Source organism: Catenuloplanes indicus (assembly GCF_030813715.1).
GTDB classification, from domain to species: Bacteria; Actinomycetota; Actinomycetes; order Mycobacteriales; family Micromonosporaceae; genus Catenuloplanes; species Catenuloplanes indicus.
The window spans coordinates 2,448,228-2,505,898 of the sequence record NZ_JAUSUZ010000001.1; the positions used below are offsets into that span (position 1 = coordinate 2,448,228).

At 72.4% G+C, this 57,671-nt stretch carries 52 protein-coding genes and 1 pseudogene (2 of these 53 cut by a window edge); 34 read left to right on the forward strand and 19 right to left on the reverse strand.

The window, feature by feature from the left end; all coding sequences use genetic code 11:
- The 3 genes in view from J2S42_RS11030 to J2S42_RS11040 are tightly spaced (at most 29 nt apart) and all read left to right on the forward strand, a layout consistent with a single transcriptional unit that may run on beyond the window.
- Positions 1–4,676, forward strand: partial view of an ATP-binding protein gene (locus J2S42_RS11030; protein WP_307238217.1) — the 3' portion only. It extends 754 nt beyond the left edge of the window; only the last 4,676 of its 5,430 coding nucleotides appear in the window; its start codon lies off the left edge, out of view; it ends in the stop codon at positions 4,674–4,676.
- Positions 4,677–4,705: 29 nt separating this feature from the next.
- On the forward strand, positions 4,706–5,026 hold the full coding sequence (locus tag J2S42_RS11035; RefSeq protein ID WP_307238219.1) for a hypothetical protein: 321 nt from the start codon (positions 4,706–4,708) through the stop codon (positions 5,024–5,026).
- 29 nt (positions 5,027–5,055) lie between these two features.
- Entirely contained in the window at positions 5,056–5,490 is a 435-nt protein-coding gene (locus J2S42_RS11040; protein ID WP_307238221.1) for an AAA family ATPase, read from the forward strand.
- A gap of 15 nt (positions 5,491–5,505) precedes the next feature.
- Here the strand turns inward: J2S42_RS11040 and J2S42_RS11045 are convergent, their stop codons facing one another.
- Positions 5,506–7,326, reverse strand: coding sequence for a PucR family transcriptional regulator (locus J2S42_RS11045; RefSeq protein ID WP_307238223.1), 1,821 nt, complete (start codon positions 7,324–7,326; stop codon positions 5,506–5,508).
- A gap of 58 nt (positions 7,327–7,384) precedes the next feature.
- Between J2S42_RS11045 and J2S42_RS11050 the strand changes: the two genes are divergently transcribed.
- The 7 genes from J2S42_RS11050 to solA all read left to right on the forward strand — a co-directional run bounded on the left by J2S42_RS11050 (position 7,385) and on the right by solA (position 16,565).
- Complete coding sequence (locus J2S42_RS11050) at positions 7,385–8,164, forward strand: SDR family NAD(P)-dependent oxidoreductase (RefSeq protein WP_307238225.1); 780 nt, start codon at positions 7,385–7,387, stop codon at positions 8,162–8,164.
- A 53-nt stretch (positions 8,165–8,217) separates the two neighbouring features.
- A complete protein-coding gene (locus tag J2S42_RS11055; RefSeq protein WP_307238227.1) occupies positions 8,218–8,751 on the forward strand; it encodes a PAS domain-containing protein in 534 nt (177 codons plus the stop codon).
- The gene (locus tag J2S42_RS11060) at positions 8,748–9,650 is read left to right on the forward strand and encodes a methyl-accepting chemotaxis protein (protein WP_307238229.1); all 903 of its coding nucleotides are present in this window, start codon (positions 8,748–8,750) and stop codon (positions 9,648–9,650) included. Before J2S42_RS11055 ends, J2S42_RS11060 begins: the two co-directional genes overlap by 4 nt.
- Before the next feature lie 123 nt (positions 9,651–9,773).
- The gene (locus J2S42_RS11065) at positions 9,774–11,105 is read left to right on the forward strand and encodes an aromatic ring-hydroxylating dioxygenase subunit alpha (protein WP_307238231.1); all 1,332 of its coding nucleotides are present in this window, start codon (positions 9,774–9,776) and stop codon (positions 11,103–11,105) included.
- Positions 11,098–12,612: a glutamine synthetase family protein gene (locus tag J2S42_RS11070; RefSeq protein ID WP_307238233.1), complete on the forward strand. Its 1,515-nt coding sequence runs from the start codon at positions 11,098–11,100 to the stop codon at positions 12,610–12,612. Before J2S42_RS11065 ends, J2S42_RS11070 begins: the two co-directional genes overlap by 8 nt.
- Before the next feature lie 16 nt (positions 12,613–12,628).
- Positions 12,629–14,062 carry an aldehyde dehydrogenase family protein gene (locus J2S42_RS11075; RefSeq protein ID WP_307238235.1) on the forward strand — a complete coding sequence of 478 codons (1,434 nt, stop codon included), beginning with the start codon at positions 12,629–12,631 and terminating at the stop codon, positions 14,060–14,062.
- A 196-nt stretch (positions 14,063–14,258) separates the two neighbouring features.
- A complete protein-coding gene (gene solA, locus J2S42_RS11080; RefSeq protein ID WP_307238238.1) occupies positions 14,259–16,565 on the forward strand; it encodes an N-methyl-L-tryptophan oxidase in 2,307 nt (768 codons plus the stop codon).
- A 10-nt stretch (positions 16,566–16,575) separates the two neighbouring features.
- On the opposite strand, the gene J2S42_RS11085 is transcribed toward solA, so the two are convergent.
- Positions 16,576–17,256 carry a GntR family transcriptional regulator gene (locus J2S42_RS11085; RefSeq protein WP_307238240.1) on the reverse strand — a complete coding sequence of 227 codons (681 nt, stop codon included), beginning with the start codon at positions 17,254–17,256 and terminating at the stop codon, positions 16,576–16,578.
- Positions 17,257–17,454: 198 nt separating this feature from the next.
- On the opposite strand from J2S42_RS11085, the gene J2S42_RS11090 reads away from it, so the two are divergent.
- From J2S42_RS11090 to J2S42_RS11155, 14 genes are all read left to right on the forward strand, one after another.
- Positions 17,455–19,392 carry a primary-amine oxidase gene (locus J2S42_RS11090; protein ID WP_307238243.1) on the forward strand — a complete coding sequence of 646 codons (1,938 nt, stop codon included), beginning with the start codon at positions 17,455–17,457 and terminating at the stop codon, positions 19,390–19,392.
- A gap of 165 nt (positions 19,393–19,557) precedes the next feature.
- Positions 19,558–21,183, forward strand: a complete 1,626-nt coding sequence (locus tag J2S42_RS11095) for an ABC transporter substrate-binding protein (RefSeq protein ID WP_307238245.1) — start codon at positions 19,558–19,560, stop codon at positions 21,181–21,183.
- The gene (locus tag J2S42_RS11100; protein ID WP_307238247.1) at positions 21,176–22,039 is read left to right on the forward strand and encodes an ABC transporter permease; all 864 of its coding nucleotides are present in this window, start codon (positions 21,176–21,178) and stop codon (positions 22,037–22,039) included. The genes J2S42_RS11095 and J2S42_RS11100 overlap by 8 nt, the downstream gene beginning before the upstream one ends.
- Entirely contained in the window at positions 22,036–23,091 is a 1,056-nt protein-coding gene (locus tag J2S42_RS11105) for an ABC transporter permease (protein ID WP_307238249.1), read from the forward strand. Before J2S42_RS11100 ends, J2S42_RS11105 begins: the two co-directional genes overlap by 4 nt.
- Positions 23,092–23,094: 3 nt before the next feature.
- Complete coding sequence (locus J2S42_RS11110) at positions 23,095–23,772, forward strand: alpha/beta fold hydrolase (RefSeq protein ID WP_307238251.1); 678 nt, start codon at positions 23,095–23,097, stop codon at positions 23,770–23,772.
- Positions 23,769–24,791, forward strand: coding sequence for an ABC transporter ATP-binding protein (locus J2S42_RS11115; protein WP_307238253.1), 1,023 nt, complete (start codon positions 23,769–23,771; stop codon positions 24,789–24,791). Before J2S42_RS11110 ends, J2S42_RS11115 begins: the two co-directional genes overlap by 4 nt.
- Positions 24,788–25,807, forward strand: a complete 1,020-nt coding sequence (locus J2S42_RS11120) for an ABC transporter ATP-binding protein (protein WP_307238255.1) — start codon at positions 24,788–24,790, stop codon at positions 25,805–25,807. Before J2S42_RS11115 ends, J2S42_RS11120 begins: the two co-directional genes overlap by 4 nt.
- Positions 25,804–26,562 carry an amidohydrolase family protein gene (locus tag J2S42_RS11125; protein WP_307238256.1) on the forward strand — a complete coding sequence of 253 codons (759 nt, stop codon included), beginning with the start codon at positions 25,804–25,806 and terminating at the stop codon, positions 26,560–26,562. The genes J2S42_RS11120 and J2S42_RS11125 overlap by 4 nt, the downstream gene beginning before the upstream one ends.
- Entirely contained in the window at positions 26,559–26,999 is a 441-nt protein-coding gene (locus J2S42_RS11130) for a cytidine/deoxycytidylate deaminase family protein (protein ID WP_307238258.1), read from the forward strand. Before J2S42_RS11125 ends, J2S42_RS11130 begins: the two co-directional genes overlap by 4 nt.
- A gap of 7 nt (positions 27,000–27,006) precedes the next feature.
- On the forward strand, positions 27,007–27,786 hold the full coding sequence (locus tag J2S42_RS11135) for a creatininase family protein (RefSeq protein WP_307238259.1): 780 nt from the start codon (positions 27,007–27,009) through the stop codon (positions 27,784–27,786).
- Positions 27,787–27,797: 11 nt separating this feature from the next.
- Positions 27,798–28,433, forward strand: coding sequence for a cyclase family protein (locus J2S42_RS11140; RefSeq protein WP_307238261.1), 636 nt, complete (start codon positions 27,798–27,800; stop codon positions 28,431–28,433).
- Entirely contained in the window at positions 28,433–30,013 is a 1,581-nt protein-coding gene (locus tag J2S42_RS11145; RefSeq protein WP_307238263.1) for a gamma-glutamyltransferase, read from the forward strand. The genes J2S42_RS11140 and J2S42_RS11145 overlap by 1 nt, the downstream gene beginning before the upstream one ends.
- 297 nt (positions 30,014–30,310) lie before the next feature.
- Complete coding sequence (locus tag J2S42_RS11150) at positions 30,311–31,960, forward strand: amidohydrolase (protein ID WP_307238265.1); 1,650 nt, start codon at positions 30,311–30,313, stop codon at positions 31,958–31,960.
- Positions 31,961–31,972: 12 nt separating this feature from the next.
- Entirely contained in the window at positions 31,973–32,743 is a 771-nt protein-coding gene (locus J2S42_RS11155; RefSeq protein ID WP_307238267.1) for a sulfite exporter TauE/SafE family protein, read from the forward strand.
- Positions 32,744–32,749: 6 nt separating this feature from the next.
- On the opposite strand, the pseudogene J2S42_RS11160 reads toward J2S42_RS11155, so the two are convergent.
- A pseudogene (locus J2S42_RS11160) lies at positions 32,750–33,664 on the reverse strand (AraC family transcriptional regulator); the annotation flags it as partial.
- An 80-nt stretch (positions 33,665–33,744) separates the two neighbouring features.
- Between J2S42_RS11160 and J2S42_RS11165 the strand changes: the two are divergent.
- Positions 33,745–34,524: an NAD-dependent epimerase/dehydratase family protein gene (locus J2S42_RS11165; RefSeq protein WP_307238269.1), complete on the forward strand. Its 780-nt coding sequence runs from the start codon at positions 33,745–33,747 to the stop codon at positions 34,522–34,524.
- A gap of 72 nt (positions 34,525–34,596) precedes the next feature.
- Entirely contained in the window at positions 34,597–35,523 is a 927-nt protein-coding gene (locus J2S42_RS11170) for an endonuclease/exonuclease/phosphatase family protein (RefSeq protein ID WP_307238270.1), read from the forward strand.
- On the opposite strand, the gene J2S42_RS11175 is transcribed toward J2S42_RS11170, so the two are convergent.
- A complete protein-coding gene (locus tag J2S42_RS11175; RefSeq protein WP_307238272.1) occupies positions 35,513–36,310 on the reverse strand; it encodes an N-acyl homoserine lactonase family protein in 798 nt (265 codons plus the stop codon). The two genes, J2S42_RS11170 and J2S42_RS11175, sit on opposite strands and share 11 nt — an antisense overlap.
- Positions 36,311–36,365: 55 nt before the next feature.
- On the opposite strand from J2S42_RS11175, the gene J2S42_RS11180 reads away from it, so the two are divergent.
- Complete coding sequence (locus J2S42_RS11180) at positions 36,366–37,157, forward strand: TrmH family RNA methyltransferase (RefSeq protein WP_307238274.1); 792 nt, start codon at positions 36,366–36,368, stop codon at positions 37,155–37,157.
- Here the strand turns inward: J2S42_RS11180 and J2S42_RS11185 are convergent.
- Genes J2S42_RS11185 through J2S42_RS11205 form a run of 5 tightly spaced genes read right to left on the reverse strand, consistent with a single transcriptional unit; the run spans position 37,111 to position 41,130 of the window.
- Entirely contained in the window at positions 37,111–37,440 is a 330-nt protein-coding gene (locus J2S42_RS11185; protein ID WP_307238276.1) for a hypothetical protein, read from the reverse strand. The genes J2S42_RS11180 and J2S42_RS11185 overlap by 47 nt on opposite strands.
- Positions 37,437–38,657 carry an extracellular solute-binding protein gene (locus J2S42_RS11190; RefSeq protein ID WP_307238278.1) on the reverse strand — a complete coding sequence of 407 codons (1,221 nt, stop codon included), beginning with the start codon at positions 38,655–38,657 and terminating at the stop codon, positions 37,437–37,439. Before J2S42_RS11190 ends, J2S42_RS11185 begins: the two co-directional genes overlap by 4 nt.
- A gap of 57 nt (positions 38,658–38,714) precedes the next feature.
- On the reverse strand, positions 38,715–39,539 hold the full coding sequence (locus J2S42_RS11195) for a hypothetical protein (protein WP_307238280.1): 825 nt from the start codon (positions 39,537–39,539) through the stop codon (positions 38,715–38,717).
- Positions 39,540–39,543: 4 nt separating this feature from the next.
- On the reverse strand, positions 39,544–40,656 hold the full coding sequence (locus J2S42_RS11200) for an SPFH domain-containing protein (protein WP_307238282.1): 1,113 nt from the start codon (positions 40,654–40,656) through the stop codon (positions 39,544–39,546).
- Positions 40,657–41,130 (reverse strand): NfeD family protein, encoded by a 474-nt coding sequence (locus J2S42_RS11205; protein WP_307238284.1) that lies wholly within the window; start codon positions 41,128–41,130, stop codon positions 40,657–40,659. It abuts the gene before it with no gap.
- A gap of 204 nt (positions 41,131–41,334) precedes the next feature.
- Here J2S42_RS11205 and J2S42_RS11210 point away from each other — a divergent pair, with 204 nt between their 5' ends.
- Positions 41,335–42,654, forward strand: a complete 1,320-nt coding sequence (locus J2S42_RS11210) for a serine hydrolase domain-containing protein (protein ID WP_307238286.1) — start codon at positions 41,335–41,337, stop codon at positions 42,652–42,654.
- Positions 42,655–43,329: 675 nt separating this feature from the next.
- Here J2S42_RS11210 and J2S42_RS11215 read toward each other — a convergent pair.
- Positions 43,330–44,130 (reverse strand): Rv1486c family protein, encoded by an 801-nt coding sequence (locus J2S42_RS11215; RefSeq protein WP_307238288.1) that lies wholly within the window; start codon positions 44,128–44,130, stop codon positions 43,330–43,332.
- Between the two features lie 116 nt (positions 44,131–44,246).
- On the opposite strand from J2S42_RS11215, the gene J2S42_RS11220 reads away from it, so the two are divergent.
- Positions 44,247–45,050 carry a DUF3097 domain-containing protein gene (locus tag J2S42_RS11220; protein WP_307238289.1) on the forward strand — a complete coding sequence of 268 codons (804 nt, stop codon included), beginning with the start codon at positions 44,247–44,249 and terminating at the stop codon, positions 45,048–45,050.
- A 255-nt stretch (positions 45,051–45,305) separates the two neighbouring features.
- Here J2S42_RS11220 and J2S42_RS11225 read toward each other — a convergent pair whose 3' ends face one another.
- The 6 genes from J2S42_RS11225 to fabG all read right to left on the reverse strand — a co-directional run bounded on the left by J2S42_RS11225 (position 45,306) and on the right by fabG (position 49,854).
- Positions 45,306–45,770: an Lrp/AsnC family transcriptional regulator gene (locus J2S42_RS11225; RefSeq protein WP_307238291.1), complete on the reverse strand. Its 465-nt coding sequence runs from the start codon at positions 45,768–45,770 to the stop codon at positions 45,306–45,308.
- A 9-nt stretch (positions 45,771–45,779) separates the two neighbouring features.
- The gene (locus J2S42_RS11230; RefSeq protein WP_307238293.1) at positions 45,780–46,169 is read right to left on the reverse strand and encodes an Asp23/Gls24 family envelope stress response protein; all 390 of its coding nucleotides are present in this window, start codon (positions 46,167–46,169) and stop codon (positions 45,780–45,782) included.
- 52 nt (positions 46,170–46,221) lie between these two features.
- Positions 46,222–47,004, reverse strand: a complete 783-nt coding sequence (locus tag J2S42_RS11235) for an HAD-IIA family hydrolase (RefSeq protein WP_310410273.1) — start codon at positions 47,002–47,004, stop codon at positions 46,222–46,224.
- Between the two features lie 35 nt (positions 47,005–47,039).
- The gene (locus J2S42_RS11240) at positions 47,040–48,119 is read right to left on the reverse strand and encodes a ferrochelatase (protein ID WP_307238296.1); all 1,080 of its coding nucleotides are present in this window, start codon (positions 48,117–48,119) and stop codon (positions 47,040–47,042) included.
- A gap of 229 nt (positions 48,120–48,348) precedes the next feature.
- The gene (gene fabI, locus J2S42_RS11245; protein ID WP_307238298.1) at positions 48,349–49,116 is read right to left on the reverse strand and encodes an enoyl-ACP reductase FabI; all 768 of its coding nucleotides are present in this window, start codon (positions 49,114–49,116) and stop codon (positions 48,349–48,351) included.
- Positions 49,117–49,146: 30 nt separating this feature from the next.
- On the reverse strand, positions 49,147–49,854 hold the full coding sequence (fabG, locus tag J2S42_RS11250; protein WP_307238300.1) for a 3-oxoacyl-[acyl-carrier-protein] reductase: 708 nt from the start codon (positions 49,852–49,854) through the stop codon (positions 49,147–49,149).
- Between the two features lie 163 nt (positions 49,855–50,017).
- On the opposite strand from fabG, the gene J2S42_RS11255 reads away from it, so the two are divergent.
- The 3 genes from J2S42_RS11255 (at position 50,018) to J2S42_RS11265 (ending at position 53,051) form a co-directional block, all read left to right on the forward strand.
- The gene (locus tag J2S42_RS11255; protein ID WP_307238302.1) at positions 50,018–51,301 is read left to right on the forward strand and encodes a sensor histidine kinase; all 1,284 of its coding nucleotides are present in this window, start codon (positions 50,018–50,020) and stop codon (positions 51,299–51,301) included.
- Between the two features lie 7 nt (positions 51,302–51,308).
- On the forward strand, positions 51,309–51,974 hold the full coding sequence (locus J2S42_RS11260) for a response regulator (RefSeq protein WP_307238305.1): 666 nt from the start codon (positions 51,309–51,311) through the stop codon (positions 51,972–51,974).
- Positions 51,975–52,112: 138 nt separating this feature from the next.
- Positions 52,113–53,051, forward strand: a complete 939-nt coding sequence (locus J2S42_RS11265; protein ID WP_307238306.1) for an alpha/beta hydrolase — start codon at positions 52,113–52,115, stop codon at positions 53,049–53,051.
- Positions 53,052–53,785: 734 nt separating this feature from the next.
- Here J2S42_RS11265 and J2S42_RS11270 read toward each other — a convergent pair.
- The 3 genes from J2S42_RS11270 to J2S42_RS11280 are packed head-to-tail and all read right to left on the reverse strand — an operon-like array spanning position 53,786 to position 56,758.
- Positions 53,786–54,736 carry a VWA domain-containing protein gene (locus J2S42_RS11270; RefSeq protein WP_307238308.1) on the reverse strand — a complete coding sequence of 317 codons (951 nt, stop codon included), beginning with the start codon at positions 54,734–54,736 and terminating at the stop codon, positions 53,786–53,788.
- The gene (locus J2S42_RS11275; protein WP_307238310.1) at positions 54,733–55,653 is read right to left on the reverse strand and encodes a DUF58 domain-containing protein; all 921 of its coding nucleotides are present in this window, start codon (positions 55,651–55,653) and stop codon (positions 54,733–54,735) included. The genes J2S42_RS11270 and J2S42_RS11275 overlap by 4 nt, the downstream gene beginning before the upstream one ends.
- A gap of 4 nt (positions 55,654–55,657) precedes the next feature.
- Positions 55,658–56,758 (reverse strand): AAA family ATPase, encoded by a 1,101-nt coding sequence (locus J2S42_RS11280; protein WP_307238312.1) that lies wholly within the window; start codon positions 56,756–56,758, stop codon positions 55,658–55,660.
- Between the two features lie 270 nt (positions 56,759–57,028).
- Here J2S42_RS11280 and J2S42_RS11285 point away from each other — a divergent pair, with 270 nt between their 5' ends.
- The gene (locus tag J2S42_RS11285; protein ID WP_307238314.1) at positions 57,029–57,223 is read left to right on the forward strand and encodes an acetone carboxylase; all 195 of its coding nucleotides are present in this window, start codon (positions 57,029–57,031) and stop codon (positions 57,221–57,223) included.
- A 114-nt stretch (positions 57,224–57,337) separates the two neighbouring features.
- Positions 57,338–57,671, forward strand: the 5' portion of a protein-coding gene (locus tag J2S42_RS11290; RefSeq protein ID WP_307248699.1) for a PH domain-containing protein. Its footprint extends 176 nt past the window's final position; 334 of the gene's 510 nt are visible here — the first part of the coding sequence; its start codon is at positions 57,338–57,340; its stop codon lies beyond the right edge, outside the window.

Sequence of the window (57,671 nt, forward strand, 5' to 3'; positions counted from 1 at the left end):
TGCTGGACCGCGCGCAGGCCCGCGAGCTGAAGGAGGCGGCCGAGCGTCTCGCGCTGGCGGTCGACTACAAGGGCGCGGGCACGGTCGAGTTCCTCTACCACCCGGGCGAGCGGCTGTTCGCGTTCCTTGAGGTCAACACGCGTCTCCAGGTGGAACACCCGATCACCGAGGTGACCACGGACTTCGACCTGGTCAAGGCGCAGATCCACGTGGCGTCCGGCGGGCGCCTGGGCGAGCTGATGCCGGCCGAGGGCGGGCACGCGGTCGAGGCCCGGCTGAACGCGGAGGACCCGGACCGCGACTTCGCGCCGTCGCCGGGCCGGATCGTGCGGCTGGCGCTGCCGAGCGGCCCGGGCATCCGGGTGGACACCGGCGTCAGCGAGGGCGACGTCATCCCGGCCGACTTCGACTCCATGATCGCGAAGATCATCGCGTACGGCCGTACCCGGGACGAGGCTCTCGGCCGGCTGCGGCGCGCGGTGTCCGAGACGATGGTGATCATCGAGGGCGGCGCCACCAACAAGAGCTTCATCCTGGACCTGCTGGACCAGCCCGAGGTGATCGACGGCAGCGCCGACACCGGCTGGATCGACCGGGTCCGTGCGGAGGGCCGGTTGGTCTCCGCGCAGCACTCCGGCATCGCGCTGGCCGCGGCCGCGATCGAGGCGTACGAGGACGAGGCGCGGGTCGAGCGGCAGCGCCTGCTGTCCACCGCGCACGGCGGCCGCCCGCAGGTGCAGCACAAGAGCGGCCGGCCGATCGACCTGAAGCTGCGCGGCGCGACCTACCGGGTGACGGTGGCGCAGACCGGGCCGCGCCGCTTCCGGGTCGGCATCGGCGAGGAGGCGGTGCTCGACGCGGAGCTGGACCGCTTCGACGAGCACACCGGCCGGATACTGGTCAACGGTGAGCGCTTCCGGCTGGTCACCGCCACGCACGGCCCGACGCACCTGGTCGAGGTGGACGGCGTCACGCACCGGGTCAGCCGGGACGAGGGCGGCGTGCTGCGCTCCCCCGCGCCCGCGCTGGTCGTCGCGACGCCGCTCGCGGTCGGCGACGAGGTCGAGGCCGGTGCGCCGGTGCTGGTGCTGGAGAGCATGAAGATGGAGACGGTGCTGCGCGCACCGTTCAAGGCCAAGCTGCGCGAGTGCCTGGTCACGGTCGGCAGCCAGGTGGAGACCGGTGCGCCGCTGCTGCGCCTGGAGCCGGTCGGCGACGCTGCCGCCGCGGAGGCGGTCTCCGAGGCCGTCGATCTGGACCTGCCCGCCTCGCAGGACGGCCTGTCGGCCGAGGAGCGCGTGGCGCGCGGCATCGCGGAGTTGCGCAGCCTGCTGCTCGGCTACGACGTGGACCCGCTGGACGAGAAGCGGGCGCTGGCGTCCTACCTGGCGGCACGGGCCGAGCTGAGCCACCGGCCGCTGGAGGAGGAGGTCGGGCTGCTGCAGGTCTTCGCGGACCTGTCCGAGCTCAGCCGCAACCGGCCGGCCGGCGAGGAGCACGCGGCGGACACCCGGGTGCACAGCTCGCGGGAGTACTTCCACGCGTACCTGCAGTCGCTGGACGTGGACCGGGCCGGGCTGTCCGACACGTTCCGCGGGCGGCTCGCGCGGGTGCTCGCGCACTACGGCGTCACCGGCTTCGAGCGCACGCCGGAGCTGGAGGAGGCGGTCTTCCGGATCTTCCTGGCCCAGCAGCGCGCGTCCGCGGACGTCTCGGTCATCGTCACGTTCCTGCAGCGCTGGCTGACCGAGCCGCTGCCCGGCGACGAGCTGCGCGAGCTGGTCAGCGGCGCGCTGGAGCACCTGATCGCGGCCACCCAGCTGCGCTACCCGGTGATCGGCGACCTGGCCCGGTCGATCGTGTTCCGCTGGGCCGCCCAGCCGATGCTGCGCCGCAAGCGCGCGGAGGTGTACGCGGAGGTCCGCGGCCACCTGCGTTTCCTGGACCAGAACCCGGACGCGCCGGACCGCGGCGAGCGGATCGCGGCGATGGTCTCCTCGTCCGAGCCGCTGGTCCGGATCCTCGGGCAGCGGATCGGCCGGCCCGGTGTGGATCACGGGCCCATGCTGGAGGTGCTGAGCCGTCGCTACTACGGCAACCGGGGCGCGTCGGACACCCGTACCGTCGAGGTCTCCGGGGTCTGTTTCTTCACCGCCGCCTATCAGCGCGGTGACGAGCGGTTCCGGCTGGTCGCGACCGCCTCGGACTTCGGTTCGCTGCCGTCCGTGCTAGCCGCCGCGACCGGCCTGGTCTCCGCGGACTCGGTCGCGGACGTGTACCTGACCTGGGACGACCAGCCGTCGCCGGACGAGATGGCGGACGCGCTCGGTTCCGTGCTCGCGTCGTCCGGGCTGCTCGACTCCGCGCAGCGGGTGACGTTCTCGGTCGCCGGGATCAGCGGTGGCGCGATGCACCACCACTTCACGTTCCGGCCGGGCCTCGGCGAGGAGCGGGTGATCCGCGGGCTGCACCCGCTGATCGCGGAGCGCCTCCAGGTGCCGCGCTGGCGCGACTTCGACCTGACCCGGCTGCCCACCGCGGACGAGGACGTCTACCTGTTCCGCTGCGTGGCGCCGGAGAACCCGGCCGACGAGCGGCTGGCCGCGATGGCGCAGATCCGCGACCTGACGCCGCTGCGCGACACGGACGGCCGGATCGTGGCGCTGCCCGCGGTCGAGGGCGCGCTCGACGCCTGCCTGGACGCGATCCGCAAGGTCCAGGCGCAGCGCCCGGTCAAGAAGCGGTTCGACACCAACCGGATCACGCTGTACGTGTGGCCGCAGGTCGAGCTGTCGATGGAGGAGCTGAACGCGGTCGCGCAGCGGGTGCTGCCGGTGACCGCCGGCGCGGGCCTGGAGGAGGTGCAGTTCATCGGCCGGCAGCGGGACGCGGCCACCGGTGAACTGGTCGAGATCGCGGTCAACCTGGGCTTCGAGGCCGGCATGAACGTGTCGTTCACGACGCCGTCCACGGACCCGATCGAGCCGCTGGACGACTACCGCTCCAAGGTCATCTCGGCGCGGCGGCGGGGCACGACGTACCCGTACGAGCTGACCGCCCTGCTGGGCAGTTTCGTCGAGTACGACCTGGTCGGCTCCGTCCTCGAGCCGGTCGACCGGCCCCGGGGCCGGAACACGGCGGGCATCGTGGCCGGCGTGGTCAGCACGCCCACCACGCGGTACCCGGAGGGCATCAAGCGCGTCGTGTTGCTCGGCGACCCCACCAAGGCGCTGGGCGCGCTGGCCGAGGCGGAGTGCGCGCGGGTGATCGCGGCGCTCGACCTGGCCACGTCGCTCGGCGTTCCGGTCGAGTGGTACGCGCTGTCCGCGGGCGCCCGGATCTCGATGACGTCCGGCACGGAGAACATGGACTGGGTCGCGGCCGCGCTCAAGCGGATCGTGGAGTTCACCCAGGCCGGTGGCGAGATCAACATCGTGGTCGCGGGCATCACGGTCGGCGCGCAGCCGTACTGGAACGCCGAGGCCACGATGCTGATGCACACCCGCGGTGTGCTGATCATGACGCCGGACTCCGCGATGGTACTGACCGGCAAGCAGTCCCTGGACTTCTCCGGCGGCGTCTCGGCCGAGGACAACTTCGGCATCGGCGGGTACGACCGGGTGATGGGGCCGAACGGGCAGGCGCAGTACTGGGCGCCGGACCTGTCGGCCGCGCGGGACTTGCTGATGACGTACTACGACCACTCGTACGTGCTGCCGGGCGAGTCCCGGCCGCGGCGGGCGGCCACGTCGGATGCCTTCGACCGGGACATCTCGGACTTCCCGCACTCGGCGCCGGACAGCGACTTCACCACGGTCGGGCAGATCTTCTCGGCCACGCACAACCCGGACCGGAAGAAGCCGTTCGACATCCGTACGGTGATGCGCGCGGTCTCCGACCAGGACCACGTGGTGCTGGAGCGGTGGGCCGGCATGGCCGACGCGGAGACCGCGGTGGTGCAGGACGTGCACCTGGGCGGCATCCCGGTCACGCTGCTCGGCATCGAGTCCCGCTCGGTGCCGCGCCGGGGCTTCCCGCCCACCGACGGCCCGGACACGTACACGGCCGGCACGCTCTTCCCGCGCTCCGCGGCGAAGGCGGCCCGCGCGATCAACGCGGCCAGCGGCAACCGCCCGCTGGTCGTGCTGGCGAACCTGTCCGGCTTCGACGGCTCGCCCGAGTCCATGCGGCGGCTCCAGCTGGAGTACGGCGCCGAGATCGGCCGGGCGATCGTCAACTTCCGCGGCCCGATCGTGTTCTGCGTGATCTCCCGCTACCACGGTGGCGCGTTCGTGGTCTTCTCCAAGGCCCTGAACCCGAACATGACGGCGCTGGCCGTCGAGGGCTCGTTCGCCTCCGTCCTCGGCGGCGCCCCGGCCGCCGCGGTCGTCTTCGCCGGCGAGGTGAACGCGCGCACCGCCAAGGACCCGCGCGTCACCGGCCTGGAGACCCGGATCGCCGCCGAGTCCGGCGCCGCCCGGGCCGCGCTGGTCGCGGAGCTGGCAGAGACCCGGTCCTCCGTGCGCGCGGAGAAACTGGGCGAGGTGGCGGCCGAGTTCGACGGCATCCACAGCATCAAGCGGGCGGTCGAGGTCGGCTCGGTCGACGCCATCATCAAGGCGTCCGAACTCCGCCCCCAGATCATCGCGGCTATCGAAAAAGGCCTGAACGCCTGATCCGTATGCGATCTGAGGGGGCCGGCCGGGTGGTCGGCCCCCTCACGTCGTTCGTGGTGGGCCCGTTCGCCGTCGTGGCCGAGGTGGATCCGCCGGCGCGGAGCATGGACACGCCGTCAGACCGCTGCCTGACGCCGACCACTCTCGCCCTCTCGGCCTCGATCCGCTTCGGCTCGGAGATCGCGGAGTTCGGCCGGCGGCTCAGATCCATCGGGTTCCCGGGCCAGCGACGACCACAATCTCGCGGCTTTGACATTCCGGAGCGTCCGCTGCTGTCCCGGACGACGAGGGGCATGATCCTGGAGTCCCTGCGAGAATCCGACGACAGCAATCGCCTGAGGACCCGCTGATCGGCGCGGGCGGCGTCATGACGTCCATATTGGACCTGCTGCGCTACGCCGACCTGGACATCGACGACGTCGAAGTCGTTGAGAATCCCCGAGCAGACGCCCCACGCTCCCTACGCCGGTCGATCAGACTGGTCCACAGCGTGGGAGGCGAGCGGCTGTCCTTCGACATGTTCGACGAGTCCGAGGGCACCCAGACGTGGTACCGGCTCATCGGACCGGTACTGACCGCACTGCGCAGTGGTCAGATCCTGCTCTTCGACGAGATCGACGCAAGCCTCCACCCTCGGCTCTCGGCCAACATCGGATCCCGATACATGCCTCAGCGTCTGGACGCCGCCCGGCGGGCCGCCAGACTGGCGGTGTCTCACCGCGAGAATGGCGCCACCACCCCACACGACAACCCGTCGAGCGGAATGTATCGCCTGATCGAGGCCACGCTCCCGAGCGGCCGCCAGCTGTTCTGACCCGCACCCGCTCGGTCAGCCGCCGCGGATCGAGTCGAACGCGAGGAGGGCGACGTGCAGGGAGAGGCACGCGTCGACGGAGTCGAGGTCGGTGTCGAGGATGTGAGCGATGCGAGCCAGCCGCTCGTAGAAGGCGGGACGGGACAGGTGGGCGGCAGCGGCGGCAGCCGACTTGTTGCGGCCGCTGTCCAGGTAGGTGCGGAGGGTGGCGAGAAGCTGGTCGCGGGCGTCGTGGGCGAGCAAGGGGCCTAGTTCGCGTTCGACGAAGGTCTGCAGGCGGGGCTCGTCGCGGAGCAGGTGAAGGAGGCCGGGCAGGCCGACGTCGGGGAGGCGGAAGACCGGGACGTCGCGGCGGTCGTGGCGGGCGGCGTCGGCGACCTGGCGGGCCTCGGTGAGCGAGCGGCGGGCGTCGCGGAGCGTGGGGGCGCCGGTGCCGGCGGCGATGATGACCGGTGCGGGGTCGGCGCCGCGGGCACGGTGCAGGGCGGCGGCGAAGACGAGCAGGGCGCGCTCCTCGCCGGCCGGGGACGACAGCGCCAGCAGCGCGCCGACCGTGGTGTCGTCGATGGCGCTGCTCAAGCCCTCGATCGTGGCGTCGCGGAGCGCGGCGCTGACGGCCTCGGCGAGGTCACGGAGACGGCCCGGGCCGTCATCGGCGAGGCCGGCCGGTCCGGTCGGCCCCCACCGCACCGGCGAAACACCCGCGTCGGCCGATTCCCGTCCGGTGGACTCGTCGCCCGGGCCGGCCGGCTCGCGACCGGCGGATCGGCCGGCGCCACGGAACCGGCCGTCCGCATCGCCCGGCCGGCGTCCGGCGGAGTGTTCGCCGCCTCTCAACCGGTCACCCGCATCGCCCGGCCGGCGTCCGGCGGAGTGGTCGCCGCCGCGGAAGCGGACCACCACGCCGACCAGGTGTCGTCGCTCCAGCGGCACGCCCAGCGCCTTCGCGCGCAGCGCCACCTCGCCGACCGGATGGGTGTGGTCCAGGAGTGCGGTGAGGAGCGTGCGGTGCAGCTGGCGTTCCAGGCCCTCGGCGTCACGGCGGATCAGGCGGCCCAGCGCCAGTGTGGAGGCGGCGCGTTCGAGCAGGATGGTGAGGCGGGACGGTGGGTCAGCGGGGGCGGGCCAGCGCAGCAGCAGGCGGCCCCAGTCCTGGCCGCGGGCGCCGACCGTGGTGACCAGCCAGCCGGCCGCGTGGAACGTGCGGGACGGGTGCTGAAGGCGGCGGGAGTGCTGTTCCCAGTCGTCCAGCAGCAGCTCCGGGCGTTCGCCGGCGGCGTCGAAGGCGAGCACCCGGCGGGACAGGTTCTCCAGGATCACCGGGGCGCCGGCGAGCAGCGCGGCCTGGTGCACCACCTCGGCGGGCTCGGCGCCGTCCACGGACAGCTCGGTGAAGCGCTGGTGGATCTCCTCGGTCGCGCGCAGCTCGGTGAGCTGCGCGTCGACGATCAGCGCGTGCACGGCCTCGGTGATCCGCACGAACCGGACGGTGCGCCGCAGCTCGATCAGCGGCAGGTCACGCGACTGCGCCTCGGCGATCATGGCGCGTGGCAGCGACGACGCGAAGCGGCCCCGGCCCAGCTCGATGACCAGGCCGGCGGCGCCGACACCGGCGAGCGCGGCGACGAAGGCCCGCAGCGCGTCGTCGGACGGTGGCAGTCCGATGCCGGTGCTGAGCACGAGTTCACCACCGCGCAGCAGCGGCGCGATGTCCGGTATCTCGGCCACGTGCACCCAGCGGACCGGCCGGTCGAGCACGCCGGAGCCGGCCAGCACGCGAGGGAGGCCGTGGCGGACCGGGTCCAGGGCCAGGATCTCGCTCACGGTGGGGAACACGGGACGAGGCTATCCCGCTAGAGTCTTGCCGCTGAACCAACGAAAGGCGGGGCTACGGATGGCCAGGGTGCTGATAACCGGCTCGTCGACCGGCATCGGGCAGGCGGCGGCGATCGCGCTGATCGGGCAGGGCCACCAGGTGGTGCTGCACGCGCGCAACGAGAAGCGGGCCGAGGAGGCGCTGGCGGCCGTGCCGGGCGCCGACGGCGTGGTGGTCGGCGACCTCTCCTCACTCGCGGAGGTGCACCAGCTGGCCGCGCAGGCGGAGAAGGCCGGGCCGTACGACACGGTGGTGCTGAACGCGGGCATCGGCCGGCTGCACGACCCGGAGCGGCTGCTGACGGTGGACGGCAACGAGATCACGTTCCAGGTGAACACGCTGTCGGCGTACCTGCTGACCGCGCTTCTCCCCCGCCCGAAGCGGCTGATCTTCACGTCGTCCGCGCTGGCCGGCTCCGGCGTGCTGGATCTGGACGACCCGAACTACGACCGCCGTCCGTACCACGGGCGCGAGGCGTACGGCTCGACGAAGCTGCACCTGGTGCTGCTCGCGCTGGCGTTCGGCCGGCGCTGGCCGGAGGTGGACAGCCTGGCGTTCGACCCGAACTTCGTGGCGACGCAGATGACGGTGCGCAACGGCGACGTCGCGCCGCTGGACTCCGCGCACGCGGGCGAGCGCCTGGCCCGGCTCGCGGCCCCGCAGCCCGGCGCCCCGCTGCCGCCGAACTCGTACGACTCCGAGCGCGCCTGGCGGCCGGGGGCACAGGAGAACGATCCGGCGAACCAGGACGGCCTGCTCGCCCTGTGCGCACGGCTCACCGGCGTCATCGTCGGCTGAATTCGTCTCAGGTCGCCCTGCCGGTCGCCGATCGGCAGGGCGTGCGCAGTGGTGTGCGAGTTCGTCCGACCGGGGTGGAGCGCTCGTTCGGGGTGGACGAGGTCATCGTGACCAAGACCGATCCACAGGGCCGGATCACGTATGCCAACGACGTGTTCCTCCGGGTGTCCGCGCTGGCCGAGGCGGACGCGCTCGGCCAGCCGCACAACCTGATCCGGCACCCGGACATGCCGGCCGCGGTCTTCAAGCTGCTCTGGGACACGATCAAGAGCGGCCAGGAGATCTTCGCGTACGTGCTGAACCTCGCGGCCGACGGCGCCCACTACTGGGTGTTCGCCCACGTCACGCCGTCGCTGGACGACGCGGGCCGGTGCGTCGGCTACCACTCGAACCGGCGGCTGCCGGACCGTACCGCGGTGGGTGAGTTGTCCGCGCTGTACGAGCGTCTGCGGGCCGAGGAGCGACGGCACCCGCACACGCCGGACGCACTGGCCGCCGCCACCGCGCTGCTGGAGTCGGAGCTGGCGTCGCGCGGGCTGACGTACCCCGAGTTCGTCTGGGACGTGACGAACCGGACGATGTCGTGACCAGCCCCGAGCGCGCGGCGCTGCTGGCGATCACCGAGGTGTGCCGGCGCGCGGCCACCGGCGACCTGGAGGCGCGCGTGCCCGCGCTCGGCACCGACCCGGAGATCATCGCGGCGCGCACCGAGCTGAACCGGCTGCTGGACGTGACGGACGCGTACGTACGTGAGTCCGGCGCGTCGCTGTCCGCCGCCGCCGATGGCCGTTTCTACCGCCGGTTCCTGTATCGCGGGCTGCACGGCGCGTTCCGGAACGGCGCCCGGATGATCAGCAACGCGAGCGCGGCCATGCACGATTCCGCGGACCGGCTCGCGGACGCGGCCCGGAGCCGGCTCGCGCTCGCGGACGAGCTGGAGTCGGCCGTGCTCAGCGTCTGCGAGCAGATCTCGTCCGTGGCCGCGGGCATGGGCTCGGCCGCCACCGGGCTGTCCGCCTCGGCCGGGCAGGCGGTCGCGAACGCGGAGAGCGGCCTGTCCACGGTGAGCTCGCTGAAGACCGCCTCGGACGAGATCCGCGGCGCGGTCAACCTGATCAACAAGGTGGCGTCGCAGACCCGGCTGCTCGCGCTGAACGCCACCATCGAGGCGGCGCGCGCCGGGGAGGCCGGCAAGGGCTTCAGCGTGGTCGCCGGTGAGGTGAAGACCCTGGCGAACGAGACCAGCGGTTCCAGCGACGAGATCCTGGCACAGGTCACCACCGTACAGTCCGCCACGGCCGGCGCGATCGACGTGCTGGAGACGGTGACCGAGAGCATCCGGGAGATGGGCGGCCTGGCAACCGGGATCGCCGGCCGGGTCGACGGCAGCGATCACGCGCTGACCGGCGAGGACGGGCTCACCCAGCTCGCCGAGCGGCTGCGCGGCGAGGTGCAGCGCTTCGTCGGCACGATCCGGGCCAGCTGACATGATCTGGTAACCCGCCCCGTCTTCCCTGGTCGCGCTCCGCGTGGCAGGATTGGATCCAATCTTGCAGGCATGGGATGCCGAACAAGACGTAAGTGATCCAAGGAGAGAGAGGCCCGCACGGTGCTCAAGCGCGAGGACAACGAACGCGTCACCCGGAGCGGGCCCGGCACGCCGCTCGGCAAACTGCTGCGCGCCTACTGGCAGCCCGCCGCCCTGGTCTCCGAGATGACGCCGGACCGCCAGGTCAAGCCGGTCCGGCTGCTCGGCGAGGACCTCGTCCTGTTCCGGAAGCCGGACGGCGGCTGGGCGCTGGTCGGGCGGTTCTGCGCGCACCGCGGCGTGGACCTGGCGTTCGCCCGGCACGAGGAGGGCGGCCTGCGCTGTCTCTATCACGGCTGGCTCTACGGCGCGGACGGCCAGTGCAAGGAGCAGCCGGCCGAGCCCGCGCACAGCCGGTTCGCCGAGCGGATCCGGATCCCGGCGTACCCGTGCGTGGAGAGGAACGGCATCGTCTTCGCCTACCTCGGCGAGGGCGACCCGCCGCCGTTGCCGTACTACGACGCGTTCCAGGCGCCGGACGAGTACACGTTCGCGTTCAAGGGCCTGTGGGAGTGCAACTGGCTGCAGGGCCTGGAGGGCGGCATCGATCCGAGTCACGTCAGCTTCCTGCACCGGTTCATCGACGAGGATCCGCGCGAGGTCTACGGCCAGCAGTTCAGCGAGATCGTCGAGGGCACCGGGCAGAAGCTGTCCAAGCTGGTCGGCGACTCGTACCGGCCGGACATCGAGGTGGAGGAGGCCGATCACGGGCTGCGCGTCTACGCGCTGCGGCAGCTCACCGAGGGCGTCAAGCACGTCCGGATCACGAACCTGGTGTTCCCGAACGCGTTCGTGGTGCCGTTCGGCACCAGCAAGGTCTTCATCCAGTGGCACGTACCGATCGACGACCACCACCACTACTGGTACATGATCTGGTACGACTTCGCGGAGCGGACCGACAGGGACACGCTGCTCCAGCAGCGCCTGGGCGAGGTCACGCTGCCCGACTACCGGCCGCTGCGGAACAGGACCAACAACTGGGGGTACGACCCGGCCGAGCAGCGCGATCTCACGTACACCGGCATGGGTCTGGACATCAACGTCCACGACCAGTGGGCGGTGGAGAGCATGGGCGCGATCCAGGACCGCACCACCGAGCGCCTCGGCGTCTCGGACCGCGCGGTCACCGCGAACCGCCGCATGCTGCTGCGCGCGATCGACGCGTTCGAGCAGGGCGGCACGGTACCGGCCCGGCCGGCCGGTGAGGCGGACGCGGCCCGGCTGACCGGCCCGCTCGCGGTCGACACGATCGCGCCGAACGACGGCTGGGAGGAGACCTGGCGGCGGCGCGAGGCCGAGCGCCGGGAAGCCTCCCCGTGGGCGTCCCCGCGGACGGACCACGCGGATGCCTAGCGTCGACGAGCGGCCGGTCGCGGAGGGCGGTGGCGGCTGGGACGCGCGCCCGATGCTGGCCGCGGACCGCGGCGGTTTCGTCGACCGGCACGAGCTGTGGACGCAGGCGCAGTACGCCGCGGCCGGCCAGCTCCGCCGGGTGATCGACGAGCTGGGCCTGGAGCTGGTCCGGTTCTCGTTCGCGGACCAGCACGGCGTGCTGCACGGCAAGACGCTGACCCGGGCGGCCGTGCCGGGCGCGCTCCGCTCCGGGGTCACCGCGCCCAGCTCGCTGCTGCTCAAGGACTCGTCCGGCCGGTCCGCGTTCCCGGTCTTCACGCCGGACGCGCGGGCGGGCTTCGCCGGTGCCGGTGACGTGGTCCTGGTGCCGGACCCGACCACGTTCCGGGTGCTGCCGTGGGCGGAGAAGACCGGCTGGGTCCTCTGCGACCTGCGTTTCCCGGACGGCTCCCCGGTCCCGTTCTGCACGCGCTCGATGCTCAGGAGCCAGATCGGCAAGCTCGGCGACCACGGGTACGACATGACGGTCGGCGTCGAGCTGGAGTTCCACGTGTTCCGCGCCGAGGAGGCCGCGTTCGCCGCCGACCGGGTCGGCGGACCGGGCGCGCCCGGACGCCCGCCGCGGGTCGGCCCGGTCAGCGGCGGCGCGCAGCTGCTGCACGAGGAGGGCCTGGACCGCGTGGACGAGGTGGTCCAGCTGTTGCAGCGTGGGCTGACCACGCTGGATCTGCCGCTGCGCTCGATCGAGCTGGAGTTCGGCCCGAGCCAGCTGGAGATCACCATGCAGGCCGGGAGCGCGCGGGACGCCGCGGACCAGGTGGTGCTGGCGCGCAGCGCGATCCGGCAGATCTGCCGCCGCGCCGGATACCACGCCACGTTCATGTCCCGGCCGGCCGGCGCCGCGACCGCGTCCACCGGCTGGCACCTGCACCAGTCGCTGCGTGAGCGGGCGACCGGGCGGCCCGCGTTCGACCCCGGGCCGGACGAGACGCTGATGTCCGGCACGGCCCGGCACTGGCTGGGCGGGCTGCTGGCGCACGCACCGGCCGCGGCCGCGTTCACCACGCCGACCGTCAACGGCTACAAGCGCTACCTGCCGTTCTCCCTCGCGCCGGACCGGGTGCTGTGGGGCGCGGACAACAAGGGCGCGATGGTCCGCGTGGTGGGCGGCGGCACGGACACGGGCGCGCGGCTGGAGAACCGGTCCGGCGAACCCGCGGCCAGCCCGTACCTCTACATCGCGTCACAGATCGTGAGCGGCCTGGACGGGCTGAAGCACGCGATCGACCCGGGCCCCCCGACCGAGAACCCGTACGCCGCGGACGCGGTCCGGCTGCCGCAGTCGCTCGGCGCCGCGGTGGACGCGCTGGAGGCGGACCCGCTCTTCGCGGACGCGTTCGGCGCCCGCACCGTCGACTGGTACGCGAAGCTCAAGCGTGACGAGTTCGCCCGCTACCTGGCGCACGTCTCCGACTGGGAGCAGCGCGAATACTTCGACCTGTTCTGAGAGGACGTGTCCCGACATGCGCGAGCTCGAACCCTTCCTGATCGACGGCGAGTGGATCCCCCCGGGCGACCGGGAGACGTGGCCGGTGATCGACCCTTCGAACGGCGAGGTGCTGACCCGCGTCGCCCAGGCCACCGACGAGGACGTGGACGCGGCCGTGGCTGCGGCCGCGCGGGCGCATGCAGACCGCCGCTGGTCCGGGTTGCCGCCGCTGGAACGCACCCGGATCCTGAGCCGGCTCGCTGACCTGATCGAGGAGAACCTGGAGGAGCTGGCCGTCCTGGAGACCCGGGACAACGGCAAGCCGATCGAGCGTTCCCGGGCCGACACCGCGTTCGCCGCCAAGGACTTCCGGCACTTCGCGGGCGCGCCCGGCCGGCTCACCGGCACGGTCGTCCCGATCGACGGCGGCGCACACCACGTCTACACCGTGCGGGAGCCGGTCGGCGTGGCCGCGCTGATCCTGCCGTGGAACTTTCCGATCATGACGGCCGCGCACAAGCTGGCCCCGGCGCTCGCGGCCGGCTGCACGGTCGTGGTCAAGCCGGCCGAGCAGACGCCGCTGACCATGCTCCGGCTGGCCGCGCTCGGCGAGCGGGCCGGGCTGCCCGCGGGCGTGCTGAACGTGCTGACCGGAGACGGCCGCACCGGCGCCGCACTGGTCGCGCACCCGGGTGTGGCGAAGGTGTCGTTCACCGGCTCGACCGAGGTGGGCCGGCGGGTGATGGTCTCGGCCGCGGCCACCACCAAGCGGCTCACGCTGGAGCTGGGCGGCAAGAGCCCGAACATCGTGTTCGCGGACGCGGACCTGGACGCCGCGACCACCACCGCCATGCGCGCGTCGTTCGGGCACTCCGGGCAGATGTGCACGGCCGGCAGCCGGCTGCTGGTGCAGCGCTCGATCCTGGACGAGATGGTGGAGCGCCTGACCGCGGCGACGCACGAGGTGCCGGTCGGCAACGGGCTGGACGGCGGGATCTCGGTCGGGCCGCTGGTCTCCGAGGAACAGCGGCAGATCGTGCTGTCCTACATCGAGAAGGGGCGTGCCGAGGGCGCCACCGTCGTCGCCGGCGGTGGCGTCCCGGACCGGCCGGGTTTCTTCGTCGAGCCGACGCTGTTCACCGGCGTCACGAACGACATGACGATCGCGCGTGAGGAGATCTTCGGACCGGTCGCCGGCGTGATCGCGTTCGAGGACGAGGAGGAGGCGCTGGCGATCGCGAACGACACCGGCTACGGCCTCGCCGCCGGCGTCTGGACGCGCGATCTGTCCCGCGCCCACCGGATGGCCTCGCGCCTGCACGCCGGCACGGTGTGGGTGAACACCTACAACATCTTCGACCCGGCGCTGTCCTTCGGCGGCGTCGGCGACTCCGGCCTCGGCCGCGACCTCGGCGACGAGGCCCTGCACGCCTTCACCGAATCGAAAGGCGTCGTCATCGCGCTGTGATCCCGGCCGTCGCTCCGCTCCTCCGGCTCGGCGCCGTTCCCGCCGAGGACAGACGAGATCCAGACGAAGTGCGTGTCCGGATCTCGCGCCTCACGTGGGTGGCGGCGTTCCCGACGGGGCGCGCCCCGCTCGTACCCGCTGGCGTTTTGATCTTGATTGGATCCAATATGAGGGCTTTGACATCCAGGGACGTGCCGTGACGCGGTTGGACCCGGCGGCGTTGCGTGCCGGGACGCCGGGGATGCGGTATGCGCGGCACTTCAACGCGGCCGGGTCGGCGCTGCCGAGCGCGGCCGTGCTGGAGACCGTGATCGAGCACCTGCGGCTCGAGGCGACGATCGGCGGGTACGAGGCGGCGGAGGTCGCGCGGGAACGGCACGAGCAGGTGTACGCGCTCGCGGCCCGGCTGGTCGGCGGCACCGCGGACGACATCGCGCTGACCGAGAGCGCGACCGTGGCCTGGCACGCCGCGATGGACGCGGTCCCGTTCGCGCCCGGCGACCGGATCCTGGCGTCCGCGTCGAGCTACGTCAGCTCCGCGATCCACCTGTTCCGGCTGCGCGAGACGTACGGCGTGATCATCGAGGTGCTGCCCTGCGCACCGGACGGCACGGTCGACCTGGAGGCACTGGAGAAGGCGCTGCGCGCACCGGTCCGGCTGGTCACGATCGCGCACGTGCCGACGTCGTCCGGGCTGGTCGAGCCGGTGGCGGAGGTGGCGGCGCTGGCGAACGCGGCCGGCGTGCCGCTGCTGCTGGACGCGGTGCAGTCGCTCGGCCAGCTGCCGGTCGACCTGGCCGCGCTGGGCGTCGATCTCGCGGTCGGCACCGGGCGGAAGTTCCTGCGCGGGCCGCGCGGCACCGGGCTGCTCTACGCGTCGCCGCGCATCCGCGAGCTGCTGCGCCCGGCCCGCCCGGACGTCCGCGGCGCGGTCTGGAGCAGCCCGGACGGCTACCGGGTGAAGGACGGCGCGCGGCGCTTCGAGACCTGGGAGACCGCGCACGCGCTGCGGCTCGGTCTGGGCACCGCGCTCCGCGAGGCGCTGGACCCGGGCGTGGACGCGATCCACTCCTACACGGCCGGGCTCGCCGGCCGCCTGAAGGACGCGCTGGCCACGGTGCCCGGCGTGACGCTGACGGACCCGCCGGCGGCCGGTGGCGCGATCGTGACGTTCGTGGTGGACCGGGAGGAACCCGCGGACACGGTACGGCGGCTGCGCGCCGCCGGCGTCCACGTCACCTCGGTGCCGGACCACCACGGCCGGTGGGATCTCGGGCGCCGCGGGCTGAGGTCAGTCGTACGCGCGTCGGTGCACGTCTACAACGACGAGTCGGACGTCTCGGCGCTGACGGCGGCACTGGGGAGATCCGGGTCCGCACCGGCGTTCGTTCCATCGGGGTCCCGCGCGGACGTGATCGTGGTCGGCGCGGGCGTGCACGGTGGCGCGGCCTCCTGGCACCTCGCCCGGCGCGGCGCCTCGGTGATCCAGCTTGAGCGGTTCGCGGACGGGCATCACCAGGGCTCGTCGCACGGACACATCCGGATGATCCGCCGCGCCTACCCGAACCCGGTCTGGGACGAGCTGGTCGACCACGCCTATCTCGCCTGGTCGGAACTGTCCGAGGCGGCCGGCGAGACGCTGCTGACCACGACCGGCGGGCTCTACGCGCGCCCGGCCGCGGACGGCACGCCCGGGCTGCGCGGGCCCGCCTGCGAGACGGTGGACGCGGCCCGGGCCGCGCAGATCTTCCCGGGGCTGCGGCTCGGCGACGAGTTCACCGCCGTGTACGACCCGGCGGCCGGCGTGCTGGACGCGGCCGCCGCCATGCGCGCGCTGCGGTCGCTGGCGGTCGCGGCCGGCGCCGACCGGCGTACCGGCGTGCGGGTCCTGGGCTGGGAGCCGGACGGCGACGGCGTCACGGTACGCACCCCGGACGGCGTGCTGCGCGCGGACCGCCTGGTCGTCGCGGCCGGGCCGTGGACCGGCGCGCTGGTGCCGTCGCTGCGGGACCTGCTGCGCGTGGTGCGGATCGTCAACATCCACGTCGGCGCGTCGGACGTGGCGCGGGTGTCCGCGCCGGCGCTCGGGCCGTTCTCCGTCGACGTGCCGGGCGTGGGGCTGCTCTACGGACTGCCCGCGTTCGACGGCGCGGCACTCAAGATCGGGCTGGACCACGGCCCGGCCGACGACCCGGATCGCCCGCAGACGCCGGTGACCGCGGCCGAGGCCGCCGAGCTGCTGGTGCTTGCTCGCCGATTCCTGCCCGCGGCCGACGGCGACGTGGTCGACTCGGTGTCATGCCGGTACACGATGGCGCCACGGAACCGGTTCGCGGTGGGCGCGCTGCCGGACGTGCCGCAGGTGCTGGTCGCGGCCGCGTGCTCCGGGCACGGCTTCAAGTTCGGCCCGGCGATCGGCGCGGCGCTGGCCGATCTCGCGCTCGGCAAGCAGCGCCCGGACCTGGACTTCCTGGCACCGGGCGCGCTCGGAACCGCGCCGTGAACGCCGGCGGTCAGCCCTTGAAGACGGTGGCGGAGCGGCGCTCGTACCAGCGGGCCAGCTGCTCGCCCGCGCTGAGCACGTGCGCCAGCATCTCCCGGCGTGCGGTCTCGGCGTCGTCCGCGGCCAATGCGGCCAGGATGCGCTCGTGCTCGGCGAAGTTGTCGTCCCGGTGACGCGGGTGCTCCTGCAGCACCAGCGCGGAGACGTTGCGCGGGAACGCCTCGTTTATCTCCTTGATCACCTTGGCCAGGCGCTCGTTGCCGGCGATCTGGTGGATGAGCGTGTGGAACCGGTCGTTCGCCGCGTGCGAGGCCGCGTTCGGCGGCGCGTCACCCGGTCGCAGCAGCTCGTTCGTGGCGCGCAGCTCCGCCAGCGAGTCGCGGGTCAGCCGGCGCACCGCGCGCTCGCAGGCCAGGCCCTCCAGCTCGGCACGCACCTCGTACGCCTCGCGCACCTCCCACGGCGCCGGCACCCGGACGACCGCGCCACGGTTCGGCACCACCTCGATCAGGCCGCCGGTCTGCAGCTGGCGCAGCGCCTCGCGGACCGGCGTGCGGCTGACGCCGAGCGTCTTGGCGAGCTCGGCCTGCCGCAGCTGCGCGCCGATCGGGATCTCGCCGGACATGATCCGCGCGCGGATGGCGGCGGCGGTCTCGTCGACGAGCGCGGTGCTGCTGGAGGAGTCGTCCATTGTGGCCTCTTCGTGAAGACAAACGCCTTCAGTCGTTTTTGGGGGCGGGGGTCGGGGCGGCAGCCGGGGCGCCCCACCATAGCAAGTCCACAGCATGAGTGGATGCGGTCTATCCCAAGTTTGGATCCAAAAACTCTATCGTCGTATCCCGGATTCTCGTATGGTCACCACACGACAGCGCACAGACAGGAGCCGCCGATGAGCGCCTGCCACACCACCTCCGACGACGGCGGACGGACCGCTCGCTCGCACCCGCTCGACCCGCCGACCGCGGACGAGATCTCGCGTGCGGTCGCGGCCGCCCGCGCGGACGGCCGGCTCGGCGACCCGGCCCGGTTCTGGGGTGCCACGCTCGACGAGGCGCACGCCCGCCGGGTGCTCGCGGGTGCGGCTACCGGGGTACGGATCGGCCTGGTCGGCATGCGGATCGACGGCGAAGGCGCCTGGGAGATCGACATCCTGCTGGGCGAGGCCGGGGACGAGGTCACGGACTGGCGCCCGATCGACCCGCGCCGCCCCGGAATCACCTCGGACGAGGCCCGGGCCGCCGCGCGCGCCTGCCGGGAGAGCCCGCTGTTCCAGGAGGTCATGGCGCGGCGCGGCATTCACGACGTGTCGCTCTGCATGATCGACGCGGAGTCGATGGGCGGTTTCGAGCCGGAGAAGTACCGGGGCCGAAGGATCACCTGGGGCACGGTCTGGCACCGCACCACCGAGGACGACAACGGCTACGCCCGGCCGGTCCAGGGCGTGGTGCCGATCATCGACATGCACACCATGGAGGTGCTGGAGGTCGAGGACCACGGGATCATCCCGGTCTCCGCCGAGGCCGGCCCGCTCACCACCGGCGGCTTCGGCCCGGACCGGCCCGGCCTGAAGACGCTGGAGGTCACGCAGCCCGACGGCCCTAGCTTCAGCGTCGACGGCTGGAAGGTCGGCTGGCAGGGCTGGACGTTCCGGGTCGGCTTCACCCACCGCGAGGGCCTGGTCCTCTACGACCTGGAGTTCCTCGGCCGGTCCGTGCTCAAACGCGCGGCCTGCAACGAGATGTACGTGCCGTACCTGGACTCGAACTCCACGCAGTACCGGAAGAACTTCTTCGACTGGGGCGAGTACGGCGCCGGCCCGCTGACCAACTCGCTCGCGCTCGGCTGCGACTGCCTCGGCGTCATCCACTACTTCGACGGCACCCACCTCGGCGGGTACGGCGACCCGGTGACGATCAAGAACGCGATCTGCATGCACGAGGAGGACGACAGCATCCTCTGGAAGCACAACGATCTGCGCCGCGGCGTCAGCGAGGTCCGCCGCTCACGCCGCCTGATCATCTCGAACTTCCAGACCGTGGCGAACTACGACTACGGCTTCTACTGGTCGCTCTACCAGGACGGCCGGATCGAGCTGGAGGTGAAGCTGACCGGCATCCTCTCCGCCTCCGGCATCAACTCCGGCGACGAGGTGCCGTACGGCCGGCAGGTCTCCGAGCTGGTCCAGGCGCCGATCCACCAGCACTACTTCGGCATCCGGCTGGACACCGCGGTCGACGGCGCGCGCAACCGGCTGGCCGAGGTGCACGCGGCGGCGGAGCCGGACCCGGCGCTCAACCCGTACGGCAACGCGGTCCGCTTCGTGCGCGAGCCGCTGACCGTGGAGACCGGGCAGCGCAACGACCCGGCGACCGCGCGGCACTGGCGGATCGAGTCGGCGGACCGGACCAACCGGTACGGCGAGCCGACCGCGTACCAGCTGCGGATACCGGACACCACGCGTAGCTTCGGCCGGCCGGACTCGGTGATGGCGACCCGCGCGCCGTTCATCCACCAGCACCTGTGGGCCACGCCGTACGCGGAGGACGAGAACTTCATCGGCGGGCAGTACCCGAACCACGCGGAGCCGGGCGAGGACGGCGTGCACGTCTGGCAGCGCCAGCAGCGCTCGATCGACGGCGTGCCGCTGGTGCTCTGGCCGGTGCTCGGCACGCACCACCTGCCGCGGCCGGAGCAGTGGCCGGTGATGCCGGTCGAGGCGATCCACCTGACGCTGGCGCCGGACGGCTTCTTCGACCGCAACCCGGCGCTCGACATCCCCGACCCGGCGGCGGCGCGCGCCTCCGAGCCGGATTCCTGCTGCTCATGACGGATGCGTTCCGGACCGGACGACCGGGTCGGCGACACATCTTGTTCACGAACCCGATACGCCACCGCAGCGGTCGGGTCGCAGGATTGGATCCAATCCCAACGGAATGAAATCCCAAATAGCCAAACTTTGATACCGATGCTTGTTTCCTGAAGGAGCCCCCACATGACGGACCTCGGCAAGCACGCAGTCTCCCGCCGGAACATACTCCGCGGCGCGGCCATTCTGGGCATGGGCGCCGGTTTCACCAGCCTGCTCGCGGCCTGTGGCATCGCCGCCGAGGAGGGCGAGAACGGCGGCAAGACCGGCGGCACGCTGACGCTGGCGATCGACGGCACCAGCGCGGTCAACGACCCGGCGTTCTACACCACGCTCGGCGACTGGATGGTCGTCGACTGCGTCTGCCGCGGCCTCACGTTCATCGACTACGAGACCACCGAGCCGAAGCCGGACATGGCGGAGAGCTGGACGGTCTCCGAGGACGCGCTGACCTACACGTTCACGCTGCGCCAGGGCATCACGTTCCACGACGGTACGACGCTCACCTCCGCGGACGTGCTGGCCAGCCTGAACCGGCAGTTCAACAAGGACGACCCGAGCCTGCCGGAGGGCGCGTCGCGGCCGCTGAACAGCCTCGGCACCAACGTCGCGTCGCTGACCGGCCCGGACGCGAGCACCGTGGTCATCGTGCTGAAGAAGCCGGACCGTACGCTGCTCGGCCGGCTCTCCGACATCGGCGCGCGGATCATCTCCAAGGCCGCGCTGGACAAGCACGGCAAGGACATCGGCAAGAACCTGGTCGGCACCGGGCCGTTCAAGCTCGTCTCGGCCACGTCCGGGCAGAACGTCACGCTGGAGGCGTTCGACGGCTGGTACAAGGGCAAGGCGCCGATCGACCGGCTGGTCATGCAGCAGGTCACCGACCCGTCCACGATCGTCAGCTCGCTGCTCTCCGGCGACATCGGCGCCACCCAGTTCACGCCGTACTCCGCACTGGACCAGCTGCGCGGCGACGCGTCGGTGACGGTCTACGACACGCCGAAGAGCTTCGACGCGTTCATGATGATGGACGTCCGCCGCATCCCCGAGCTGGAGGTGCGCCAGGCGATCAACATGGCGGTGGACCGGCAGGCACTGATCGCGCAGGCGTTCTTCGGCGCGGCCGTGCTGCCGGACGGCTACACGATCCCGCCGGGCCAGGACACGCACGACCCGAGCCTGGCCGACCTCAGCGCCACCGACGTCGAGGAGGCGAAGCGGCTGATCGCGGCTGCCGGTGCGACCGGCCGCACGGTGCGCCTGATGGCCGCGAGCGACAGCTGGCACCCGAAGGCCGCGCAGATCATCGCGCAGAACCTGACGGACATCGGGCTCAAGGTGGAGAGCGACTCGGTCGACCCGGCCGCGTACTTCAACCGGCTGCTGGACCCGGCCGACCGGTTCCACGACATCATGATCTGGGAGCGGAACGGCTACTACCCGGACGCGGACGACATGATCGGCTCGCTGGCCCGCCCGTCCGGCGTCTACGGCGACTTCATCTCCGGCTTCAAGACGCTGGACGGCGCCGCCGAGTACGCCGACAAGCTCTTCGAGGCGAAGAACATCGCGGACGTCGCCGCCCGCAAGGCCCGCTACACCGAGATCCAGCGCGAGTGGGCAGAAAAGTACATGACGCTGTCGATGCTGGTCACCGGCGCGAACCCGGTGGTCAGCGGCAAGAACGTCGAGGGCATGAACTGGAAGGCCCTCGGCAGCCACCGCTGCTACATGGAAAACGCGAGTGTCTAGTCTCGCCGCCCCGGCCCGCCTCCGCTCCGCGCTCGCGGGGCGGAGGCTCGGGCGTGGCCCGCTCGCGGCCGGCTCGTGGGTGATCGTGGTGCTGTTCGTCCTCGTCGCCACGGTCGGCCCGCTGCTGGTCGGCGCGGACCCGGCCCGCGGGACCAACGACACGCTGCTGCCGCTCGGCACGCCCGGGCACCCGCTGGGTACCGACGACCTCGGCCGCGACGAACTGGCCCGGATGGTCCACGGCGCCCGGCCGCTGCTGATGGTCGCGTTCCTCTCCACCGGCCTGGCCGCGCTGCTGGGCATCGGCGTCGGGCTGCTGGCCGGGTACGCCGGTGGGTGGATCGAGTGGGGCCTGATGCGGCTGATGGACCTGGCGCTGGCGTTCCCGTCGATGCTGCTGATCATCCTGATCGTGTCCGCGTGGCGGCCCGGCGTGGGCAGCATGGTGGTCGGCATCGCGCTCGCGCTCGCGCCCGGCCTGGCCCGGCTCGCCCGCGCGCTGGCCGCCCGCGAGGCCCGCCGCGACTACGTGCTCGCGGCCAAGCTCGGCGGCACCCGCGGCCCGCGCATCCTGGTGCAGGAGATCCTGCCGAACATCGCCGGCCCGATGCTCGCCCAGGTGGTCATGACGCTCTCCGTCGCCGCCGGGTTCGCCGCCGGTCTCTCCTACCTCGGGCTGGGCATCCAGCCCCCGACTCCGGACTGGGGATACATGGTGCAGGCCGGCCAGGAGTTCCTCTACACCGCGCCGCGGCTCGTGGTGCTGCCGGCGGCGGCGACGCTGCTGTTCGTGGTGGCCTGCAACTTCGTCGGCGACGACCTGCGCGACGCGCTCGATCCGCGGGGGTCCCGATGAGGCTGCGCGACTCCCTCCGTACCCCCTGGATGGTTCTGAAACGGCTCTCCGCGGTGCCGCTCGTGCTGCTCGTGCTGGCCACCATGGTCTTCGTCGCGATGCGCATGCTGCCCGGATCACCCGCCACGTCGCTGGCGGTCGGCGGCGGCGCCGCGAGCCAGTCCTCGGCCGAGGAGATCGCGGCGAGCGAGCAGCGGATCAACGAGGCGCTCGGCCTGAACGACTCGCTGGCCGACCAGTACACGACGTTCCTCCGCGACGTGCTCACGCTCGACCTGGGCCGGTCGTTCTTCGGCGGCAACGACGTGACCGGCCTGCTCGGCGACTCGCTGCCGGCCACGATCGAGCTGACCGTCGCCGCGATGCTGATCGCGGTGCTGATCGGCATGGTCACCGGCGTGCTCGCGGCGCTGCGCAAGGACACCTGGATCGACACCACCACCCGCACGATCGGCACGGTCAGCTTCTCGCTGCCCTGGTTCGCGCTCGGCGTGCTCTCCATCGTCGTCTTCGGCGTGTGGCTGCGCTGGCTGCCGGTCATCGGCCGGCTGCCGAACGCGCTGGACTACGACCCGTTCACCAACTTCGTGCTGCTGGACGCGATCCTGCAGGACCGGCCGGAGCTGATCTGGCCGTGGATCCGGCACCTGATCCTGCCGGCCACCACGCTGGCGCTGTCGATGGCCGGGTTCATCACCCGGATCGTGCGCGCGTCCGTGCTCGAGGTGCTCAGCGACGACTTCGTGCGGACCGCGCGGATGAAGGGCCTGTCCGGCGCCACGATCATGCGCCGGCACGTCCTGCGCAACTCGTCGCTGCCGATCGTCACCGTGCTCGGCCTGCAGTTCGGCTCGCTGCTCGGCGGCTCGGTGATCACCGAGACCGTCTTCTCCTATCCCGGCGTCGGCAACCTGCTGGTGAACGGCATCCTGCAGCGCGACTACCCGATCGTGCAGGGCGCCGCGCTCGCCATCGCGCTGCTGTTCACGCTGGTCAACGTCGTCGTGGACCTGCTCTACCTGGCACTCGACCCCCGGCTCCGGAAGGCCTGACACATGCACATCGTCCTCGTCCACGGCGCCGGCGGGACCCCGACCACCTGGTCCGAGGTCACGCCGCTGCTGGCCGCCGCCGGCCACCCGCACACGCTCGTCACCAACCCGATGACGTCCCTGGAGGACGATGTCGCGCACACCCGCGCCGTGGCCGAGGGCGTCGGCGGGCCGGTGCTGCTGGTCGGTCACTCCTACGGCGGCGCGGTGATAACCAACGTGGGCCGCTCCGACGTGGTGAAGGGACTCGTCTACGTGGCCGCGTTCGCACCGGACGAGGGCGAGACCGTGAACGGCATCGTGGAGCGCTACCCCCCGGCCGAGGTCTCCAAGTTCATGCGGCGCGGCCCGAACGGCGAGTGGAAGTCCGAACACACCGACGAGTACTGGGCCGAGATCGGCTGGGACGTGCCGGTCGAGCAGCGGGTCATCTGGGACACCGAGTCCCGGCAGAGCGACAACCGGATCTTCACCCAGCCGACCGGCGAGCCCGCGTGGCGGACCAAGCCGGCCTGGTACCTGGTCGCGGCCGAGGACAGGACGCTCAGCACGGTCGTCCAGCGGGACATGGCCGCGCGCGCGAACGCGATCACCGAGGAGGTGCCGGGCAGCCACTTCACGCCGCGCGTCCGGCCGGCCGAGGTGGTCGCGTTCATCGAGAAGGCCCTGGCCGCGCTGTGACCGCGCTGCTGGAGATCCGCGACCTGCGGGTGGAGTTCGACGTGCCGGCCGGGCGGCTGCCCGCGGTCGCCGGCATCGACCTCGACCTGCGCGCCGGTGAGCTGCTCGCGCTGGTCGGCGAGTCCGGCTCCGGCAAGTCCGCGCTCTCGATGAGCCTGGTCGGGCTGAACCGCGGGCCGGCCGCGCACATCAGCGGCGCGGTGCGCTTCGGCGGCCGGGACCTGGTGGCCGCGACCGAGAAGGAGCTGCGCGGCGTGCGCGGCAAGGACATCTCCGTGGTGTTCCAGGACGCGCTCGCCGCGCTCAACCCGACGCAGAAGGTCGGTGACCAGGTCGCCGAGATGATCCGCACGCACCGGCGGATCGGCCGCCGGGACGCCTGGAGGCGCGCGGAGGAGCTGCTCGGCGAGGTCGGCATCGCGAACCCGGCGCAGGCCGCGCGCGCCTACCCGCACCAGCTCTCCGGCGGCATGCGGCAACGCGTCATGATCGCGATCGGGCTGGCGAACGACCCGGCCGTGCTGATCGCGGACGAGCCGACCACCGCGCTGGACGTGACCATCCAGGCGCAGGTACTCAAGCTGCTCAAACGCCTCCAGGCCGAGCACGGCACGTCGATCGTGCTGATCACGCACGACCTCGGCGTGGTCGCGGAGGTCGCGGACCGGGTCGCGGTGATGTACGCGGGCCGGGTCATCGAGCAGGGCACCCGGGACGAGGTGCTGTTCGATCCGCAGCACCCGTACACGATGGCGCTGCTCGGCTCCGTCCCCCGCGTCGACGGGCCGCACGCGGACCGCCTCCCGGCGATCGCCGGCAGCCCGCTCACCGGCGTCACCCGGCCGCCCGGCTGCGCGTTCGCGCCCCGCTGCGCGTTCGCTTCGGACGGCTGCACGGATCACGTGCCAGAACTGCGGCAGCGGTACGGCGGCCCCGGTCACCTGGACCGCTGCCTGCTGGACGAGCCGGCCCGGGTGCGGGCCCGAGCCGGCTCCGATCCCGAGGTGGTGACGCCGTGACGCCGAAACCCACGCCACTGCTGGAGCTGTCCGGGCTCCGCGTCGAGTTCAACGGCTCGGCCGGCCGGAAGGTACGCGCGGTCCGGGACGTCGACCTCGCCATCTACGAGGGGGAGACGCTCGGGCTGGTCGGCGAGTCCGGCTGCGGCAAGTCCACGCTCGGCCGGGCCATGCTGCGGATCACCGAGCCGACCGCGGGCTCGATCAACTATCTCGGGCTGGACATCACCCGGCTGCGGGGCACGGTGTTCCGGCGTACCCGCGCGGATCTTCAGATGGTCTTCCAGGACCCGTTCGGGTCGCTCAACCCGCGCCGGACCATCGCGGACATCGTGGCCGAGCCGATGCTGCGGGCCCGCGGCATGGACCGCGCCTCCGCGCGGCAGGCCGTGGACGCGCTGCTGGAGCAGGTCGGCCTGGGCCGGGAGGCGGGCGCGCGGCGGCCGCACGAGTTCTCCGGCGGGCAGCGGCAGCGGATCGGGATCGCCCGCGCGCTGGCGCCGTCACCGCGGTTCGTGGTCGCGGACGAGCCGGTCTCCGCGCTGGACGTGTCCATCCAGGCCCAGGTGATCAACCTACTCACCGACCTGATCCGCGAGCGCGGCCTGACGATGCTGTTCATCTCGCACGACCTGGGCGTGGTCCGGCACATCGCGGACCGGATCGCGGTCATGTACCTCGGGCAGATCATCGAGATCGCGTCCAGGGACGACTTCTTCGCCGGGCCGGCCCACCCGTACGGCGAGGCGCTGCTGTCGTCCGTGCCGTCGCTCGGCTCGACCGCTCGCGAGCGGATCGAGCTGGCCGGTGAGCTGCCCGATCCCGCCGATCCGCCGCCGGGGTGCACGTTCCACACCCGCTGCCGGTACGCGATCGACCGCTGCACGACCGAGGCGCCCGAGCTGCGTGAGATCGCGCCCGGTCGGCAGGTCCGCTGCCACCTCCCGCTCGTCGCCCTGTCCACCGCGCCGCCGCCGTCCCCGGCCGCGCCCGTCTCGAAAGGCTCCATCGCATGATCATTGACGCGTACAACACCACGCAGGACGTTCGCGGGCGCTCCGACTACCTGACCGGCGCGCGAAAGGGGCAGGCGCCGCCGCCGTACACGCCGTTCGACCCGCGCCGGATCCTGGACCGGATGGACGCCGCGGGCGTGGACCTGGCCATGGTCTGCTCGCTCGCCCAGCGGATCGAGAACGACTTCATCGCCGGACTGGTCAAGGCGCACCCGGACCGGCTCTTCGGCTTCGGCCAGGTGATGCCGCAGGCGGACGACGCGCTGGACGAGATCGCCCGCATGCGCGACCTCGGCATCGTCGGCCTGAAGCTGCACCCGTCGCTGCACGGCTACCACGTCGCGGACCACGGCCTGCTCGACCCGGTCTTCGAGCGGTGCGCCGAGCTGGGCATGCCGATCCTGATCAACGCGCTGGACGACGCGTTCTGTGCACCGCTGGCGATCGAGGAGATCGCCAAGGACCACCCGGACGTGCCGACGATCATCGCGCACATGGGCGCGGTCTGGAACGTGCCCGAGGCGATCATCGTGGCCGAGCGGAACCCGCACATCTACCTGGAGACCTCGGCGACGCTGATAGCGGACGTCAAGCGCGCGTACGCCCGGCTCGGCCCGGACCAGATCCTGCTCGGCAGCGAGTGGCCGGGATCCGACTTCGACCTGGAACGCATGAAGATCGCCAAGGCCGTGCCGGACGAGGCGGACCGCGCGAAGGTCGAGGGCGGCAACATGGCTCGGATCCTGGGCCTGTGACCGTCCTCGTCACGCCGCCCGCGGCCATGTCCGGTCCGGATGCCGAGCTCCTGGAGAAAGCCCAGGAGCTGCTGGAACGCGTCTGGGTGGACGGGCGGCACGAGGTGGCGACCGCGCTCCGGGTCGCGTCCGGCGAGGTCTTCACCGGCGTGCACCTGGAGGGGTCCTGTCGGCGCAGCTCGATCTGCGCGGAGGGGATCGCGCTCGGTGCCGCGCGCACGGCCGGGGTGTCGCTGGCCGGCGTGCAGGCCGTGGTGTCCGTGCAGATCAAGCCGGCCGGCCGGTTCCGGATCATCGCGCCGTGCGGCGTGTGCCGCGAGCTGATCAGCGACTACGCGCCGTCGGCCGTCATCTGGCTGACGTCCCCGGACGACGACGCCATCGTCTCGTACCGCGCGCTGGATCTGCTGCCCTCGAAGTCCCGACGAAAGTGGTGACGAACCCATGACTGACAACCTCGGCGGTACGGGTCAGCCGGTGCGCTGGGACACGCTGACCTGGCCGGAGTCCGGCGCGCTCGCGTCCGAGACGAACGCGGTGATCATCCCGGTCGGCGCGATCGAGCAGCACGGGCCGCACCTGCCGCTCAACGTCGACTCGGTGATCTGCGAGGAGGTCGCGCTCGGCGTCTCCGCACTGACCGGCGTCCCGGTGGTGCCCACGCTGAACTACGGCGTGTCCGGCTCGCACGGCGACTTCGCCGGCACGCTCGCGCTGCGCCCGGAGACGCTGATCGCCCTGGTCGAGGACGTGATCGACTCGCTGCACGCGAGCGGCATCCGGCAGTTCGTCCTGCTCAACGGCCACATCTGGAACAGCGGCTCGCTGGACGTCTCCGCCGAGAAGCTGCGCGTGCGGCACCGGGACTCGCGGGTGCGCTCGATCGCGTACGTGACCATGTATCCCGGGCCGGAGGTGAACGGCCGGGTCCAGTACGGCCGCGGCCTGATGCACGCGAACTTCTTCGAGACGTCCGTGATGCTGCACCTGCGCCCCGACCTGGTACGCATGGACCGGGCCACCTCGCACATCGACGTCGACTCGTTCTGGGACTACCGGATGGACCAGGTCAGCGACACCGGCGTCTGGGGCCGCGACGTGGCCGAGGCCTCCGCCGGCCACGGCAGGTCCGAGTTCGAGCGCTGCGTCCGCACCACGGCTCGCGCGATCTCCGCCGCGGTCCGCGAGCCCTGGCCGTCCTCGGCCCACCGCCCCTCGCTCTGAAAGGGATCTTCATGGAGATCTACGACATCACGCTGCCGATCCACCCGGAGATGCTGCACTGGGGCCGCAAGCCCGAGGTGGAGATCGTCGAGTCACTGGCCAACGGCGACGCGTCGAACGTGACCCGCTGGCGGCTCGGCGCGCACACCGGCACGCACGTGGACGCGCCCGCGCACTTCGTCGACGGCGCCACCCCGGTCGACAAGCTCGACCTGCACGCGCTGATCGGTCCCGCGCTGGTCGTCGACGCGACCGCGGTCACCGGCGACATCTCGATCGACGACCTCGCCGCCGCCGGCGTGGCCGGCCACCAGCGGGTACTGCTCAAGACGTCCAACTCGGCCGGCGCGCTGAAGCTCCCGGACCGCGCGGAGAGCTGGGTCGGCCTCTCCCCCGAGGCCGCGCGGTGGCTGATCGGCCAGGGTGTGCAGCTGATCGGCATCGACTACCTGACGATCGAGAGTCACACCCGCACCGACACCTGGGACGCCCACCACGTCCTGCTCGGCGCCGGCCTGATCATTCTGGAGAACGCGGACCTCGACGCCGTCCCACCCGGCGAGTACGAGCTCGTCGCCCTCCCCGCCAAGCTGGTCGACGCCGACGGCTCCTTCACCCGCGCCGTCCTGATCAAGCGAGACGCCTGATGCCCCCGGCCGCCCCCGCCGTTCCGCACCCCGACCCCGCCGGTACGCCGAGCACACCCGCCACCGGCGGCAGCCCGGAGTTCCGCGGCGTGGCGGTCGCGGCGCCGCATCCGGCCGCGATCGAGGCCGCGCGTGCGGTCGTCGCGGCCGGCGGCAACGCGTTCGACGCGGCGCTCGCGGCCGCGGCGGCGCTGACCGTGGCGTACCCGCACCAGTGCTCGGCCGGCGGCGACCTGGTCGCCATCGTGCGCCCGGCCGGCGGCGACGCGCAGGCCGTGCTGTCGATCGGCGCGGCCGCCGCGGCCGTGGACGTGGACGCGCTGCGCGCGGCCGGCGAGCGCATGCCGTTCGGCGGACCGCAGACGGTGACCGTGCCCGGCGTGGTCGCGGGCTGGGCCTCGATCGCCGCACTCGGCGCGTCACTGCCGCTCGCCGCGCTGCTGGAGCCCGCGGTCACGCTGGCCGATGGCGGCGTGCCGGTCAGTCCCGGCCTGCACCGGGCGATTCTCGGCCGGCTCGACGGGGTGCGAGCCGACCCCGGCCTGTCCGCGCTGCTGCTGGACCCGGAGACCGGCGAGCCGGTCACCGTGCTGGTCCAGCCCGCGCTGGCCCGGACGCTGCGCCAGATCGGCGCGAACTGGCGCTCCTTCTACCGGGGACACCTCGCACACCGCCTCGCGGACGGGCTGGCCGCGCTCGGCAGCCCGCTCACCGCCGCCGACCTCGCCGCCCACCGGGCCGAGGTGACCACGCCGCTCACCAGCACGATCGGCGACGTGACCTGGTCCGCCGCTCCCCCACCGGTCCAGGGCCCCACCTTCCTCGCCATCGCCGGCTCAGCGGTCACCGACGCTTCCGGCATCGCGCTGCTCACCGATGCGCGGCGGGCGCAGCTGGCGCGGGACGCGCTACTCGGGGATCCGCGGACGGGGCCGATCGATCTCGACGGACTGCTGCTGCGCACCGGGGAGTCGTTCGCCGGGGCGGACGGCGGGCCGAAGCCGGCCGGGGACACGGTCGCGGTCACCGCGGTCGACGTGGACGGGAACGCGGTCACGCTGATCCAGAGCGTGTTCCAGAGCTTCGGCTCCGGGCTGCTCGAACCCGGCACCGGCCTGGTGCTGCACAACCGGGGCTCGTCGTTCAGCCTGGACCCGGCGCACCCGGCCCGGATCGCGCCGGGTGCCCGGCCGCCGCACACGCTCTGCCCGACGCTCGCCACCACCCCGCACGGCGACGTCGCGGCGCTCGGCTGCCAGGGCGGCCGGTCCCAGGCCTGGATCCTGGCCCAGGTCGCCCCGGCCGTGCTGGACGCCACCGATCTGGCCGGCCTGCTCGCCCGCCCCCGCTGGATCATCGGCGCCCGGGAGATCGGCCGCGAGGTGCCGACGCTGCTGCTGGAGCCCGGTACGCCCGGCGCGGACGCGCTCACCCGTACCGCCGAGGGCCTTGATCTGGTCGTCGACACCACGGCCGGGCCGCACGACGACGCCGGGCACATCCAGGTCGCCCGGCTCGCCGGCGACACGCTCGCGGCCGCGAGCGACCCCCGGGCGGACGGACTGGCCGCGGTCGTCTGATGGACGCCCGCATCATGCCCCGCACCGCAGGGCCGCGCCGCGCCGCCGACCCCAGCGGCCGGCCCCGCGGCGCGGCCCACTCGCCACATCGCATCTCCCCTGCTCATCGCACCGTTCCCCGCCGCCTTTGCTCTGCTTACCGGTAGGAGGCACACCCGTCGGGCCGCGCGGACAGCGACCCGCTGAATGCCGAGATTCCGGGCGCGTAGCGCCCGGCCGCAAACCTGCCGCAGCTCGGCCGCCGCGCAGGTAAGCAGAGCAAAGGCGCGGGGGAACGAAACGGATCGGAGCGATCGCATGATCAGCTTGGTGATCGTCGGGGACGTGCTGACGATGGATCCGGCCCGGCCGCGGGCCGGGGCGGTGGCGGTCGTGGACGGGGTGGTCGCGGCGACCGGAGAGGTGGACGAGGTGCGGCGGGCGGTGCCGGGCGGGACCCGGGAGATCCGGGTGTCCGGCACCGTGGTGCCCGGCTTCGTGGACAGTCACGTGCATCTGCTCTGGGCCGGCCGCCGCGCCGCGCGCGTGTCGCTGACCGGCGCCACCTCGATCGCGGAGATCCAGCGGCGGATCCGGGCGCACGCGGCCGCGCACCCGGGCGACGGCTGGATCGAGGCGGACGACGACCTGGACCCGTGGGATCTCGCCGAGAACCGGCTGCCGACCGCGGCCGAGCTGGAGGACGCCGCGCCCGGCCGGGGCGTGCTGCTGGACCGGCGCGGGCACGACGCGCTGGCCGGTACGACCGCGCTGCGGCGGGCCGGGATCACCGCGGCCACGCCGGACCCGCCCGGCGGGCGTATCGACCGGGACGCGCGCGGCGACGCGACCGGCCTGCTGGTCGAGCATCCCGCGGTGGCGCTGGTCCGCGCCGTGCTCCCGCCGCCGTCCGGCGCGGACCGGCGCGCGTGGATCGAGGCGGGACAGCGCGAACTGCTCGCGCACGGGATCACCACCGCGATGGATCCGGCCGTGGCCGTGCCGGAGCTGGCCGCCTACGCGGACGCGGCCCGGGACGGCGCGCTGCGGCTGCGGGTGACCGCGATGCCGCTCGGCACGGAGACCACCGGCTTCGCCGCGCTGGACCGGGCCGTGACGGACTGCGGCCTGGAGCGCGCGGACCCGCGCATGCTGCGCCGCGGCCCCACCAAGCTGTTCCTGGACGGTGGCGGTTCGCTCGGCACCGCGCTGCTGTCCGCGCCGTGGCCGGGGACCGGCGGCTACCACGGCAACCAGACGCTGAGCCGGGACGTGCTGCTCGCGCACTGCCGGGACGCCGCGCGGGCGGGCCGGGGCGCCGGCGTGCACGCGGTCGGCGACGCCGCGATCGACCTGGTGCTGGACGTGCTGTCCGAGGTGGACGCGGAGACGCCGGTCGCCGGCCTCGGCTTCCACCTGATCCACGCCTACCTCGGCCCCGGCGCGGACGCGATGCGACACGCCGAGGCGCTGGGCGTACGGGTGTCCGCGCACCCGGCGCTGCAGTGGGACTTCGGCGCCGGGCTGATCGACCGGCTCGGCGAGGAGCGCGCGGCCGCCGCGAACCCGCTGCGGGCCTGGCTGGACGCGGGCGTCGAGGTCGGCGGCGGCTCGGACGGTCCCGGGCCGCCGATGGCGCCGCTGCACGGCATGTGGCAGGCGCGCACCCGCCGGGTGCGCGGCCGGGCGGAACCGCTCGGCCCGCAGCACGCGGTCACCGCGACCGAGGCGCTGGCGCTGTTCACCACGGGCGCGGCCGCGATCACCGGCGGGCCCGGCACCGGCCGGCTGCGGCCGGGCGATCCGGCCGACCTGGCGGTCCTGGACGGCGATCCGCTCGCCACCGACCCGGACGCGCTGCGCGACATCCGGGTGACCGCGACGATCGTCGGAGGTGCGGTGGTGTCCGGCGATGCGGGCGAGGCCGCGGACGGCGTACCGTGGCGGGATTTTGATCGTGATGGGTGAGGATGGGGTGCGATGGGGCTGATGGAAGCGGCGCTGCTGCTGGTGGCCGGTCTGGCGGCCGGGATCGTGAACGCGATCGCCGGTGGTGGCTCACTGATCACGTTCCCGAGCATGCTGGCGATCGGGATCCCGCCGGTGTCCGCGAACGTGAGCAACGCGCTGTCGGTCGCGCCCGGCTATGCGTCCAGCGTGGTCGGCAGCCGCGCGGACCTGAGGGGGCAGGGCCGCCGGGTCCTCCGGGTGGTGCCGACCGCGCTGGCCGGTGCCGCCTGCGGGTGTGTGCTGCTGCTGAGCACGCCGCGGGACCTGTTCGACTACGTGGTGCCGTTCCTGGTGCTGGGCGCCACGATGACGCTGGCGTTCCAGGCGCGGCTGCGGGCGCTGGTCGGGCATCCGCGCGAGGTGCCGCCGCGGCGGGGCGTGGTCATGCTGCACGTCGCGGTGTTCCTGTGCGCGCTGTACGGCGGCTACTTCAACGCCGCGCTGGGCGTGCTGCTGGTGGCCGGCCTGGCGCTGGTGCTGGACGAGACGCTGGCCCGGGTGAGCGCGCTGAAGAACCTGCTCTCCGCCGTGGTCGGCGTGGTGACCGTGCTGGTCTACAGCATCTTCGGCCCGGTCGACTGGCTAGCGGTCGCGGTGGTCGCCCCGGCCACGGTGATCGGCGGCTACCTGGGGGCGCGGGTGGCCCGCCGGCTGCCCGCGACGGTCCTCCGCGTGGTGATCGTGACGTTCGGGACCGCGGTGGGTCTCTGGCTGCTGATCCGCGCGCTGTTCCTGGGCTGAGACGCGCGCGCGGCGGAACTCCTGCGGGCTGACCCGGTGCAGGCGCTTGAACGCGGCGCTGAACGCGTACGGCGTCGCGTAGCCGACCCGGCGTGCCACGGACGCGACCGTGGCACCCGGCTCGCGCAGCAGGTCGGCACCGACGGACAGCCGCCAGTTGGTCAGGAACGTCACCGGTGGCTCGCCGACCAGCTCGTGGAAGCGCCGGGCGAACGCGGCCCGGGACAGGCCGGTCTCCGCGCCGAGCCGGGCGACCGTCCACGGCGCGGCCGGGTTCTCCTGCATCAGCCGCATGGCGCGGGCGATCGCGGGGTCGGCGTAGGACCGGTACCAGCCGTGCTCGTGCCCGTCGGCGAGCCACCGGCGCAACACCGCGATCAGGATCAGGTCCAGCAGCCGTTCCAGCATCGCGTCCTGACCGGGCAGGTCCAGCGCGATCTGCGCGGCCAGCAGGTCGACGAGCGCGGCCGGGACGTCGCCGCGGGACGCGGTGATCAGCGACGGCAGGCCGGCCAGCAGGCGCTGCCCGACCATGGTCTGCGACTCGTACGTGCCGTTGAGCATCAGCGTGCCGCCGTCGATCGCGTTTCCCCAGGTCCGAACGCCCACGTCGCTCATCGGTGGGCCGTCCGCCAGGTTCACGCACACCTGACCCGGCCGGATCAGCACCTGCGGCGTGGTGGTGGGACCGTCCGCCACGGTGTAGCGCTGCGGCCCCTTGACCACGGCGATGTCACCGGCCCGCAGCAGCACCGGCTCGCGCTCGTCCGGCCGCAGCAGCGCCTGACCCCGGACCGGCACGATCACGGTGAGCGGCGCCTCGTCCTCGATTCGCATCGCCCACGGCGGGTCGAGTGAGGATCGCAGGATGAACGCGCCGCGCGCGTTCGGGCCGCGGAGCGCCAGGGAAAGCGGATCCATCTCGCCACCGTAGACGATTGCGTATGCAAAGACGACTTTGAGCGATTCTCTGTCGATGAGAGAACCGGTTTGCTGGACGCATGACAGTTTTCGTCACAGGTGGGACCGGCAAGACCGGTCGTCGGGTCGTGGCACGTCTCGCCGAGCGGGGCGTCGAGGTGCGGGCCGGGTCGCGCCGTTCCGCCGTCCCGTTCGACTGGGCCGACGCCAGTACGTGGGCGGCCGCGCTGGCCGGGGCGTCGCTGGCCTATGTGGCCTACGCGCCCGACCTCGCCGTGCCGCAGGCACCACGGCAGATCGCGGACTTCACCCGGACCGCGCTGGACGCCGGCGTGCAACGGTTCGTGCTGCTCTCCGGTCGTGGCGAGCCGGAGGCGGAGGAGGCCGAGCAGGCCCTGCTCACGCTCGCGCCGGCGTCGACCGTGCTGCGGGCCGCCTGGTTGATCCAGAACTTCACCGAGGGCGCGTTCGCGGAGCCGCTGCGGGCCGGCGAGCTGGCGCTGCCGGTCGGCCCGGCGGTGGTGGAACCGTTCGTGGACGCGGCCGACGTGGCCGAGGCGGCGGTCGCGGTGCTGACCGGGACCGGCCACGAGGGGCGCGTGTACGAGCTGACCGGCCCGCGGCCGCTGACGTTCGCCGAGGCGGTCGCGGAGATCGGCGGGAGCGGCTTCCGGAGCGTGCCGATGGCCGGCTTCGAGGCGGGGCTGCGGGCGGCGGGCGAGCCGGAGGAGGCGATCGCGCTGCTGCGATACCTGTTCGGCACGCTCTTCGACGGCCGCAACGCCGCGGTCGGCGACGGCGTGCGGACGCTGCTCGGCCGCGCGCCACGCGACATCCGGGAGCGTTCATTCGTCAACTGAAATCCATCTTCCCGACATGATCGCGATGTGTGAGGATGCGTCCACTGTCGAACGCGATCATGGGGGAAACGCATGCGTTTCACGCGTCTTGTGGCAGCGGCCGTCCTTGCGGCGGCCGCTGCCCTGCTACCGGCGTCCGCGGCCTCGGCCGCCGTCAACCAGACCTTCAACGTGTGGCACTGGAACGTCGCGGGTCTGAAGTTTCACGACGGCGGGACCGGGACCGGTCTGATCACGGTGCTGTCCAACTCGATCCGCAACCGCGGGTCGCACCTGGTCTCGCTGAACGAGCTGTGCTGGAGCCAGTACAAGGCGATCCAGTCGAACCTGCGCGGCTCCGGCTGGCCGCAGGACGTGGAGAACTTCTCCCGGTTCGAGTCGACCAACGACACCGGCTGCGACGGCGAGGAGGCCGGCATCGCGCTGTTCAGCAAGGCGCCGATGGGTACGGCGAACCGGGTGACGCTGCCGGAGGACGGTCGCACGGAGAAGCGCAAGCTGCTGTGCGCGCCGCTGGAGGCCCGGCCGCACCTGCGCTTCTGCACCACGCACATCACCACGCTGAGCACCGAGATCAACGGTTCGCCGATCAACGAGCAGCAGCTCGACGCGGTCCGCGCGCGGGTGGAGTCGTGGAACACGGCCGGCGACACCGTGATCATCGCGGGCGACTTCAACGCGCAGCCGAACTACAAGCGGCTGGACGGGTGGTACGCGCCGAGCGTGAACACGACCGCCAACCGCGGCAACAGCGGCGCGTACCGGGAGCTGGACGACCTGGACTCGCGCTGCCCCGGGTACGGCGAGAACACCGAGGACGACGGCACACCGGCCGGACCGTGCGGCCCGGGCAAGAAGATCGACCTGATCTTCGTGCGGGAGAGCCGGATCGCCGGCGCCTACGACGGCGACTCGCTCAGCATCTCGAACGACTGCGGCGGCCCGTGCTCCGACCACCGCATCGTGATCGGCACGGTCACCGTCTCGATCACGACCTGAAGCGGGCCGCCAGCTCCGCGGTGAGCGCCGGCCACGCGATCGGGTCGTGGCCGGGGACCACCGGGTAGCCGTACCGGGCCCCGATCCCCTTCAGCCGGCGGATCGGGGCCACGGTCTGCTCCGCGGTGACGCCCCGGAACGACCCGATCGCCCGCTCGTGCGCGATGTTCTCGGTCAGGTCGGCGGCGTCGCAGGCGAAGACGTACCCGCCGCCGCCGTCCAGGTGCACCAGGAAGCTCTGGTGGCCGGGCGTGTGCCCGGCGGTGAGCAGCGCGGTCACGCCGGGCACGATCTCGGTGTCGCCGTCCGCGAGCCGCCAGTCGATGCGCGGGTCGTCGTAGTCCACGCGCGCCATCGCGTACCGCTCCGGCTCCGGATGGTTGCTCAGCCCGTAGTCCAGCTCGGCGCGCTGCGCGTGCACCGGCACCCGGCCGGCGAAGTGCTTGAGCCCGCCCGCGTGGTCGACGTGCAGGTGGCTGAGCGCGACCCGGGTGACGTCGCGCAGGTCGATCCCGGCCGCGGCGAACGTCTCCTCGATCGGCTCACCCGGCCCGGGCAGCTCCGGCTGGTAGTTCGGGCTCGGGTAGAAGCGGCGGCGCAGCGCGGGGTCGCGCAGCAGCGCGGTGTTGAAGCCGGTGTCGATCAGCAGCCAGCCGTCGTCGTGCTCGAGCAGCAGGCCGGGTACGGGTTCGCGGACCCGCTCGGTCCGGGACGCGCCGTGCACGGACGCCGCGCGAGGCAGGTCCTCCCAGCCCAGCGTGAGCGCGATGATCCGCGTGACTCCCATGGATCCTAAGGTAGCTCATGTGGATCCAGATCCAGGCCTGGAAGAATGCCACACCGTGCAGATCACCGATGCTGACGACGACCGGATCGCGGACTACCGCGCGCTCACCGACGTGGAGCTGCGCACCAAGTGGGAGCCGCCGAACGGGTTGTTCATCGCGGAGGGCGAGCTGGTCATCCGGCGCGCGGTCCGGGCCGGCTACCGGCTGCGCAGCGTGCTGGTCGACGAGAAGCGGGTCGAGCAGCTCGCCGGCCTGCCCGGCGACGCGCCGTGCTACGCGGCCACGCCCGCGGTGCTGGAGTCGATCACCGGCTTCCACGTGCACCGCGGTGTGCTGGCGTCGTTCCACCGCAAGCCGCCCCGGTCGCTCGCCGAGGTGCTGGCCCCGGCCCGGCGGATCGCCGTGCTGGAGGGCCTGAACACGCACACGAACCTGGGCGCGCTGTTCCGCAGCGCGGCCGCGTTCGGGATGGACGCGGTGGTGCTGTCCCCGGACTGCGCGGACCCGCTCTACCGCCGCGCCGTGCGGGTGAGCATGGGCGAGGTGTTCGCGATCCCGTACGCGAAGGCGGAGGACTGGCCGGGCGCGCTGGACGAGATCCGCGCGGCCGGGTTCACGCTGCTGGCCATGACACCGGCGGCGGACTCCGTACCGTTGCAGGCGCTGACGGACGCGCAGCGGGCGCGACCGGCCGTGCTGCTCGGCGCGGAGGGCCCGGGACTGACCCGGCGGGCGCTGGCCGCGTCCGACGCGCGGGTGGCGATCCCGATGCACCGCGGCGTCGACTCGCTCAACGTGGCTACGGCGGCGGCGGTGGCGTTCTGGGAGCTGTCCCGGGCGGACTGACGCCGTTGCCGTCCGGGCGCGGCCGCAGCAGCGCGGCGGAGAAGAACAGGTAGACCGGGACGACCGCGGCCACCACGGAGATGATGGTGTCGGTCTGGTCGAGGCCGAGAATCCACACCATCACGCCGATCCCGGCCACGCACAGGATTCCGATGCCTGCCGTGAGCATCTGCCGCACCGACCCGGACCGCTGACGGAGCCAGCGCAGCAGGTAGAACACGAACGTCTCGACCGCGATGATCGCGGCGGCCACGCCGATCGCCACCCAGTGCGCCGCGATCATGACAGCGCCCGGTGCATCGCGTCGACGAACTCCCGGTCGACCTGCTGGTTGTCCCGCAGCGCCGCCAGCGCGTACCGCTTCACCACGCCGGCGAACGTGCGGTAGCCGGGGTGGATCGGGCGTAGCCGCGAATCCTCGACCAGGTCGCGCAGCAGGCCCAGGTGCGGGACGACCCGTACCACGCCGGCGTTGTCGTCGTAGGCACGCCGGTGCGTCGGCACGAACCCGTGCAGCGCCAGCACCTTCTGCGACTCCGGCGCGGTCAGGAACTCGATCAGCCGCCATGCCTGCTCCCGGTGCGGGCCGCCGCGTACCAGCGCCAGGTTCTGCCCGCCGAGCATGCCCTTCGGCAGCGGCAACAGGTCCAGCCGGTCGCCGGACGACGTGCTCGCCCGGCGGTTCGCCTCCAGCTGCGGCCACGCGGTCGGCCAGTTGCGCATGTAGCCGGTCGTGCCCTTGTTGAACTGGTCCGTGGCCTCCTGCTCGGAACCGGTCGTGCGCAGCCGCCCGGCCAGCACCGAGTTGCGGATCGTGTGCAGCACGGTCCGCCAGCGCAGCACCGCCTCGTCCGGTGGCAGCTGGGACAGCAGACCGTCCTCCTCCCGGATCAGGCCGGGGTCGAGCGTGGAGACCAGCTCCAGCACGTTGACCACGAACGCCTCCTCGGCCGACGAGTTCGCCGGGGCAAGCTGGGTCAGCAGCGTGCCCGGCGCCCGGTCGGTGAGGAAGTCGGCGAGCCGGGGCACCGCCTGGTCGTCGTCGCCGGGGACGCGCCGGAACATCACGCCGACGTCGGAGTTGAACGGCACCGCGTAGTCCCGGTCCTGCCACCGGCAGGTCTCCAGCGGCTTGGAGAGGTACGCGCGGTTGTGCGGGATCTCGATCGGCTCGATCAGCCCCTCCTTCGCGAACTCCGGCACGTCGACCAGGTCCAGGTTCACGATGTCGACGCTGTGCGTGCGGGCCGCGTTCTGCAACTCGATGCGCTGGTCCGAGCTGGTCGACCCGTAGGGGACGATGGCCGCCTCGGCCTCCGGATGCGCCACGTTCCACTGCCGGATCAGCGTCTCCCGGCCGCCCGAGGAGTCGGACCCGCTGCCGATGCGCAGCGTCACGTTTCGGGCAGGTGACGACAGCAGATAGGTGAGCGAGGCGGTGATCGATCCACAGGTGAGCACGCCGATGAGAAATGACCGGCGAGAGTACGGCTGCGCCATGGACACCCCCTGGTGACCTGCGTTAACGGCCTCCGAGCATAGAGTACGGTTACCAGCTCAACACCTTCGGTGGACGAATCCGAAAAGGATCTCCTGCGCCGCCGGCGGCACCTCGATCAGCGTGTAGACCGCCGGGGCGTCACCCACAGCGAGCCAGACCGGGAACTCGTACGGCTTCTTCACCTCGCCGAGCGCGTGCGGATCGCACCGGTTCGCGTCGATCGTGAGCGGCACGTCCAGCGTGGCCGCGCCGGCCGCGAGCGTGTGCGTGCCCGGTGCCGCGGTGAGCGTGTAGAGCACGCTGCCCCTGATCTCCGTCATCCGGACCGGTTCGGTGCCGCCGGTACGGGTCAGCCGGACCGTCGCGTCCAGCGCGCCGTCCGGCCGTTCGGCCAGGCCGGTCAGGGTCGCGGTGGCGACCCGCGCCACCTCGGCCTGCTCGCAGTCGGCGCGCAGGAGCGAGGTCAACAGCTCACTCGGGTGCGGCAGGGGCAGCGCGACCTCCCGGACACCGTCGCCGTTCCGGACGCCCAGCACGGCCGTGGCCGGCTCCGCGGTCAGCGTGCGCGCCGGGCCGGTGCAGACGCCCCGGCCGTACCCGATCCGGATGTCGGTGCGCACGTCGCCGGTAAGCACCAGCGTGTCCGTGTCGATCGGCCCGGCGCCGGTGAACGACGGCGACCGCAGCTCGGCGCGGACCACCTGGACCGGCGCGTCACCGCGGTTGCTCAGCTGGATCTTGACGGTGCGCGCGACCTGATCGGTGCGGTGCTGCACCAGTTCCGCGCTCAGCGGAACCTCGGGTACGTCGCTCGGGGCGGCCGCGCACGCCGCGGCCGCCCCGAGGACGACGACACCGATCAGGACAGGTCTACGCCGCACCCGGTCAAGCCTGGTCCACCCGGGACGGCTGGTAAAGACCCGAGATCGGGGACGGCGGGGACGCGGGCAGGCTCTTCGGCGTGTCCGGGTCGGCCGGCGCGCTCACCTCGGCCTCCGCGGCCCTGGCGGCGTCCGCGACCTCGCGGGCGGCCGCGGCGGCCTCCTCGGCGGCACGGGCCGCTTCCTCCTCGACCTCGGTCGCGACGCCGGCCGCGGCCGGTGCTGGTGTGTCGTTCGCGGTGCCGGCCAGCCCGCCGAGCGCACCGCCGAGGCCCTCGAGCGCCTTGGTCAGCTCCGCCGGGACCACCCACACCTTGTTCGCCGAGCCCTGCGCGATCTGCGGCAGCGCCTGCAGGTACTGGTAGGCCAGCACCTTCTGGCTCGGGTTCGCGGTGTGGATCGCGTCGAAGACCGTCTTGATCGCCTTGGCCTGGCCCTCCGCCTCCAGGATCCGGGACTGACGGTCACCGTCGGCCTTGAGGATCCGGGCCTGCTTGTCACCCTCGGCGGTGAGGATCGCGGACTGCTTGTGGCCCTCCGCGTTCAGGATCGCGGCCCGCCGGTCCCGCTCCGCGCGCATCTGCTTCTCCATCGAGTCGCGGATGCTGGACGGCGGCTCGATCGCCTTGATCTCCACGCGGGTGACCTTGATGCCCCAGCGGCCGGTGGTCTCGTCCAGCACGCCGGAGAGGTGCCGGTTGATCTCCTCACGGCTGGTCAGCGCACGCTCCAGGTCGAACGAGCCGATCACGTTGCGCAGCGTGGTCACGGTCAGCTGCTCGATCGCCTGCAGGAAGTTCGCGATCTGGTACGTCGCGTCCGACGAGTTCACGACCTTGAAGTAGAGCACCGTGTCGATCGAGACGCTCAGGTTGTCCGAGGTGATCATCCCCTGCGGCGGGAAGCTGACCACCTGCTCGCGCACGTCCACCTTGGTGCGGACCTGGTCGATGAACGGGACCAGCAGGTTCAGTCCCGGCGTCAGGGTGCGGTGGTAGCGGCCGAGCCGCTCCACGATGTACTCCCGCTGCTGCGGCACGATCTTCAGGGCCGAGGCGAGCGTGACCACCACGATCAGGGCGATGGCGCCGATCAGCACGCCGATGATTGTCTCCACCTATTCCTCCAGTTCCGACCGGGCCGCCGGGCCGATCCCCTCGCGCCAGACGTAGACGGTCGCTCCCCGCACTTTGATCACTCGCACGCGCTCGCCGGCCTCGTACGACTCCGTGTCGTCGAACGGCCGCGCGGTCCACAGCTCGCCGCCGATCTTCACCTGGCCGTGCTCGCCGTCGACCCGGTCGAGCACCAGCGCGGTCTCACCCTCCAGGCCCTGCGCGTCGAAATGGTGCGGGTCGCCGCCGTCCGCGCCGCCGAGCCGGTGCCGGCGGACGAGCGGCCAGAACGCGGCGACCGTGGCGGCGGAGACGCCGGCGAACACGGCGAGCTGCACGGCCACGCCGAAACCGAGCGCGGCGGCACCGGCCGCGGCGAACGCGCCGACCGCGAACATGATCAGGAAGAGCGACACCGTGAAGATCTCGGCGACGGCCAGAACGGCGCCGAGTGCGATCCACAGAAAGGGCTCCACGAACTGATCGTGTCACGCTCGCGCACGTACCGCGAACGCTGCGGATCTTGAATGATTCATGGCATCTACATACTGGGCCGCGCGGCAACATCCCGGTCGCCGGAAATGCGTTAGATTGGCGGGAATATACCGCACTGAGGGCGGTCGAATATGACGAATGCCTAACGAAAGAAATCCGACCGCCGGGCCCGAAACGGAGTTCACGTGTCGCTGTTGCCGGAAACCAGTCGGCGGGTCACCGAGATCGTCACGTCGGCGCAGTCGGCCGGCCGGGTGCCGTCACTGGTCCTCGGCGTGGTCCGGGACCGGGCGCTGGCCTGCTTCACCGGTGCCGGCGAGGCACCCCGCCCGGACGCCAAGACGCAGTACCGGATCGGCGCGATCACCAAGACGATGACCGCCGCCATGGTCATGCAGCTGCGCGACGAGGGCGCGTTCAACCTCGACGACCTGGTCTACCGGCACCTGCCCGGCACCTCGATCGGCGGCGTCACGCTGCGGCAGCTGCTCGCGCACGTGGCCGGCCTGCAACGGGAGCCGGACGGCGACTGGTGGGCACGCACCACCGGCGGCGACACGGACCGGCTGATCGAGGGCCTGTCGTTCGAGAAGATCTCCTGGCCGCCGTACCGGGCGTACCACTACTCCAACCTGGCGTACGGCGTGCTCGGCGCGGTGCTCCAGCGGGTCACCGGTGAGACCTGGCCGTCGCTGCTGGCCAAGCGCGTGATCGACCCGCTCGGCATGAAGCGCACCACCTACCACCCGGTCGAGCCGTTCGCTCGCGGCCACGTGGTGCACCCGTGGCAGCACACGCTCACCGAGGAGCCACGGCTCGACGCCGGCGCGATGGCCCCCGCCGGGCAGCTCTGGTCCACCATCACCGACCTGGCCAAGTGGGCCGGTTTCCTGGCCGACCCGGTGCCCACCGTGCTGTCCCGGGACACGGTCGCGGAGATGTGCGCGCCGGTCGCGATCAGCGACCTCGAGTCCTGGACGCACGGCCATGGGCTCGGCGTCGAACTGTTCCGGGTCGGGGAACGCGTCTTCACCGGCCACGGCGGCTCGATGCCCGGGTACGCCGCGCAGCTCACCGTGCACCGCCCGACCCGCACCGGCGTGGTCGCGTTCGCCAACGCCCACACCATGCCCACGCCCGGCGGCCTGCGCGCGGTCACCACGGACGCGCTCACCGCGGTCCTCGACCTGGAACCGCCGCTTCCCCGCCCGTGGCGCGGCGCCGGCACACCACCGCCGGCCGAGGCACTGCGGCTGTGCGGCCGCTGGTGGTGGATGGGCCGCGAGTACGAGATCACCTGGGCCGCGGAGGCGGCCGAGCTGCGCATGACGTGCGTGACGCTGCCGGACCGGGACGCCTGGCACTTCCGCCAGGAATCGCCGACCCGCTGGCGCGGCCACACCGGCTCCAACGCCGGCGAATTCCTTCAGCCGATCCTCGACGACTCCGGCTCGGTGACCTCATTGGACATCGCCACCGCGATCTTCACCCGCACTCCGGCCTGACGGCGACCGCGACATCGCGCGCCCGATGCGCTTTCCCGCCGCGCGTGGCGCACACGGGATTCACTGGCGCCGGGGCCTCCCGGCCGATGGCATCGCGCGCGTGAGATCACCGCCGAAGGCCGGAGGATCTCCGCTCCGCCTCGCCGAACGATCACGTCGACGGCGGTCTTACTCGCGGGTGACGCGTCACCCGTCCCCAGGCGACGCCGCGCCCCCTCCTAAGTGATCAATCGGGTGAGCAAAAGACGGATCGAGCATCGGAGTCGACCTACTTTTCGCACACCTGATTGACCACTCAGGCCTGCCGCGACGCTTTTCCCGCCTCGCAGCGGGCGACCGCGACTTCCCCGCCGCTCTGACCACGCATCCAACCGCCGGCACCCCTCGCGGCCAGGCCGCCACGGCATACCCCGCTGACCTCGTTGCCCGCTGTCGCACGACCCCCGCGCGAAGATTCGCCGCCCCGCGGCCCTGCCGCCGACGCACGCTCGGCCTGCCGCCACTCGCGTCCCGGCGGCCCCGCCGGGACGCGGGCGCGGCACCTTACGAACCCCCGACGGGAGTGGCGTGGTTTCACGCAACCACCCACGCAACCGGCAGGGAGGAGCGCCAGCGACGACCGGTGCCCGCGGGAGCATGCGGAAGGAGCCCACGCCGGAAGCGGGAAAGAGGTCCCTACAGCGCCAGAGGCGCGTTACAGGCCGCCACGAGAGCCCGGCGGCACGCGGTGGTCAACGGCCGGAGGGCCGCGTCGCGCTGCTGGGCCTCAAAGTTGTTCACCGCGCCGCCCGGGGCGGCCGTGGACGCGAGCGCGAGCACCCGGTCGAGCACGGACGCGCGGGCGTAGAGCCGGCGGGCGCGCGGGTCGAACCCGGCCGGGAGGTCGGTGCCGGCGTCCGGTTTGCGGAGTGCGGCCAGCGCGCCGGCCAGCTCCGGCTTCCAGGCGGCGACGTCGAGGCGGGTCAGCGCGTTCGTGGTCTCGGCCAGCGCGAGGGACAGGTCGGACTCGGCCTCGGCCGTGGACGGCTCGGTCAGCGCGGCACGCGGCGCGGTCTCCGGCAGCGGGTGGAAGCGCCACAGCACGGTGGAGAACGTCACGCCGGAGCCGGACGTGTGCGTGCGGACCTCCGGAACCAGGCCGAAGCCGCGGGCGACGATGCCCTCACCGGCCAGCAGCGCCGCGTTCGTGAACTCGCCGGGGCCGGGCAGGCCGCGCGGGTCACCGGGGACCGGCAGCACCAGCCGGATCTCGTCCGGATGGATCTTCGCGAACGCGGGGAGCGCGGCGCTGAGCGCGACCTCGGACCAGGTGCCGGGGGCGTCGGCGGCCAGGTGCTCCTCGTCGGGGGCGAAGCCGCCGATCTCCTCGGCCAGGTCGTCGAACGGGACGAGGCCGGCACGCCAGGCGCGCACCCAGGCCGTGAACCGGGTCGACCGGCGTGCCACCAGCGTCGTGGCGCCTGCGGTGGGGGACATGCAGAGAAGGGTACGGCGTGGGTACGACGATTGTCGCGCGTCGCACTGTCGAGAACGTCACGCGACCGCGGCGTGGGTGATGGTTCCGCAAACGTGAGCGGGTTACCGTCCTGACCATGTATGGGGAGGACGTACTGGCCGGGAACCGGCGCCGCCGCAGGACGATCCCGGTCGTGGAGGCCGAGCTCGACCTGGTCGTCGAGGACGTGTCGTCCGGCTTCTGCGGCGCGGTGGTCGGCTTCGAGTACGGCGCGGTCGTGCTGGAGGACCGCCACGGCCGGCGCCGCAACTTCCCGCTCGACCCGGCCGCGTTCCTGCTCGACGGCGTGCCGGTCACGCTGACCCGCCCGGTCGCGAAGCAGGCCGCGCCGGGCCGCCGGCTGACCGCGTCCGGTTCGATCGCGGTCGCGAACGTGCCCGCGCAGGTCGCCAAGGCCAGCCGCATCTGGGTCGAGGGCATCCACGACGCCACGCTCGTCGAACGCGTCTGGGGCGACGACCTGCGCGTCGAGGGCGTGGTGGTGGAACCGCTGGACGGCATCGACGACCTGGCCGCGGCGGTCGCGCAGTTCCGGCCGTCCGCCGAGCGCCGCCTCGGCGTGCTGGTCGACCACCTGGTCCCGGGCTCCAAGGAGAGCCGCATCGTCGCGTCCGTGACGTCGCCGCACGTGCTGGTGACCGGCCACCCCTACGTGGACGTCTGGCAGGCCGTGAAGCCGGACCGGGTCGGCATCCGCGCCTGGCCGGAGGTGCCGCGCGGCGTGCCGTGGAAGGAGGGCGTGTGCGCCGCGCTCGGCGTCGCCACCCCGCAGGACATGTGGCGCCGCGTGCTGACCTCGGTCAGCAGCTACCGCGACCTGGAGACGCCACTGATCAACTCCATGGAGCGCCTGATCGACTTCGTGACGATCCAGGAATAGATCTTCCCGCTTCCGGCGTGGTCGCGTTCCGCACGCTCCCGCGGGCACCGGTCGTCGCCGGCGCTCCTCCCTGTCCGTTCCGGCGTGTGGCCGGGAAACCCCGGGGTGCGCTGCTAGTCCTGTATCGGAGCGGAGCGTCGTCTGGGTGTGCGGGGCGGAATCCCTCGTACCGGTGTTGTATGTGGGCTTTTGCGACGTGCGGCCAGGCGGCGCCTGGGCCTCGCCGCAGCCCGGCCAGCCACTTCGATACAGGACCTAGAGCAAGGGCTCGACCGGGCGGCGGCGGGCGTGTTCGTAGACCAGGGTGGTGCGCAGGTCCGCCACGGCCCAGTGGGCGGCGAGGCGGTCCAGGACCAGCGAGTCGAGCTCGCCGGTGCCGGGGACGGCCACGTGCACCAGGAAGTCCTCCGCGCCCGCGGTGTGGAACGCCGCGATCGTCTCCGGCAGCGCCAGGGCCAGCACGCGGAACTCGTCGACGGCCGCGCGGGTCTTCGGTTGCAGGCGCACGCCGATGATGGCCTGCACCGGGCGGCCCAGCGCGGGCAGGTCGACCTCGCTGTGGTGGCCGGTGATGACGCCGTCCGCGTGCAGCAGGCGCACGCGTTCCAGGCAGGTGGACTCGGCCGTGCCGATGATCCGGGCCAGCTCGCGGTTCGTCTGCCGCGCGTTGCGCTGCAGCTCGGCGAGCAGGCGCCGGTTCACCGTATCGAAATTCGGCACAAACCAGGACTATACCGACGGAGTGGCCCCGCCGACCTCGATGTCGTCGACCTTCACGTTGACGGCGGACACGGTCAGGCCGTACTTCTCGACCGCCTCGATCACGGCCACGCGCACCGCCTCGGTCACGTCGGACACGACCGCGCCGGCCTCGATCACCAAAACGACGTTGATCTCGGCGGCGGTGCCGGTGATCTTCGCGTTGACGCCGCGGGTGGCGTCGCCGACCGTGTCCAGCCCGACCCGGTCGAACACGGTGTTGAAGAAGCGCGCCACGTCGCCGCCGAGGTCGGTCACGCCGGGCACGGTCCGGGCGGCCGCGGCCGCGATCTTCTCGACGACCTCGTCGTCCACGCTGGTCGTACCGCGCGTGGCGCCGTTGTCCGCAACGTCGGTCATGTCTGCATCTCCCCCACATCTATGAACTGCGGGGGCAGCCTACAAGGATCTCTCAGATCTCGTCGATCAGGTCCGCGACGGAGTTGACCACACGCGACGGCCGGTAGGGATAGCGGTCCGCCTCCACCTCGTCCGAGATGCCGGACAGCACCAGGATCGTGTGCAGCCCCGCCTCCAGTCCGCAGAGGACGTCGGTGTCCATCCGGTCGCCGATCATCGCGGTGGTCTCGGAGTGCGCCTCGATGGTGTTCAGCGCGGAGCGCATCATCATCGGGTTCGGCTTGCCCACGAAGTACGGGTCCACGCCGGTCGCCTTGGAGATCATCGCGGCGACCGAACCGGCGGCCGGCAGCGCGCCCTCGACGGACGGGCCGGTCGGGTCCGGGTTCGTGCAGATGAACTTGGCGCCGTCGTTGATCAGCCGGACCGCCTTGGTGATCGCCTCGAAGCTGTACGTCCGGGTCTCGCCGAGCACCACGTAGTCCGGGTCGTAGTCGGACAGGATGTAGCCGACCGCGTGCATCGCGGTGGTCAGCCCGGCCTCACCGATCACGTACGCGGTGCCGCCCGGCCGCTGGTCGGACAGGAACTGCGCGGTGGCGAGCGCGGCGGTCCAGATCGCCGACTCCGGCACCTCGAAACCCATCCGGGACAGCCGGGCGTGCAGGTCCCGCGGCGTGTAGATGGAGTTGTTCGTCAAGATCAGGAACGGCTTGCCGGACGACCGCAGCCGGTTGATGAACTCGGGCGCGCCCGGCACCGGCTGGCCCTCGTGCACCAGCACGCCGTCCATGTCGGTCAGCCAGCTCTCCACCGGCTTGCGCTCGGCACCCATCGGCCTCTCCCTCGGGAAGATCACACCACGGAAGCTCATCGAGCCGGACGGGCCGGCGGCTTGCAGCAGTCCACCGCACAGTAGTCCCACACCGGGATGCTGCCCAGCCGCCGCCCCGGCGTCGAGACGCAGACCGGCTCGGGCGCGGTGAACGGTGCCCGCACGCCGCCGGTGGCCGGCTCGGACAGCCGCTCCAGCACCAGCTCGCGCACCATGGTCACGTAACGCGGGTCGTGGCCGGGCGTGCCGGCCCGGGCGTAGCCGAGGCCCAGTTCCTCCGCGGTCTCCTTGGCCTCGTTGTCCAGGTCCCAGAGGACCTCGAGGTGGTCGGAGACGAAGCCGATCGGGCTGACCGCGACGTCCGTGACGCCCTTCTCGGCGAGCGCGGCCAGGTGGTCGTTGATGTCCGGCTCCAGCCACGGCACCTGCGGCGGGCCGGAGCGGCTCTGCCAGACCAGGTCCCACTCCAGGCCGGCGCCGGCCCGCTCCGCGACCAGCGCGGCGGTCTCCATCAGCTGGGCCTCGTAGCGCCCGCCGGCCGGTCCCGCGGTCGCGGCCATCGAGTTCGGGATGGAGTGCGCGGTGAACACGATCCGGGTGGTCTCCCGGCGTGCCGGGTCGAGCGTGGCCAGCGCGTCGCGGAGCGCTTCCGCGTGCGGCTCGACGAAGCCCGGGTGGTCCCAGAACTGGCGCAGCTTGTGGATCTCGGGCGCACCCTCGACCGCCGCGTGCGCCTTCTCGATGTCCTCCCAGTACTGCCGGCAGGACGAGTAGCCGCCGTACGCGCTGGTCGCGAAGCCGAGCGCGGTCTTGATGCCGTCCGCCTTCATCTGCGCGAACGTGTCCGCCATCATCGGGTGCCAGTTGCGGTTGCCCCAGTAGATCGGCAGATCCAGCCCGTTCGCGGCGAAGTCGGCCGTCAGCGCGGCGATCAGGTCGCGGCACTGCTGATTGATCGGGGACACGCCGCCGAAGTGCATGTAGTGCTCGGCGACCGCGAGCAGGCGTTCACGCGGCACCCCCCGGCCCCGGACCACGTTCTCCAGGAACGGCATCACGTCATCGGGCCCCTCGGGCCCGCCGAACGACATCACCAGCAACGCGTCGTAACCCACGGCCCCAGTCTGCCCGCTCGACCCGGAACGCGAGGCGTCAGCCCCCTAGAAACGCGACAAACACAACACCATCAGCGGGTACGGACGGAAGCCCGCACCCGCTGATGGCGAAGTTCTTCAGGCGCCGATCACCGCGCAGCTGAATCCCACGTTCCACGCGACCGGCGCGAAGATCATGCGCCGATCACCGCACAGCTGAATCCCACGTTCCACACGACCGGCGCGAAGATCATGCGCCGATCGCGTGGAAGCCACCGTCGACATGCACGATCTCGCCGGTCGTGGCCGGGAACCAGTCGGACAGCAGCGCCAGGATCGCCTTCGCGGCCGGCTCGGTGTCGTAGAGGTCCCACTTGATCGGGGCCCGCTTGGTCCACTCGTCCTCGAACTGCTCGAAGCCGGGGATCGACTTCGCGGCCATCGTGCGCAGCGGGCCGGCCGCGACCAGGTTGCTGCGGATGCCCTGCTTGCCGAGGTGCAGCGCCAGGTAGCGGTTCGCCGACTCCAGACCCGCCTTCGCGACGCCCATCCAGTCGTAGACCGGCCAGGCCACGGTCGCGTCGAAGGTGAGGCCGACGATGCCGGAGCCCGGCGCCATCAGCGGCGCGCACGCCTTGGCCAGCGCCGGGTACGAGTACGTGGAGACCTGCACGGCCGTGGCCACGTCCTCCCACGGCGCGTCCATGAACCCGCCGCCGAGGCAGCTCTGCGGCGCGAAGCCGATCGAGTGCACCACGCCGTCCAGCCCGTCGACGTGCTCGCGCACCTTGTCGGCCAGGCCGTCCAGGTGCTCCTTGCTGGACACGTCCAGCTCGATGACCGGCACCGGCTTGGGCAGGCGCTTCGCGGTGCGCTCGACCAGCGACAGCCGGCCGAAGCCGGTCAGCACGATCTCCGCACCGGCCTCCTGCGCGAGCTTGGCCGTGGAGAACGCGATCGACTGATCGGTGAGCACGCCGGTGATCAGCAGGCGCTTGCCCGCAAGCAATCCAGACACTGTTCGTTTATCCCTTTTCAGTGAGGTGACTCAGTGGCCCATGCCCATGCCGCCGTCGACCGGGATGACCGCGCCGGTGACGTAGACCGCGCCGTCGCTCGCCAGCCACGTGACCACGGACGCGACCTCCTCCGGCGTGGCCATCCGGCCGAGCGGGATCTGCTTCTTGATCTCCGCCTTGCGCTCGTCGGAGAGCACGTCGGTCATCGCGGTGTCGATGAAGCCGGGCGCCACCACGTTCGCCGTGATGTTGCGCGACGCCAGCTCGCGGGTGATCGACCGGGCCACGCCGACCAGGCCCGCCTTGCTGGCCGCGTAGTTGACCTGGCCCGGGTTGCCGGACAGGCCGACCACCGAGGAAATGAAGATCATGCGGCCCCAGCGGGCGCGGACCATCTTCGGCGTGGCGCGCTTGGCCACCCGGAACGCGCCGGTCAGGTTGGTCTCGACCACATCGGTGAACTGCTCGTCCGTCATCCGCAGCAGCAGCGTGTCCGCGGTCATGCCGGCGTTCGCCACCAGCACCTCGACCGGGCCGAGCTTCTCCTCGACCTGAGTGAACGCGGCGTCGATCGAGGCCGGGTCGGTCATGTCGCACTGCACGCCGTACAGGTCGCCGTCGGGTGCACCGGTCCCCCGGTGGGTGATCGCCACCCGGTCGCCCTGCTTGGCGAACGCCTGGGCGATGGACAGCCCGATCCCGCGGTTGCCTCCGGTCACCAGCACCGTGCGCGCCACGGTCACTCCCTCTCTCGGCCTGCCGGTCGGCGGGCGGTCGGGCTGAGCCTAGGTGCTACCGATTGGTAAACGGTAACCGTCGGTGCCGGTGAGCCGGGTCATACCACGGTATGAGCACCCGGGAGGCACGACACCGTGATGTCACCCGCCGTAGCCTGCCGGTGTGCCCTCCGCCTCACCGCTCCGGCGGCCCACTCCGCTGCGCGATCTCGGCCGGCTGATCGCCGGTCCCGACTACCCGTTCCCGCCGCCGCGGCCGGGCTCGCGATGGGCGCGGGCGCGGCGCTGGCTCGTACCGCTGGGGCTGCTGGTGATCGTCGCGCTGACCGCCGCGGGCGCGGCCTATCTGCAGGGGCAGCGCGACCTCTCGGTCGAGGTGGCGACGCTGCTCTCCGCGGCCGGCACGGTACCGCTGCTGTTCGTGTTCTGGCGGCCGCTGATCGCGTGGCGGTTCGCCTACGCCGGGGCGTTCGTCGGCGCGCTGTGGGCCGACCGGGAGACCGCGGACTGGCCGTGGAACCCGGTGCAGATCCTGGTCCTGCTGCTGGTCTTCGGCGTCGTCTCGGCCCGGGCCAAGGGCGGCATGGTGCTCTGGATCGCGCTGCTGATGGCGATCCCCTGCTTCGTCTACACGCCGAACGACAACGCGTACGCGGTCTGGATGCTGTTCCTGGTCGTGATCGTGCTCGGCGACCAGGTGCGCCGGCGCACCCGCGCCCAGCAGAGCCTGGAGGCGCAGGAGGAGATCACCGACCTGGCCCGGGCGCAGCGCGCGGTGCTGGAGGAGCGGGCCCGGATCGCGCGTGAGATGCACGACGTGGTCGCTCACCACATGTCGATGATCGCGGTGCGCGCGGAGACCGCGCCGTACCGGCTGGCCGGGCTGCCCGGGCCGGCCAGCGACGAGTTCGCCGCGATCGCCGGTGCGGCCCGGGAGACGCTGGCCGACATGCGGCGGCTGCTCGGCGTGCTGCGCACCAACCGGGAGGACGATCCGCAGCTGGCGCCGCAGCCGACGCTCGCCGGCCTGCCCGCGCTGATCGGCACCGCGGCCGCCGCGGGCATGCCGGTCACGCTGGAGATGGACGAGATCGCACCGGCACCGCCGGAGCCGGTGTCGCTGGCCGCGTACCGGATCGTGCAGGAGGCGGTGGCGAACGCGGGCCGGCACGCGCCGGGCGCGGTGGTCCGGGTGCGGATCTTCGCGGACGACGGCGTCCTGCGGGTCACGGTGGCGAACGGGCCGGCACCGGCCGGCTCCACGGCGCTGTCGCCGGGCGGGTCCGGGCACGGTTTGATGGGCATGCGGGAGAGGGCGCAGGCTCTCAGCGGCACGTTCGTCGCGATGCCGTCCCGCGGCGGTTTCGAGGTGTCCGCCACGCTTCCCCTGTCACCGGAGCCCGGCATCCGCCCCGGCCGACCGGCCGCCGACCCGACTGAAGGCTGAGAATTCATTGATCAAGGTGTTGATCGCCGACGACCAGGCCATGGTGCGCGAAGGTTTCGGTGCGCTGCTGGCCGCGCAGCCCGACCTGGTGGTGGTCGGTTCCGCCGCGAACGGCGAGCAGGCCGTCACCGAGACCCGCCGCCTCGACCCGGACGTGGTGCTGATGGACGTCCGCATGCCGGTCATGGACGGCCTCGAGGCGACCCGGCGGCTGCTCGCCGACCCCGGCGCGGACCGGCCCAGGGTGCTCATCCTGACCACGTTCGACCTGGACGACTACGTCTTCGAGGCGCTGCGCGCCGGGGCCAGCGGGTTCCTGCTCAAGGACGCACCCGGCGCCGACCTGGTGCAGGCCGTCCGGGTGGTCGCGGCCGGCGAGGCGCTGCTGGCCCCGTCCGTCACCCGCCGGCTGATCGCGGAGTTCACCGCGCGCCCGGCACCGCGGGAACGACCGCGCCCGACCGCGCTGAACGCGCTCACCGCCCGGGAGACCGAGGTGCTGCGGCTGATCGCGCGCGGCCGCTCGAACACCGAGATCGCCGCCGACCTGGTGGTCGCGGAGCAGACCGTGAAGACCCACGTCGGCCGGATCCTCGGCAAGCTCGGCCTGCGCGACCGGGCCCAGGCGGTCGTGCTGGCCTACGAGACCGGGCTGATCTCACCCGGCGAGTAGTGATACCCCGGTGGTGATGAACGGATCACGGTTCGGTCACGTACCTCCGGAAAGCCAGTCGAAAGGCGGCTCTGGAGAGGGACGAGACACCGGCGGCCGGTGCCGCACCGTGTCCTCTCCACCGACGAGAGGACCGCCATGACCGGACGCATGCTGATCACCGCCCTGGTCGCCGTGGTGCTGTGGGCGTACCTGCCGATGCTGCCCGTACACCACCCGGCCCGGGTCCGGCCGCGGCTGGCCGCCACCATCTCCGGCGCCCTGGCCGGCTGCGGCACGCCGCACGAGTGCGCGCTGCGGATCGACCAACTGTACGCGCTCAGCACCGCGTCGATGCGCGCGGCCGGGCCGCCGTACGCGTCGTGGGCCGGCCGCACGTTCCTCGGCTTCGACCCGCGCGGCGACGGGCAGGCCGTCGAGGTGGTCGGCGACCTGGCCACGGCCGAACGGATCACGATCGTCGTCCCCGGCGTCGCGACCACGCTGGACACGTTCACCCGCGGTCTCGGCGACGTCGCGCGGCGCGCGCCCGCGGTTCAGGCCAGGGCGATCCACGAGGCCGCGCTGGCGCACGACCCGCACGCCCGGGTCGCGGTCATCGCCTGGCTCGGCTACGACCCGCCGGACGGCGTCGGTGTCTCCGCCGCGCGCGAGGAGGTCGCCCGCTCCGGCGCCCGCGCCCTCGGCGAGCTGTTGTCCGCGCTCCGCCCCGGCGTACCCGTCACGCTGGTCGGTCACAGCTACGGCGCGATCGTGGCCGGGCTGGCCGTCCGCGTCGGCGCGCCCGCGGTCACCGACCTGGTCGCGCTCGGCGCGCCCGGCATCGGCGCCGCGAAGGCCGCCGACTTGCCGGGGGTACGGGTCTGGGCCGCCCGCGCCGACGCCGACTGGATCGCGCGCGTGCCGGCCGGACGCCTGCTCGGCTTCGGTCTCGGCACGCCGCCGTCCGCACCGTCGTTCGGCGCGCTGCCGCTGCCGACCGCACCGTCCACCGTGCACGACGCGTACCTGACCGACGGCTCCCCCACGCTCCCGGCCGTGGCCGCGCTCGCGCTGCCCACCGTGGCCGCGCACTGACTTGTCACGATCGGGTTGCGGTGACCGTTGTCCATGATCGGACAACGGTCACGCTCGGTGTTGCCCACCTTTCCTGCCGTGCAGCGGAGATCGACAGGTTTGGTGCCCGTCGATCGCGGGAACTCTCCGCCCTGATCAGGTGTTATGCACGTCGGCTGCCGTCCGCTCGGTCCACGCCGTCCACTCGCGACACGATGCTCGTGTTCACCGGATGGTCAAACACGGTCGTGCGTCACGGGTGTAGGGTGGCCCTCGGTTCGGTCCGGAACGACTGCGGGAGGTGATTGCTATGCGAGATAGCGATCCCCCCAGTCATAGCCGGGCCACCCGTCAGTTCCGCTGACGCCGCTCCCGGCGTCTCCGTTCAGCGACTGACCCGGTGACCGCTTCCTGCCTCCACTCCCGCCCCCGCTTTCCCGGGGCCGGGCCTTTCGCCCGTGCGCGTGTCGCGCCGCCGCGGGCGCCGGGAGCGTGTGCGCGTTGATCTCCCCCTGCCGCCGCGGCCCGCCGCGTCGACAGGGCTCGTCACCGGAGACATCACCATGAGCCGTTACGTAGCCCCGCTCGGCCTGATGCTGGCCACCGCCTGGGTGGTCACCCTGTTCGTCCTGGCCAGCGGCACCCCCAGCTGACCGCCCGCCGGAGTCCCGGACCGGTGCACGGTGCCGCGCACCGCTGGCGTTGCCGGAGCACCGGCGGCACCGCACCAGCCCTGGGTTCCCCGAAGGCCGGCTCTATGGCAGGCGGGAGGACCAGAGCAGGCTGCAGACCGCCGCGACCAGGCCGAGCAGGAGCGCGAACCCGGCGTACCACTGGGTCACCTCGCGCGGCTCTATCCGGTAGCCGATCGAGCTGCCCATGTCCTCGTAGACCTGCTTCAGCTCGCTGACCGACGCCGCCTCGTAGAAGAAACCCTTGGTCGCCTCCGCCAGCTGGGCCAGCGAGTACCGGTCGACCGGGACCGGCTGGAGCTCACCGGCGATGTCGACGATGCCGCTGTCCGTGCCGAACGCGATCGTCGACACCGGGACGTTCGCGGCCACGGCGGCGGCACCGGCCTCCTCGATCGACCGGCCGGACGTGCGGTAGCCGTCCGAGAGCAGCACGATCCGGGCCGGCGGGGCCCCCTCGGCGCCGTCGGCCGGGACGGAACGGATCGCGTCGAGCGAGGTGAAGACCGCCTCGCCGGTGGCGGTGGCCTCGGCCAGCGTGAGGCCGTCGATGGCGGCGCGCACGGCGGACCGGTCCTTGGTCGGCGCGACCAGCACGTTCGCCGACTTCGCGAAGGAGACCAGGCCGACATTGAACGTCTCCGGCAGCTCACCGACGAACTGCTTGGCCGCGACCTGCGCCGCCTCCAGCCGGTTCGGTGCCACGTCGTCCGCCTGCATGGACAGCGACACGTCCATGGCCAGGATGATGGTGGCGCGTTCCAGCGGCTCCTCGCGGTCGACGGACGGCCGGCCCATGCCGAGCGCCAGCGTCAGCAGCGCCAGCAGGAACGCGGTCGGGCCGATGTGCTTGCGCCAGCCGAGGCCCTTGGGGGCGAGTGTGCGCAGCAGCTCCACGTTGCTGAAGCGGACCGCGACCGTGCTCTTGCGCAGCTGCCGCCAGACGTAGGCGCCCGCGGTGGCGAGCACCGGTAGCACCAGGAGCAGCCAGAACGGTTCCAGAAAGCGAATCATCGGGTCGTCCCTCGGGTCCGGGCGTGCCGCTGGGCGGCCACGAAGCGAACCATGTCGAGCAGCCAGTCGGAATCGGTGCGCAGGCGCAGGTGGGCCGCGCCGGCACCGCGCAGCGCGGACGCGATGGCCGCACGTTGCGCGGCGGCCCCCTCAGCGTACCGCCGGCGCAGTTTCGGGTCGGAGGTCTGCACCTCGTGCACGGCGCCGGTCTCCGGGTCGACGACCGCGAGCACGCCGACGTCCGGTAGCTCCAGCTCGCGCGGGTCGACGATCTCGATGGCCAGGACGTCGTGCCGGACCGCGAGCTTCTTCACCGGCCGGGTCCAGCCCGCCGGGTCGGACATGAAGTCGGAGATCACCACGGCGACGCCGCGCCGGCGGGGTGGCTTGTTGAGCAGGTCGACGAGCTCGCCCAGGTCAGAGCGGCCGGGCGTGCTGGGCAGCGCGGCGACGTGCCGGAGCAGGCCCTGCGCCTCCTTCCGGCCGGGGCGGGCCGGGCGGCGCTGGGTGCTGCCGCCGGTGCCGATCACCGCGCCGAGCCGGTTGCCGCCGCGCACGGTGAGGTGGCCGATCGCGGCGACCGCGGCGACCGCGAGGTCTCGTTTGAGCCATCGTGCGGTGCCGAAGTCGAGGCTGGCGGAGAGGTCCAGCGCGATCCACGTCTCCAGCTCCCGGTCGGCGACCGTACGGCGCACGTGCGGGACCGTGGTGCGCGCGGTGACCGGCCAGTCCATCCGGCGCACGTCGTCGCCGGGCGAGTACTCCCGGGACTCCCCGGCCTCGGTGCCGGGGCCGGGGAGCAGGCCGGCGTAGTCGCCCTGGAGCAGGCCGTCGAGTTTCCGGGTGACGAGCAGTTGCAGCCGGGAGAGGACCGCCTCGGAGCGGGTCGACTCGGCCGGTGCGAGGCCCCGGATCATCCGATCACCGGGCCCCGGGCCAGCCGGCCGGTGCGGGCTGCGCGCCCGGGGTGGCGCCCTGGCGCGGGGTGACCGAGGGCAGCGGGACGGTCGCCATGATCCGGGCGACGACGTGGTCGGCCGGCACGTCGTCGGCGAGCGCGTCGTAGCTGAGCACCAGCCGGTGGCGCAGGATGTCCGGCGCGATGTCCTGCATGTCCTGCGGCAGCGCGTAGTCCCGGCCGCGGAGCAGCGCGAGCGCGCGGGTGGCGCGGACGATGCCGAGCGACGCACGCGGGCTGGCGCCGTACTGGATCAGCCGGGCCACGTCCTGCATGCCGTGCGCGGCCGGATCGCGGGTGGCGAGCACCACCCGTACCGCGTAGTCGATCAGCGCGTTGTGCACGAATACCTGGTCGGCCTTTTGCTGCAGCTTGATCAGGTCGTGCGGCGTGAAGATCGCCATCGGCTCGGGGGCGCGCACGCCCATCCGGTAGACGATCTCACGTTCCTCCGCGTCCGTCGGGTAGCCGACCACGATCTTCATCAGGAAGCGGTCGCGCTGCGCCTCGGGCAGCGGGTAGACGCCCTCCTGCTCGATCGGGTTCTGCGTGGCCATCACCAGGAACGGGTGCGGGACGCGGTGGCTCTCGCCGCCGATCGACACCTGCTGCTCGGCCATCACCTCGAGCAGCGCCGACTGCACCTTCGCGGGCGCACGGTTGATCTCGTCGGCGAGCAGGAAGTTGACGAAGACCGGGCCGAGTTCCACGTCGAACTTCTCGCTGGACTGCCGGTAGATGCGGGTGCCGACGATGTCGGCGGGAACCAGGTCGGGCGTGAACTGGACCCGGGAGAACGTGCCGCCGACCACCTTGGCCAGCGTCTCGACCGCGAGCGTCTTGGCCACGCCGGGCACGCCCTCGATCAGGCAGTGGCCGCGGGCGAGCAGTGCCACGAACATCCGCTCGACCATCCGGTCCTGGCCGACGATGACGCGTTTGACCTCGAAGAGCGCCCGCTCGACCTGGGTGGCGTCCTGCGCCGGAGTGGTGCCCTGCGGAGCCGGCGGAGCCTCCGGCTCACTGTCGGAAACGGGCACCTCGGGCGTGGTCTCTTCGGCCACCGGTCCTCCACGAAATGGGTGTTGTTCTTGTGATCAAAGGCTAGTCCGCGGAACCCACCAAGCGTGACACGTCCCGATTCCGGCCGCTTCAGACAACCACACTTGCCTGACACCGGGCTGGGAGTACGCCGGGAGTCTCCGGGGACTCGCCGTGGGTGGGTGGACAGGTGCCACGGTCCCGTGTGTACCATTTCAGCCGTCGCCGGGCGGCTTCCCCCGTGGCTGCCCGGCGACCCATCAGCCGCATCGAGAAACCCGGGGTTCGTGCCGATGACCGAGCCCCAGGAGCCGATCTGCTCGGCGAAGGGCTGCAGACAACCGGCATCGTGGCGGCTGCTGTGGAACAATCCCGCGCTGCACACGCCGGACCGGCGCAAGACCTGGCTGGCCTGCGACGATCATCGCGAGCACCTCTCCGGTTTCCTGGACGCCCGCCGGTTCCTGCGCGCGGTCGAGCCGTTCTGAACGCGGCGTTCCCGGCGCACGGCAGAATCCCCCCGCACCGGCCGCACGCTTCACACACGGCGTTCCCGGCGTCCTGCGACTACCGTGGATGCCGTGACTGAGACGCCCGCACCCATGGACAGCGGTGAAGTGCGCATCAACGCGCTGGAGCCATGGCCGGACACGGTCGACTGGCGCCCGGTGTCGCACGACCTGATCTGGGTCGAGCTGGTGCGCCTCGCGATCTGGCTGGTGATCATGCTGGGCGCGATGGTCACCGGCTGGGTGCTGGCCGGCCACTGGCTCTTCGGCTCCGGGCTGGGCCTGGTGCTCCTCTTCGGTCTGTGGCGGGCGATCGTGATCGGCCGGGCCGTGCGCGCCTGGGGTTACGCGGAGCGCGAGCGTGACCTGCTGGTCCGGCACGGTCTGCTGGTGCGCCGGCTGTCCATCGTGCCGTACGCGCGGATGC

What these genes read in the sequence shown, in the direction of transcription:
- J2S42_RS11050 (WP_307238225.1), top strand. Translation starts at nt 7,385, where the DNA reads ATGGCCAGGGTGCTGATAACCGGCTCGTCGACCGGCATCGGGCAGGCG.
- J2S42_RS11150 (WP_307238265.1), top strand. Translation starts at nt 30,311, where the DNA reads ATGATCAGCTTGGTGATCGTCGGGGACGTGCTGACGATGGATCCGGCC.
- J2S42_RS11185 (WP_307238276.1), bottom strand. Translation starts at nt 37,440, where the DNA reads ATGATCGCGGCGCACTGGGTGGCGATCGGCGTGGCCGCCGCGATCATC.
- J2S42_RS11140 (WP_307238261.1), top strand. Translation starts at nt 27,798, where the DNA reads ATGGAGATCTACGACATCACGCTGCCGATCCACCCGGAGATGCTGCAC.
- J2S42_RS11090 (WP_307238243.1), top strand. Translation starts at nt 17,455, where the DNA reads ATGAGCGCCTGCCACACCACCTCCGACGACGGCGGACGGACCGCTCGC.
- J2S42_RS11170 (WP_307238270.1), top strand. Translation starts at nt 34,597, where the DNA reads ATGCGTTTCACGCGTCTTGTGGCAGCGGCCGTCCTTGCGGCGGCCGCT.
- J2S42_RS11085 (WP_307238240.1), bottom strand. Translation starts at nt 17,256, where the DNA reads ATGGACGACTCCTCCAGCAGCACCGCGCTCGTCGACGAGACCGCCGCC.
- J2S42_RS11190 (WP_307238278.1), bottom strand. Translation starts at nt 38,657, where the DNA reads ATGGCGCAGCCGTACTCTCGCCGGTCATTTCTCATCGGCGTGCTCACC.
- J2S42_RS11235 (WP_310410273.1), bottom strand. Translation starts at nt 47,004, where the DNA reads ATGGGTGCCGAGCGCAAGCCGGTGGAGAGCTGGCTGACCGACATGGAC.
- J2S42_RS11285 (WP_307238314.1), top strand. Translation starts at nt 57,029, where the DNA reads ATGACCGAGCCCCAGGAGCCGATCTGCTCGGCGAAGGGCTGCAGACAA.
- J2S42_RS11110 (WP_307238251.1), top strand. Translation starts at nt 23,095, where the DNA reads ATGCACATCGTCCTCGTCCACGGCGCCGGCGGGACCCCGACCACCTGG.
- J2S42_RS11125 (WP_307238256.1), top strand. Translation starts at nt 25,804, where the DNA reads ATGATCATTGACGCGTACAACACCACGCAGGACGTTCGCGGGCGCTCC.
- J2S42_RS11230 (WP_307238293.1), bottom strand. Translation starts at nt 46,169, where the DNA reads ATGACCGACGTTGCGGACAACGGCGCCACGCGCGGTACGACCAGCGTG.
- J2S42_RS11105 (WP_307238249.1), top strand. Translation starts at nt 22,036, where the DNA reads ATGAGGCTGCGCGACTCCCTCCGTACCCCCTGGATGGTTCTGAAACGG.
- J2S42_RS11270 (WP_307238308.1), bottom strand. Translation starts at nt 54,736, where the DNA reads ATGATTCGCTTTCTGGAACCGTTCTGGCTGCTCCTGGTGCTACCGGTG.
- J2S42_RS11135 (WP_307238259.1), top strand. Translation starts at nt 27,007, where the DNA reads ATGACTGACAACCTCGGCGGTACGGGTCAGCCGGTGCGCTGGGACACG.
- J2S42_RS11215 (WP_307238288.1), bottom strand. Translation starts at nt 44,130, where the DNA reads ATGTCCCCCACCGCAGGCGCCACGACGCTGGTGGCACGCCGGTCGACC.
- J2S42_RS11155 (WP_307238267.1), top strand. Translation starts at nt 31,973, where the DNA reads ATGGGGCTGATGGAAGCGGCGCTGCTGCTGGTGGCCGGTCTGGCGGCC.
- J2S42_RS11175 (WP_307238272.1), bottom strand. Translation starts at nt 36,310, where the DNA reads ATGGGAGTCACGCGGATCATCGCGCTCACGCTGGGCTGGGAGGACCTG.
- J2S42_RS11275 (WP_307238310.1), bottom strand. Translation starts at nt 55,653, where the DNA reads ATGATCCGGGGCCTCGCACCGGCCGAGTCGACCCGCTCCGAGGCGGTC.
- J2S42_RS11095 (WP_307238245.1), top strand. Translation starts at nt 19,558, where the DNA reads ATGACGGACCTCGGCAAGCACGCAGTCTCCCGCCGGAACATACTCCGC.
- J2S42_RS11145 (WP_307238263.1), top strand. Translation starts at nt 28,433, where the DNA reads ATGCCCCCGGCCGCCCCCGCCGTTCCGCACCCCGACCCCGCCGGTACG.
- J2S42_RS11165 (WP_307238269.1), top strand. Translation starts at nt 33,745, where the DNA reads ATGACAGTTTTCGTCACAGGTGGGACCGGCAAGACCGGTCGTCGGGTC.
- J2S42_RS11075 (WP_307238235.1), top strand. Translation starts at nt 12,629, where the DNA reads ATGCGCGAGCTCGAACCCTTCCTGATCGACGGCGAGTGGATCCCCCCG.
- J2S42_RS11265 (WP_307238306.1), top strand. Translation starts at nt 52,113, where the DNA reads ATGACCGGACGCATGCTGATCACCGCCCTGGTCGCCGTGGTGCTGTGG.
- J2S42_RS11220 (WP_307238289.1), top strand. Translation starts at nt 44,247, where the DNA reads ATGTATGGGGAGGACGTACTGGCCGGGAACCGGCGCCGCCGCAGGACG.
- J2S42_RS11070 (WP_307238233.1), top strand. Translation starts at nt 11,098, where the DNA reads ATGCCTAGCGTCGACGAGCGGCCGGTCGCGGAGGGCGGTGGCGGCTGG.